This window comes from Pseudonocardia tropica (assembly GCF_040105315.1).
In the GTDB taxonomy this organism is placed as follows: Bacteria; Actinomycetota; Actinomycetes; order Mycobacteriales; family Pseudonocardiaceae; genus Pseudonocardia; species Pseudonocardia alni.
Genome location: NZ_JBEDNP010000012.1, coordinates 1 through 56,520 on the forward strand (window position 1 = coordinate 1; position 56,520 = coordinate 56,520).

Consider the following 56,520-nt stretch of genomic DNA (forward strand, 5'->3'; position numbering starts at 1 on the left):
ACCCTCCGCCCGATGTAGACGACGGATCTCGGCCCAGTCCTCCACCGACAACACCCCCTCAGCGTCGTCCAGAAGGGGTCAATCCCAATCCGACGTCAGGGGGTCAGTCTCAGCCCGTCGTCGACAGACGACAGAACCCGGAGCGTTCCCATCGCGTATCCGGCGCGGGCCGGTGTGTCCAGGCTCGCGGACATCAGCTCGCGTCCGACACCGACTCTCCCCCATGGCGGGTCCACGTAGAACGAGGCCACCTCTCCGACGGACGCCCGGCTCCTGGTCAGGATCGTCGGTGGTCGCGCGCATCGGCCCATCTGTGCGGCGCGGATTTCACCGAGGCGTCCCTGCCCGCCCGCGATGCCGGTGACCAGCGCGACCTTCCCCTCCGGCCGGCCGGCCCTCAGTCGGTTCCCCCGCCCGCCCCGACCAGCCCGCGCTCCTCGGCGAGCGTCCGGACCTGCGGGAACACGTCGCGGGCCAGCACCTCCTGCTCGTCGACGGTCAACGAGTGGATCAGCAGGAACGTGAACCCGGCGCCGACCACCTCCAGCACCTGCTCGACGACGGATTCGACAGGCCCGGTGACCAACCCCGGACGCGGCTCGCCCCTCGCATCGACGCGCACCGCGATGTTGCAGGCGCACGTGATCTCGCCGGGGTCGCGACCGGCGTCCCGGGCGGCCGCGACGACCTGCGCGCGCATCCGGGTGGCCTGTTCGAGCGTGATCCGCCCGAACGAGGGCAGCCACCCGTCGGCACGTTCCCCGGTCAGGCGCAGGGCGCGCGGGCCGTACGAGCCGAGCCAGATCGGGATCGGGTGTGCCGCGCGCGGGGAGATCCGTGCCTCGCTGGTCCGGAACTGCTCACCGTGGTAGGTGGTGGTCTCGCGGGTCCAGAGGCCACGGAGGATGTCGAGCGCCTCGTACTGCGCGGTGATCTTCTCGGGGGCCGTGCGCACGGTCAGGCCGAACGCCTCGAACTCGTGGTCGTAGCCTCCGGCGCCGAGCCCCAGCACGAGTCGCCCTGCGGACAGCCGGTCGAGGGTCTCGGCCATCTTCGCGAGCACCGGCGGGTCGCGGTAGGGCAGACCCAGGACGTTCGTGCCGACCTCGATCCGGCTCGTCCGCGCGGCGATCCAGCTCAACGCCGTCCAGGGCTCCAGCGTCTCCCGCTCGGAGTGCAGGTGATCGCTGAGCGTGAACAGGTCGAAGCCCAGCTCGTCGGCGCTCTGTGCGAGGTCGACGACCTCCGGGGTGCTCAGGTGGCCGACGATGCCGCCGGAGCCGAAGCCGAGGCGGCGGCCGAGGATCGCGCTCATCGTGGTGCACCTTCCGTGTCGTGGGGGGTGACGCCACCGAGCTCGGCCTCGCGCGCGGGATCGGCTCCCCACGCGGACCACGAGCCCGGGTAGAGCGCGAGCCGCCCGGTGAACGTGGCGGGGTCGAGGTCGACCCGGACGGCACCGGGCAGGTGCCCCGCCAGGTGGGCGTCGTAGCCGCTGCGGCCGTCCAGGTACCACCGGACGTCGGCCGGCAGGACGTCGTCGCGCCGTTCGGCGAGCCAGGTCTGGTCGACGATCGGCTCGATCTGTTCGGTCATGGTCACTCCTTGCGGTGGATGTGCCGGGGGAGCAGGCGCAGCAGCACCCGCTCGCCGTCCGACGGGCGGGGGGTCGGGTCGCCGGTCCACTTCGAGAACGTGGTGTGGGCCGGCGACAGCGCGGCCTCGCCCCGCTCGACGTCCACCACCTCGCCGCGGACCTCGATGTGGCGGCGCCGGTCGACCTGGTCCATCAGCAGGATCGTCGCGCGCGGGTCGGCCACCACGTTGCGGTACTTCTGACGGGTGGGGCTCGTGCCGATCAGGACGTGCTCGTCGTCGGCGTGCGGCCAGACGAGGCCGACCTGCGGCGTCCCGTCGCGCATCAGCGTGGTCAGCGAGCCGAGCGTGACCGCACGCGCGAGCTCGCGGACGTCGTCGTCAAGCACGGGCGCCCGCCGCGACCGGGGCCGATGCCGGCAGGTGCGGGAGGACCTCGGCGGCGATCAGCTCGGCGGCGGCCGTGACCTCGGCCGCCGCGATGCCGCCGATGTCGACGGCGAGCAGGTGCAGGTCGTGACCCCACAGCTCGTGCAGTCGGCCGAGCTTGTCGAGGACCTCGGCCGGGCTGCCGCACAGCGACGGGCCGTCCGGACCGATCCGGCCCTCGAAGTCCTGCTCGTGGCGCGGGATGCGCGCGGACAGGTAGTTGCCGAAGTACTCGGCCCACCGCTGCCGCGCCTCCTGCGAGGTGCGGGCCACGAACGCGTGGCTCGCGGCCCCGATCCGGGGCACCGGGCCGGGCCGGTGCTCGGCCCACAGGTCCCGGTAGGACTGCGTGGCCGCCGCCCAGTCGTGCGGGTTGCCCGCGGTCGTCCCGAACACGATCGGCAGGCCGTGCTCGACGGCCAGGTGGACCGAGTCGGGCCGCGACCCGCCGCTGACCCACACCGGCGGCCGGTCCTGGTGGATCCGCGGCTCGACCCGGACCCCGTCGAGCGGCGGGCGGTACTCGCCGGACCAGTCGACCCGGTCCTCGCTCCACAGCCGCAGCAGCAGGTCCACGCCCTCGCGCTTGCGCGCGGAGCGGCTGTCCGGGTCCTGGCCGAACACGGCGTACGGCTCGGGGAAGAACGAGCCGCCCGCGACCAGCTCCAGGCGCCCGCCGCTGAGCTGGTCGAGCAGCGCGTACTCCTCGGCGACGAGCACCGCGTCCCGGTTCGCGACGAGTGTGGTCCCGGTCGCCAGCCGGATCGTCGACGTGTGCTCGGCGGCGGCCGCGAGGACGAGCGCGGGCGCCGGGATCGTGTCGCGCTCACCGAAGTGGTGCTCGCCGATCGTGTACCAGGAGTAGCCGAGCTCCTCGGCCGTCCGCGCCCCCTCGACCACCTCCCGGATGCGCGCGTGCTGGCTGACCGCGACGCCGGTGTACGCGTCGGGGAGCAGGCTGCCGAAGGTGATCAGTCCGAGATCCACGAGAGCTCCTTGTCCGTGTCGGTGGGCGGCGCGACCCCGCGGTCCCGGTCCGTGACGGCCGGGGCGCCGTGGCCGGGGACGGCGGCGAGCAGCTCCGCCGTGTAGTCCGTCCGCGGGGCGAGGAAGATCTGTTCGGTGTCGCCGGCCTCGACGACCCGGCCGTCCCGCATGACCGCGATCCGGTCGCTGACCTGACGGACGACGGCGAGGTCGTGGGAGATGAACAGGTAGGTCAGCCCGCGCTGCCGCTGCAGCTCCACGAGCAGGTCCAGGATCTGGGTCTGCACGGACACGTCGAGGGCCGAGACCGGCTCGTCGCAGACCAGGACCTCGGGCTCCACGCTCAGCGAGCGGGCGATGGCGACCCGCTGGCGTTGCCCGCCGGAGAGCTCCCCGGCCCTGCGATCCGCCGTGCCCGTCGGCAGTGCGACCGCGTCGAGGAGGTCGCGGACCGCGCGCGGGCGCGAGCCGCGGTCGACGATGCCGACGTTGCGCATCGGCTCGGTGAGCAGCTCGGAGACGGTGAACCGCGGGTTCAGCGACGAGTACGGGTTCTGGTAGATCATCTGGATCCGGCGGTGCAGGCCGCGCAGCGTCGCCCGGTCGGCGCCGGTGATCTCCTGCTCGCCGAGGTGCACGGTCCCGGACGTGGCCCGCTCCAGGCCGACCACGATCCGGGCGGTGGTCGTCTTCCCCGACCCGGACTCGCCGACCAGCCCGAGCGTGTGCCCGGCCGCGATGTCGAAGCCGACGCCGTCGACGACGGTGCGGTGCCGCGTGCGCAGCGTCCCGCCGACCGGGAACGTCCGGGTCAGGTCGCGGACCCGCAGCCGCACGGGCTCGTCCGCCGCCGCCCGGGGCTCCGGCCTGCGACGCCTGCGGGTCACGGTCGGGACGTCGGCGATCAGCCGCCGGGTGTAGGCGTGTTCCGGGTCGCCGAGCACCCGGGCGGTGGGACCCTGCTCGACGATCCGGCCGCCGTTCATGACCGCGACGTGCGCGGCCCGGTCCGCGACCACGCCGAGGTCGTGGGTGACCAGCAGGATCCCGGCGCCGGTGTCGGCGACGACGTGGTCGAGCAGGTCGAGGATGCGCCGGGCGACCGTCGCGTCCAGCGCCGACGTCGGTTCGTCGGCGACCAGCAGTCCTGGCCGTGCCGCGGTCGCCATGGTGATCAGCACCCGCTGGCGCATGCCGCCGGAGAGCTGGTGCGGGTACTGGCGGGCCCGGCGGGCCGGTTCGGGCAGCCCGGTGGCGGCGAGCAGCTCGACCGCTCGCTCGCGGGCCTCGCGGCCGCGGGCCAGACCGTGCACCTGCAGCACGGCGGCGACCTGCCGCCCGACCGGCGTGACCGGGTCGAGCGCGATCGTGGGGTCCTGCGGGACCAGCCCGATCCGGCGTCCCCGCACCGAGCGCCAACCGCGGTCGTCGAGTGCGGTGAGGTCGTCGCCGTCGAGCAGGATCCGCCCGGACTCCACCCGCCCGCTGCCGGGCAGCAGCCCGATCACCGACTGGGCCAGTGTGGACTTCCCCGAGCCGGACTCCCCGACGACGGCGGTGACCCGTCCCGCCGGGACGTCCAGGTCGACGCCGGTCACCGCGCGCACCCGCTCGCGGGCCGTGCGGTAGCCGACCCGCAGGTCACGGACGCTCAGGAGTACCGGTGTGTCACTCATGCGCCCCTCCTCCGGTCCGCGTCCAGCAGCCGGGACAGGCGGTTGGCCGCGAGCACGACGGCGGCCACGACGGCGCCGGGCACGACCGTCAGCCACCACGCCGTCGCGAGGTAGTTGCGCCCGTCGGCCACCAGCGACCCCCACTCCGGTGCGGGCGGGGGCTGGCCGAAGCCGAGGAAGCTCAGCGAGGACACGGCCAGCACCACCAGGCCGAAGTCGAGCGCGGCGAGCGCCAGCACCGGGCCCACGGAGGCCGGCAGCACGTAGCGGGGCAGGATCGACCACCACCGGGTCCCGCACATGATCGCCGCCTCGACGTAGGCGGCCGTACGGATCCGGAGCACCTCGCCGCGCATCAGCCGGGTGAACGCGGCGACGCTGGTCAGGCCGACCGCGACGGCGACCTCGAGCGTCCCGAACCCGATCGCGCTGATGATCGTCAGCGTGAGCAGTACCGGCGGGATCGACAGCAGGACCTCGACCACCCGCATGATCACGGCTTCGACCCAGCCGCCGAGGAAGCCCGCCAGCAGTCCGAACGCGACACCCAGGCCCAGCGCGAGCGTGATCGCGATCAGCGCCGCCTGCAACGACGGCCCCGCCCCGTGCACGACGCGGGCGAACAGGTCCCGGCCGATCTGGTCGGTGCCGAACGGGTGCGCCCAGCTCGGCGGCCGGAACTTCGTCGTCGAGCTGCCGTCGATCGGGCTCACGCCGGTGAACAGGTCCGGCAGCACCGCCCACCCGGCGACGACGACCAGGACGAGCACGGAGGCGACCACGCCGGGGCGCACCCGGACCGGCAGTCGTTCCGCCCGCTCCACCGGCTCCAGCACCTCGGGGGCCGTCACGACGCCACCAGGACGCCGGTCGACCGGATCCGTGGGTCGAGCACCGGGTAGAGCAGGTCGACGGCGAGGTTGACCAGCACGAACGCCACCGACGCCACGACCACGACGCCCTGCACGACCGGCAGGTCCTGCGCCCCGACGGCGGCTTGGGTGATCCGGCCCATCCCGGGGCGGGAGAACACGGTCTCGACGACGACGGCACCGCCGATCATGCCGCCGACCAGCAGTCCCGCGACGGTCAGCGAGGAGATCGCGGCGTTGCGCAGGCCGCGCGTGAGCACGATCCGGATCGGACCGGCGCCGGTCGCCCGCGCGGTGTCGGCGTGGGCCTCGGTCAACGTGTCGTGCAGGCTCGTCGCGAGCACCTGGGCCACCATCGCCGCGCCCGGGACGGCGAGCGTGATCGCGGGCAGCACCGCACCGGCCACGCCGGACCCGCCGAGTGACGGGAACAGGCGCCAGTGCAGCGCGAAGATCTGGATCAGTACCAGGCCGAGCCAGAACGACGGCACGGAGATCGACATCGCCGGCAGCGACCGCAGCAGCTGACCGAGCGCGGGGGAGCGGACGAGGTTCGCCGCCACGCCCAGCGCCGCGCCGCCGAGCAACGCGAGCAGCAGGCCGGCGATCCCGATCTGCAGCGTCGGCGGGAGCGCCGCGAGGATCATCTCGCGGACCGGGCGGCCGGTCTGGATCGACACCCCGAAGTCGCCGCGCAGGGCGTCGAGGAGCGATCCCAGGTACTGCACCGGCAGCGGACGGTCGAAGCCCAGCTCGGCCGTGACCCGGGCGACCTCCTCGGGCGGTACGGCCTCGAAGCCGTTGCGGCCGCTGAGCATCAGGGCGACGGGGTCGCCCGGGAGCAGCCGCAGCAGCATGAACACACACGTGAACGCGGCCCAGACCACGAACAGCGCCCGCCCCGCCCGCGCCAGCGCGAACCGCACACTCATCCGGACACCCATGCGCTCTGCAGCGCCAGCCGGGTGGACCCGTCGGCCCGCAGGTCGTGGACGTCGTCCGAGACGGCGTGGACCAGGGTGGTCTCGTAGAGCGGCACGGTGTCCGCGTGCTCCAGGACCCACTGCACGGCCTTCGTGACGGCCTCCTGGCGGGCCTGCTCGGTGTTCGCGCCCGCCTGCCGGGTCAGGTAGCCGTCGAGCTCGCTCGGCGGGAGGTGCCACAGGTTCGCGCCGCCGGTGGAGAAGAGGTTCCGCAGGATGTCCGGGTCGGCCCGGGTGACCGCGACGGCGGTCAGGTCGAACTGGCCCTTCTGCTGCTGCTCGACGTACTTGGGCGGGGCGACCGGGTTCAGCCGGACCTCGACGCCGATCGTGCGCAGCTGCTGCTGCACCGGCTCGTTCGCCGGGGGTGTGGGCGCCGGGATCAGCCAGTTCAGGCTGAGCCGCCTGCCGTCCTTGACCCGGATCCCGTCCGGGCCCGGCACCCAGCCCGCCGCGTCGAGCAGCGCGCCGGCCTGCGCGGGGTCGTACGCCAGGTACCTGCTCTGGTCGGTGTAGTACGGGGTGCTGGCGGCCAGCACGCTCGTCGCCGGCCTCCCGGTGGAGCCGAAGACCGTGCTCACCAGTTCCTGCCGGTCGATCCCGATCAGCAGCGCCTTGCGCACCTTCTCGTCGGCCAGCGGCCCGACGTGGTTGAGCGAGAGCGGGGGCACGACGCCGGGGGTCGGGATGTCGAGCAGGCGGAAACCGGGCTGCCGGAACTGGTCCTGGTCGGTGGGCTGTACCTGCTCGGCGACCTGCACCTGGCCCGAGCTCAGCGCCCCCGACCGCGCGCCCGCCTCGGGCACGAACAGGAACTTCGCCTCGTCGACGTAGGCGGCGCCGGTGTTCGGCGACAGCTGCGACGGCCACCTGTAGTCGGGCCGCTTGCGCAGCACGACCTCCTGGTCGGGTGTGTAGTGGTCGAGCACGAACGGGCCGGAGCCGACGTACTGGCCGCGGCACCGGTCGGCCAGCGGCGTGTTCGCCGTGGCGGGGGACAGGATGCCGAAGCCCGGTATCGAGGTGGCCTGCAGGAACTGCGCGTTCGGGCTGCCGAAGCCGACGGTGAAGTGCCGGGCGTCGGTGACGGTGGTCCCGGTGTACCCCTTGAGGTAGGCCGGTGCGCCGGTGCTGGGGAGCCCGACGAGCGTGTCGAACGTCGCCTTCACCGCCGCCGAGTCGACGGGCGTGCCGTCGCTGAACGTGACGCCCTCACGCAGGACGAACGAGAACGACTTCGTGTCCGGGCCGGCCGTGTACGACTCGGCGAGCCAGGGGACGATCTTGCCGGTGCGTGGGTCCTGGTCGGTGAGCGTGTCGACCAGTGACCGGGAGATCTCGGTGGAGGCGAGCTGACCGGTCTGCTGCGGGTCCAGGCAGGTGGGGTCGGACGGGAGCGCGATCGTCAGCGTCCCGCCCGGCCGTGGGGGTCCGCCGGCGTCGCCGGACCCGCCGGTGGCTTCCGACGAGCAGCCGGCCACGAGCAGTCCGAGGACCGCGGTCGCGGCGGCCTGTCGGAGAAGGCGTCGACGCAGGGGGCGACGTCGATCAGGTGTCACGGGGTGCTCCTGGTGGGAACAGGGGCCGGCGGCCCGGTGGGCAGGCCGAGCCGGACGTCGTGCCGGGCTCGTGAGGTGTCGCCGAGGGGCGAACCGCGCGGCGCCGCTCGGGCGCCGACGTGTCACCGCCGGTGACAGAGCCCGCTGTCGGTGAGGCAGAGGTCCACGTGGCGGCGCACGGTCAGCAGCGATGGCGACACCGCGACGACGGTCCGGAACCTGTCGATGCCGCGGGGAGGTGCGCTGGCCACGATGGGGTACATTACACCGTGCACGGCAAACTGCAACGGGCCGGAGATCGGAGACGCCGGGTTCGATGTCCGATCCGCAGAGCGCATCCCCGGCGACGACCGACGGGCCGGAGACCGAGTTCGGGCTCGAGTACCGGGCGTCCCTGCACCGCGACCACCCCTGGCTGCGTGCCGAGCTCGACCGGTTGCCTGCCCTGGCGGTGCAGGTGGGGGCCGGGGAGGTCGGCGTGCGGGAGGCGCGCGCGACGATCGACGCGCTCGCCGTCGCCGGGCACCGCCGGGATCTCGGCGCGGGGGTTGTCGTCGCCGCTCAGACCGCGTAGTCCGCGGACCGGCTCAGTTCCTCCCACGTGGCGATCTCGTCGCTCGAGCGCTCGAAGCTCGCGAGGATCGAGTCCGCGGCCTCGTTGCCCAGCGGCAGCCGCAGCGGCGGGGTGCCGGATCCGAGGGCGGTGAGGATGGCCGCGGCGGCCCGGTCCGGGTCGCCCGCCTGCTCGCCGTTCGCCTTCGCCAGCGCGGTGCGCACCGGCTCGACGGCCTGGTAGGTCTCCGAGGCGGCCGGGAAGCCGAACACGTCCGGCTCGTTGAACGACGTCCGGAACGGGCCCGGCTCGACGATCATCACGTCGATGCCGAACTGCTCGACCTCGGCCGAGAGCGACTCCGACCAGCCCTCCAGCGCGAACTTCGTCGCCGAGTAGCTGCTGATGCCCGGGAACGAGTACCGCCCGGCCTGGCTGCTCATCTGCACGATCGCCCCGCTGCCGCGCTCGCGCATGTGCCCGAGCAGCGTGCGGGTGAGCGTGACCGGACCGAAGAAGTGCAGCTCCATGAGCTCGCGCAGGTCCTCGTCGGACGTCTCCTCGGCGGCTCCGGCCATGCCCCGGCCCGCGTTGTTGACCAGGACGTCGATCCGTCCGAACCGGGACAACGCCTCGGCGGCGGCCGGTGCGATCCGGGCGGTGTCGGTGACATCGAGCTCGACCGTCGCGACGCGGTCCGGCGCCGCGGCGACCAGGTCGCCCACCGAGTCGGGACGGCGCACCGCCGCGACGACGCTGTCTCCCGCATCGAGGGCGGCACGGGCCAACGACCGTCCGAGACCGGCGGATGCTCCCGTGATCAGCCAGACACGTGTGCTCATCGTTTCCTCCGTCGAAGTGGTGTGCGGTGCCGCGCTCACGCGGCCGGGACCGTCACGTCGGTGGTGGTGCCGTCAGCGCGGCCGGGGGGCGTGGTCCGCGGCCTGCCCAGCAGGCCGACGGCGATGCCGCCGAGCACCGAGACCGCCGCGATCGCCCAGAGCCCCGTGTGCAGCGCGTCGGTGTAGGCACCGGCGGCGGCGACGCGGACGGCCGCCCCGGCGTCGGCAGGCATCTCACCCTGCAGCAGCCGGTCGGTCACGCCGGCCGATGCCGGGCCGACGGCCTCCCGCAGACGGGAGCCGGACACGGCGGCGAGCACCGAGCCGAGCACGGCGATCGAGATCGCCTCCCCGCCGAGACGCATGGTGTTGAAGACCCCGGCCGCCATCCCGGCCCGGGCGGGCTCGACGGCGGACACGGCGGCGCCGTCCAGGATCGCCAGCGAGACACCGAAACCGGCGCCGATCAGGAGCAGCGGCCCGGCGAGCGCGAGGAGGCCCTCCTCCGGGCGGATTCCGGTCAGCCACGCCGCCCCGGCGGCCTGCAGCGCCATGATCGTGACGAGCAGCAGCCGCTCGGGCACCCTGTGCGCGACGGCGCTCACGGCGAGGGGGACGACGAGCGTCGGGGCGGTCAGGAGCATCAGCAGCAGGCCGGCCCCCAGAGCGCTGATCCCGCCGGTCGCCATGAAGTACGCCGGCAGCACGGTCAGCAGCGCGACGAAACCGAACGCGAGCAGGACCGGCATCGCGGCGATCGCCAGGAACCGCGGCTCGGTGAACAGCGACACGTCGATCAGCGGGTGGTCGACGCGGCGCTCGATCGCCACGAACACGCCGAGCAGCCCGGCCGCGACGACGAACGAGCCGATGATCCACGGGCTGGACCAGCCGACCGACGGGGCCTCGACGAAGCCGAAGACCAGCAGCGTCAGCGCGACGGTGAACGTGACCGCGCCGGCCCAGTCCGGCCCGGCGGGGTGGGCGTCGCGCGACTCGGTCAGCCGCGGCACGAGCACGAGCACCGGCAGCACGGCGACGGCGGCGACCAGGAAGAAGATCCGCCAGCCCCCCACACCGACCAGGACGCCCGCGACCAGAGGCCCGAACGCCAGGCCGAGCCCGATCGCCGTGCCGAACGCGCCGAACGCCCGTGTCCGGGACCGGCCGTCGAAGCTGTGGGCGAGCAGGGCACTGCCGCCCGTGGTGGCACACGCCGCGCCGACCCCGGCCACCACGCGGGCCACGACCAGGACGTCGATCGTCGGGGCGAACGCCGCGACCAGCATCGACGCGCAGAACAGCGCGACACCGCCCGCGAACATCCGGCGGCGCCCGGTCAGGTCGGCGAGCGACCCGCTGATCGCCATGCAGCTCGCGTAGGTCAGGAAGAACGCGTTGACCACCCACTGCGCGGAGGTGAGACCGGTCCCGAGGCCACGGCTGATGTCGGCCAGCGCGACCGGGGTCCCGGTCGCGGTGACCGGGACCAGGACGATCGCCGCGCAGACCGCTCCGAGCGTGAGCCCGGGCCGGTGACGCGCCCCGGTATCGGTGGGTCTCGTGTCCGTGCTGGACACCATGGGAATCCCCCTCGTCCGGAAACACCGACAAGCATCAGGACTCTGATGCCCAGCAGCTACCGAATCAGCGTCCGATGCCGGGCGTCAATCCGTTCGTGAGAGCCCTCACTCAGGCCTCTGATGCTCGATCGGGGGCTGATAGCTTCGTCGGGTACGCGGTCGGAGCTGCCGTCGAGGGGGAGGGCGCATGGGTGTCGAGGAGCGGATCAACGAGAGCCTCGAGTCACGGCTGGGGACGTTCCTGAAGCGCTCGGAGCAGGCCCTCATGGCGGCCAAGGAGCGTGCGCTCAAGCCGTTCCGGCTGTCGGTTCCGCAGTACGCGGCTCTCTACGCGCTGTCCGTCGCACCGCTGTCCGGTGCCCAGCTGGCCCGGGTCGGGTGCGTGACGCCGCAGAGCATGGCCTCGTTGCTGGCCAACCTGGAGTCGAAAGGTCTCGTCGAGCGACGCCGGTCGGAGGTGCACGCCCAGGTGCTCGTCGCGCGGATGACCCCGCGCGGTCGCTCCACGTTCCGCAGGGCGAACGAGGCCTGTCTCGCGATCGAGCACGGGCTCTCCGCCGCGTTCACCGACGACGAGGAGAAGCAGCTGCGCGTGCTGCTCGACCGGGCTGTGTCCCGGCTCGCCGGGTCGTGACGACCGATCGGCCGTCCGGCATCGACGTCCCGCCCGCACCGAGGCCCCGTTCGCCGCGCTGTTCGACGCCGTGGGTCTCGCGCTGACCCGCGTCGTCCCCGGTGGACGGTGCGTCGTCGAGGCGCGCCCGATCTGACCAACCGTGGCCGGGGTCAGCGGGGCAGGTAGCCGTACAGGAACGCGCGCACCCCGGCCACGGCGGTCGCGCGGACCTCGTCCGGCCCGGCCGACAGGCTGAACTCCGACGGCAGCATGTCGGCCGACGTGATCAGTGCGGTGAAGTGCTGGGCGGCCGCCATCGGATCGGCGACCTGCAGCAGGCCCTCACCGGTCAGTCGTTCCATCTGGTCGGCGAGCGCACGCCGTGCCCGGTGCGGGCCCGCCTCGCGCCAGGCCTTCTGGAGCTCCTCGGGGAACCGGTCCGGCGCCGCGCGGATCTCGCGCACCAGGACGAAGTGGTCGTGGAACGACTCGTCGGGCAGCAGCCACTCGTAGGCGAGCTCGACGAGCGCGGCCTCCAGGTCCTCGATCCGGCCACCGAGGCGTCGCTCGATCAGGCGTTCACGGGCGACGGCGACCTCACCGGAGCTCTCGACCGTGACGCTGGCGAACAGCTCCTCCTTGTTCAGGAAGTGGTTGTAGATGGTCCGGGTCGAGACCTGGGCCTCGGCGGCGATCATCTCGACGCTCGTGCCGAGGTACCCGGTCCTCCCGAAGGCCCGCCGGGCGGCGATCACGATCGCGCTGCGCTTCGCGGCGAGCCCACGGGACGGGCGGTCGGTCGACCGGGTCGTGGCCACGGTGGCTCCCATCACGTCGGGCGGTGGAGTGAAATGCAGATTGTATTGTAATGTCGTGGACGCCCGCGGCACTCGCCCGGGCTGCGGGCCCAGTCTGCCAGCCGGTGGCCGCGAGCCCCCGTCGCATCGGCAGGCAGCGGGCGTCTCCCTCGGCCACCGTCGGCCGTCCGACCCGAGGAGGTTCCGTGAGCTCCGACGTCACTCCCGACACCGCCACGCGACCGGTGGCGGCCCCGTTCGGTGCCCTGCTCCTCGCGGTGCTGTCGTTCTCGCTGCTGCAGACGATGCCCGTGCCCGCCCTTCCCGACCTGCAACGCGAGTTCGACGCCGGGCCGGCCACCGTCGCGTGGCTGCTCAGCGCGTTCCTGCTCACCGCGTCGGTCGCGACGGTGCTGCTGGGGCGCGTCGGCGACATCGTCGGCAGACGCAAGGTCCTGCTCGCCTGTCTGGGGGTGGCGGCCGGCGGGACGCTGCTCGTCGCCCTCGCCGGGTCGATCGAGGTCCTGATCGTCGCCCGGGCGATCCAGGGGGTGGGTGCGGCCACGTTCCCGCTCGCCTTCGGCCTGGCCCGGGAGGTGTTCGCCCCGGCCCAGGTGCCGGTCGCGATCGGCTGGATCAGCTCGATCTTCGGGGTGGGGTTCGGCGTCGGCCTCGTGATCCCCGGACCGATCGTGGACTCCCTCGGGTGGCCGTGGATCTTCTGGCTGATGCTGGCGGTGACGCTTCTCGGGCTCGTGGCGGTCGCGGTGGCGCTGCCGGAGTCCGCGACACGTGCGTCGGCCTCGGTGGACTGGGGCGGCGGTGTGCTGCTGGCGGGCGGGCTGGTCGCGGTGCTGCTCGCGACGAGTGAGGGCCGCTCGTGGGGCTGGGGCTCACCGGCCACGGTCGGGCTGTTCGTGCTGGGGGCGGTCCTGCTCGTGGTGTTCGGCGTCCTGCAGTCGCGGCTACGTCACCCGCTGCTCGACATGGCGCTGCTGGGGCGGCGGGCGGTGCTGACGGCGAACGTCACGGCGCTGCTGATCGGGATCGGGATGTACGCCGCGTTCACGCTGGTCCCGCAGTTCGTCGAGACGTCCCCGGCGGCCGGCTACGGATTCGGCGCAACGGTCGGCGAGGCCGGGTGGTTCATCGTCCCGATGGCCGCGACGATGCTCGTCGCGAGCCCGGTGGCCGGCCGGCTGGGGTCCCGGATCGGGTTCGTCCCCGTCCTGGTGCTGGCGTGCGTGATCGGCGCCGCGGGCTTCGTGTTCCTCGCCGCCGCCGCGACGTCGGCGTGGCCGGTCTACGTCGGCTCGGCCGTCCTGGGGGTGGGCGTCGGGTTCGGGTTCGGGTTCGCCTCGCTCGCGAACCTCGTGATCTCGGCCGTCGACCCGAGCCGGACCGGCGAGGCGACGGGCATCAACACGATCATGCGGACGGTCGGCGGCGCCGTCGGCGCCCAGCTCGCGGCCACGATCGTCGCCGCCCACACGCCGGACGGCAGCCGCACCCCCGAGCTGTCCGGCTACACCACCGCGTTCGTCGTCTCGGCGGCTGCGCTCGGGCTCGCAGCGCTCGTGGCCCTCGCCGGCGTGCGCCGCCGCGTCCGTCCCGACTCACCCACACCGATCGAGAGGTGACCCATGACAGCCACAGTTGCGATCATCGGCGGCGGCTACGGCGGGGTGCTCGCCGCCCGCGAGCTCGACGACGTCGCCGACGTCGTCCTCGTCGAGCCGCGGGACGCGTTCGTGCACAACGTCGCGGCACTCCGCGCACTGGTCGACCCGTCCTGGGTGGACGACATCTTCCTGCCCTACGGCTCGCTGCTCGCCCGGGGCCGGGTGGTCCGGGACCGGGCCGTCGAGGTGACGTCGCAGCGGGTCGTGCTCGGTTCGGGGGAGGTGATCGAGCCGGACATCACGATCCTGGCGACCGGCTCGACCTACCCGTTCCCGGCCAAGGTCGACGTCGAGGACGCCGACCGGGGCAAGGAGCGCATCCGTGCCGCGCACCGGGCGCTGGTCGACGCGTCGTCGGTGCTGGTGCTCGGTGCCGGCCCGGCCGGGCTGGAGCTGGCCGGCGAGATCCGCTCGGCGCTGCCGGCGACCGCGGTGACGATCGTCGACCCGGCCCCGGATCTGCTCGGCGGAGGCTTCCCGGACGAGCTGCGCGACGAGCTCCGCGGCCAGCTCGCCGATCTCGGCGTGGAGCTGCTGCTGGGCACCGCGCTGACCGAGCCGCCGGCGACCGGACCGGGAACGTACGGCCCGGTCGAGGTCACCACCGGCAGCGGACGCACCGTGCGGGCCGACATCTGGTTCCGCTGCTACGGGGTGGTGCCCACGTCCGGCTACCTGGCGGGGGACCTGGCCGATGCCCGTCGGGCCGACGGCCACGTGAGGGTCACCCCCGAGCTGACGGTCGCCGGCCACGACGACGTGTTCGCGATCGGCGACCTCACCGACCTGCCCGAGGCCAAGATGGCCAAGGCGGCCGAGATCCACGCCGGGACGGTCGCGGACACGATCCGCCGCCGGCTGGGCGGTCAGGGCGGCGAGCCGTCGCGGTACGCGGTGCCGTCACCGGGGATCTCGCTCCCGCTGGGTCCGAAGGGCGGCGCGTCCTACAACGAGGCCGTCGGCGTCCTGGGTGCCGAGCAGACGTCCGGGCTCAAGGGCACCCACCTGCGGCTGGACGACTACCGGAAACGACTCGGCCTGCGATGAGCCCGCGCGGGGCCGACGGCGCTGCGCGGGCGGCTCCGGGCCTCCCGTTCCCCGGACGGGCGGTCGCTGCGAACATGCCCTGTGTTACGTATGGTTACAGAGATGCTCAACGGTAACCAGGGTCGAGGCACTGCCGAGCCGGACGACGGACACGACGCCGTCCGCCATGTCTGCCCGCTGAACGAGGTGCTGGACCGGGTGAGCGGGAAATGGGCGATCGGGGTGCTCACGCTCGTCGGCGCGGAGGAGGTGGCACGCTTCACCGAGCTCGAACGCGGAATCCCCGGGATCAGCAGACGGATGCTGACCCTCACCCTGCGGAACCTGGAGCGGGACGGACTGTTGACCCGCACGGTCTACGCGACGGTGCCACCCCGGACGGAGTACCGGCTGACCGAGGCCGCCCGTGAGCTGGCGCACACCCTGTCGCTCCTCACGGATTGGGCCAAGCGCCACCAGTCGCACGTCCAGGCGTCCCGGCTCGACTACGACGACAGCCTCTGACCTCGGGGGCCGGCCGCCTCGACGGTCCTGAGCATGCGGTCGTCGTCGGCACGACGGCCGGTGAGCAGCGTGAAGCCGTCCGCCGCCTGCAGCGCGACCATCGGACCGCCCCCCAGCACCCGGCAGCCCGCACGCTCGGCCGCGACCAGCAGGGCCGTGCGACGAGGACGGTAGACGATGTCGTTGACCCACAGGCCTGCGTGCAGCGCGGACGTGGGAACCGGCTGTCCCTCGTGGCCGGCCATACCGACCGGTGAGGCGTTCACGACCCCGGTGGCGTCGGCGAGCAGCGCGGGGACGTCGTCGGGCACGGTCGCCCGCACCGTCCGGCCACGGTGGCGACGCCCGAGCGTCGCGACGAGCGCGGAGGCCCGGCGACTGTCGACGTCGACCACCGAGAGGTGTTCCACCCCGAGGGTCAGCAGGGCGTGCCCCACCGCGGAGCCCGCGCCGCCGGCGCCCACCAGCACGACGGACCGCAGGTCGTCGTCGGCCAGACCTCCCGGCAGACGTGTGCGCAGGCCACGCGCGTGACCGGACCAGTCCGTGTTGTGTCCGACCGTGCGCCCGTGGTCGAAGACGACGGTGTTGACCGCACCGATGGCCGCCGCAGCGGGAGACACCTCGTCCAGCAACGGCATGATCGTCTGCTTGGCGGGATGGGTGACGGTCACCCCCTGCCAGCCCGCTCCGCGGGTCTCCCGCAACACCGCGTCCAGAACCGCGGCACCGTGCCCCAGCTCGTCGAGGTCGAGAAGGGCGAACCGCGCCCTGACGCCGTGGGCGGCGGCCTCGGTCTCGTGAAGCACGGGCGAGGCGGACGTCGTGATGCCGGACCCGATCAGCCCCGCCCGGTAGGCGGTCGACGGGTCCCCGAGGACCTCGGGGCCGAGTACGGGGGTGGTCACGGCCGATGCCCGACCCCGACGGCTCCGGGGCGGTCGACGCCACCGAGCTCGGCGAGCAGACGGTCGAGACTGCCCAGCCGGTCCTCCCCGGTGGTCAGGTTGGACGTGAGCATCAGCTCGTCCGCACCGGTGGTTGCGGCGAGCTCGTCCAGACGCCGCCGCACCGTCGCCGGGGACCCGACGGCCTGCTCGTCGAGCAGCGCTCCGGCCCGGTCCAGCTGCTCGTTCGTCCAGGGCAGCGAGGCCGCGCCGGCGGGGGTGGGGAACGGGCTCCGCGGACCGAGACCGGCGACGCCGAGCGCCGGAGCGAGAGCCGGGGCGACGAGCCGGCGGGCGTCGGCGTCGTCCTCACCGCAGACGGTGTGGACGGTGAGCACCGCGTACGGGGTGCTCCGGGTGGGGCCGGGACGGAAGCGGGTCCGGTAGGTGTCGAGGGCCCGGACGGCGTCGGTGGGGCTGAAGAAGTGGTGGGCGAAGGCGTAGGGAAGGCCCCGTTCGGCGGCGACGAGCGCGCTGGAGACGCTGGAGCCCACGAGCCAGGTGTCCGCCGGACGGGCCGCGCGGGGCAGGGCTGTCCCGCGCGGGTCGGTGAGATGGCCGTCGAGCTGGTCGAGCCGGGCGTCGAGCGAGCCCGCGGTGCCACCGCCGCGCCCGACACCGAGGTCGATCCGGCCGGGGAACAGCGCGGCGAGCATGCCGAAGGCCTCGGCGACGGCCCGCGGCTCCCGGCCGGAGAGCAGGACCGCCCCGGACCCCACGCGCAGGCCGCTGGTCCGGGCGGCGACGGCGGCGACGAGGACCTCGGGGACCGAGCTCGCGATGCCGGGCATGCCGTGGTGCTCGGCGACCCAGAACCGGACGAGGCCGAGCCGGTCGGCGTGCCGGGCGAGGTCGACGGTGGTGGCGAACGCCTCCTCCGGGGACTGTCCCTCGCCGACCGGGGCGAGATCGAGCAGGGAGAGCGGGGTCACCGGAGGCCTCCCCCGAGGACGTCGGCCGGGGCGAGCGCGGCATCGACCGTGGCGGCGAGCTCGGACACGAGGCGTACGTGCGCGCGGACCTCGGCGTCGGTGAGGCTCCTGCGGTGGTCGTGGAGCCGCTGAGCCCGGGCGACGACGTGATCGGCCAGCCGCACGGCCGCCCCGACGGCGTCGTCGGGCCTCCGGCCGGCGAGGGCGATGTCGAGCAGGAGCAGGTCGAGGGTCGGGACGAGCAGCCCGTTGTACGGGCGTGGCTCGAAGCGCTTGTCGACGTGCCCCAACGCGCCGGTCCACGGGATGTCCGCCGAGGTGACGTCGATCCGCGTGCCGTCGTCGCCGGGAACCCGGACACCGGGGTGGGAGGTGTAGGCGAGGGCGCTGATCGGAGTCGCCGCATCGGGCCGGACGCCCTGCAGGACCGTCATCGTGGAGACGTCCGCGCCGACGGCGGGAGCGATGCTGCCGTCGAAGAGCATGACGTCGCCCCGGTCGGTGACGGTGAGTGCGGCGGCGCGGGGGTCGGTGGCTCCGCTGTAGAACCAGCGGGCCCGGGTGGCGACCTCGCCGATGTGGTCGATCTTCTCGTCGGTGCCGATGAACTCCGCGATCCAGAACCAGACGTAGTGGCGTCCGAGGAGCTCGGCGATGTCGGGTGCGACGCCGGCGATCTCGCGCACCACCCGGTGCGCCACACTCCACGGCTGCTCGGCACCGCTGTGCCGGGCAGGTCCGAGCAGGGTGGTCAGGCCGTTGTCGGCGAGCGCGGCCACGGCGTGCCTGCGCCGGGCCGCCCCGCCGGTGTCCGGCAGGCCTTCGGCGAAGGACGCGGCGACCTTCACCCACCGGGCGGCGTCGTCGACGGTGTCGGGCACGGGTGCACTCCTCACAGCGGGGACGGCGTCGTCGCCGGTCGGCGACGACGAGGGTCGGGGACGGCGTCGAGCAGCGCCGCGGTGTAGGGGTTCGCGGGGGCGGACAGGACGGTCGCGGCGGGTCCGTACTCCACGAGGCGCCCGCCCCGCAGGACGGCGACGTCGTGGGCGATCTCGTGCGCGACGGCGAGGTCATGGGTGACGAACAGGTAGCCGATGCCGTGGTCGCGCTGCAGACCGGCGAGCAGGTCCAGGATGCGCGCCTGGACGGAGACGTCGAGCGCGGAGACCGGTTCGTCGAGGACGACCAGCTCGGGCTCGAGCGCCAGCGCGCGGGCGATGGCGACCCGCTGTCGTTGGCCGCCGGAGAGCTCCGCAGCACGGCGTCGCAGGGCGTCGGCGGGGAGATGGACGACGTCGGCGAGCTCGGCCGCGCGTCGTCGGCGCAGGGCGGGGGTGCCGACGCGATGGGCGTGCAGCGGGTCGGCGATGACCGCCTCGACGGTCAGGCGCGGGTTCAGCGCCGTGAACGGGTTCTGCTGCACCAGCTGGACGCGGCGGCGCAGCGCACGCAGCTCGGGGCCGCGCGCAGCCGTGACGTCGTGGCCGTCGAAGGTGATACGGCCGCTGTCGGGATCGAGCAGCCGCAGCACCAGCCGTCCCACGGTCGTCTTGCCGGAGCCGGACTCGCCCACCAACGCCAGCGTGCGTCGTCGGGAGAGCGCGAGGTGCAGCCCGTCGACCGCCGGTCGTCCGCTGTCCTGCCCGGTCCGGGACGGGTAGGTCTTGGTGATCCCGTGAAGTTCCAGGATCGGCTCGTCGGGGGCGGGTTCGGCGCGCGCGGTCCCGCCGCGGAGCCGGGGAGCGGCCGCGGCCAGCTCACGGGTGTAGGGATGCTGCGGGCTGTCGAACACCTGCCCGGGACGGCCGGACTCGACGACCTCGCCGGCCCGCATGACCAGCACGCGATCCGCGCGTTCGGCCGCCACCGCGAGGTCGTGGGTGACGAACAGCAGCCCGGTCCCGCTCCGCGCGGTGAGGGTGGCGAGGTGGTCGAGGATCTGCTTCTGGACGGTGACGTCCAACGCGCTGGTGGGCTCGTCGGCGACGATCAGGGCAGGCTCCCCGGCGAGGGCGGCGGCGATCAGGACCCGCTGGCGCATCCCGCCCGACAGTTCGTGCGGGTACCGCCCGGCGACCTCGTCCGGGTCGAGACCGGCACGGGCGAGCGCCTCGCGGGCGATACCGAGGGCGGCGCGCCCACGGGCGAGGCCGTGGATCCGCACCACTTCGGCCACCTGCCGCCCGACCCGCATGACGGGGTCCAGCGATGCGGCGGGGTCCTGGGGGACGAGGGCGACGGTCCGGCCGCGCAGCCGGCGCAGCTGCCCGTCGTCGAGGGCGGCGAGGTCGTCGTCGCGCAGGAGCACCCGGCCCCCGGTGATCGTCGCGTCCGGCGGCAGCAGCCCGAGCGCGGCGAGTGCCAGCGTGGACTTGCCCGACCCGGACTCGCCCACGATCGCGACCGTCTCGCCGGGCGCCACGCGCAGGGACGCACCGCGGACGGCGTCGACGGTGCCGTACCCGGTGGTGTAGCGCACCGAGAGGTCCTCGACCGCCAGAACGGGGTCGCGGGTCATCGCAGTCCTCCTCTGCCGAGCAGGGACAGCCGGTTCGTGGCGAGGACGGTCGCCACGATCGCCAGGCCGGGGAACGTGGTCAGCCACCACGCCGTCTGCAGCGAGTCACGGCCCGCGGCGACCATGGCGCCCCATTCGGGAGCGGGCGGCCGGGTGCCGTATCCGAGGAAGCCCAGCGCGGACACCGACAGGATGGCGACGGCGAGCTCGAGGGCCGCGAGGGCGAACAGCGGGGTCATCGCGTTCGGCAGGACGTGCCGCAGGGTGAGCCGCAGCGGCCGGTTCCCGCTGACCAGCGCGGCCTCCACATAGGGCGACGTCGTCACCTTGAGGACCTCCGAGCGGAGGATGCGGGCGATGCCGGCGACGCTGCCCACCGAGACCGCGAACGCGACCGAGGCGGTGCCCGCCCCGAGCACGGTGATCAGTGCGAGTGACAGGAGGATCGCCGGAACGGCGAACAGCACGTCCACGACCCGCATGACGACGACGTCCACGATCCCGCCCGCCAGCCCGGCCGCGAGACCGAGGAGCGATCCGAACGCGACGCCCAGCGCCACGGCGAGGACGGCGGTACGCATCGTCGACCCGGTGCCGTGGACCACGCGGGTGTAGAGGTCACGGCCCACCGCGTCGGTGCCCAGCCAGTGCTGCGCCGAGGGGGCGTCCAGCTTCAGCGCCGGCACACCGGCCAGCGGGTCCCCGCTCGCGAGCAGCTGCGGTAGGAGCACCGCCAGCACGACGACGAGCATCCACGCGACGGCGAGGAGGAGCCCGACGGGTGGCCGCCGCCGTCGGCGTCGTCCCAGGGGCCGAGCACCCGTGCCGGTGGGGGGCCGCGCGATGGTGAGCGTCATGCCGCACCTCCCCGGGCCGAACGGGCCGGACCTCGCCCGGTGATCCGGATCCGTGGATCCAGGACCGGGTACAGCAGGTCCACCGCGAGACTGACCAGCACGAATACGACGGCTGCGAGCACGACGACGCCCTGGACCACCGCCACGTCCTGCTGCCCGACGGCCTGGGCGACGACCCTGCCCAGCCCGGGTCGTGAGAACACGGTCTCCACGACGACCGCTCCGGACAGCAGCCCCCCGACGACGACGCCCGTCATCGTCACCGCAGGCAGGGCGGCGTTGCGCAGGGCGTGCCGGACCAGGAGCCGTCCTGTCCCGGCACCGCGGGCGCGGACCGTCTGGATGTAGGGCTCCGCGAGCGTCGCCGCGAGGCCGCGGGTCAGCAGCTGCGCGATCGTGGCGCCTGTCGGGACGGCGAGTGACAGTGCGGGCAGCACGAGTGCAGCGGGCCCCTGGGCCCCGAAGGCGGGGAACAACGGGATCCCGAAGGAGAACCACTGGATCAGCAGCAGACCGAACCAGAACGCCGGGACCGCGACCCCCACCGGTGGCAACGCCGCGAGCAGCTGGGCGGGCCACCGCCGTCCGGTCCACACGGTGGACAGGGCCAGTGCGGTCCCGCCCACGGCGGCGACGGCCAGCCCGACCGCGGTCAGCTGCAGCGTCGGGACCAGGGCCTCGACGACGACGTCGAGAACGGGGCGGCCACTGACGATCGAGTGTCCCCAGTCCCCGGTCACCGCGGCGCCCAGGAGTGTCAGGTACTGCACGACGAGGGGCCGGTCGAACCCGTACTCGTGGCGCAGGCCGTCGAGCTCGGCGGAGGTGAGGAAGCCGACGTTCGTGCCCGCCATCAGGGACACCGGGTCCCCGGGCAGTACGTAGAGCACCGCGAAGGTGACCGTGTACGCGGCCCATACCACCAGCAGGGCCTGTCCGAGGCGGCCCAGGACGTAGCGAGTCAACAGGAGCTCCCAGCTCGTGCGGGTCGATGGCCCCCGGCCCCCCGGCGGCCGGGGAGCCGGTGAGCCCTCAGGTCGGGTCCTTCCAGGCGCCCACGAGCAGGTCGAGCCGGGAGTCGGCACCGAAGACCACGCCGTGCACCGCCGTGGTGGTGGCGATGATCCCGGTGTTCTCGTAGACCGGTACCTGGTAGTACTGGTCGGCGATCCGCTTCTGTACCTGCGCGAGCAGCGCGAACCGGGCACCCTGGTCGACGGCGGCGAGCTGACGGGTGAGCAGGTCGTCGAGCTGTGGGTCCTCGACCTTGTAGAAGTTGGTGCCGTTCCTGCCGTAGACGGTCCGCAGGATGTCGGCGTCGGAGGCGCCCCCGGCGATCCAGGCGGCGTCGAAGTCTCCGCTCTGCCACGCGGCCAGGAAGTCCGGTGCCGATCCGCCCGACAGGGTCAGGTCCACCCCGACGCTGCGGAGCTGCTGCTGCAGCACCTCCACCGCACTCTGGGTCTGCGCGGAGGAGTTCATGTAGATGAGCTTCAGCGACAGCCGCGTCCCGTTCTTCGCCCGGACCCCGTCCGGTCCGGCGACCCACCCGGCGGAGTCCAGGTCCCGTCCGGCCGCGGCCGGGTCGAACCCGAACGATGAGCTCTCGTCGGCCCACCCGGGGGTCGACGCGGACAGGATGCTCGTGGCCACGGCGAACTTGTCGGTCGCCGCCGTGTCGCGGATCTGGGTGGGGTCGACGGCGTGCGCGATGCCTCGGCGTACCGCCGGGTCGGCCGTCGCGGGGCCGGAGGCGTTGAAGTAGACGCCGTTGACGTACCCCGGGGTCGAGCGGGTGAGGACGGTGCCGACCGACTCGAGCTCGCCGACCGCGGTGGGCTCGACCCCGCTGATGACGTCGACCGAGCCGGCGGACAGGCTCCCGGAGCGGACCGCCGACTCGGGCACGACGGTGAAGTCGATCGCGGACAGGTGTGCCGCGCCGCTGTGGTCGAAGGCGGCGGGCGCCCACCGGTACTCGGGCCTGCGCACCAGCGTGGTGGAGACGTCCTTGGTGTAGCTCTGCAGGACGAACGGTCCCGAGCCGATCACACCCTTGCCGGTCGCGCGGTCGTCGTAGGGGATGATGGTGGTCGACCGCGAGACGATGCCGAGCATCACGCTCGCGGTGGCGACCGGGAACGCGGCGTTCGGCGTCGAGAAGCGGACGACGGCGGTGCGCGGGTCGACGACGTCGGTGGTGCGGTAGCCGGTGAAGGCGCTCGCCGTCCCGGGGCTCTTCGCCTTGTTCGCCACCAGGTCGTCGAAGGTCGCCTTGACGTCGCTCGCACTGACCGTGCTGCCGTCGGAGAACGTGGCGTCCTCACGCAGGCGGAAGGTGAAGGCCGTCGCATCGGCGTTGCTCGACCAGCTCTGGGCCAGCCACGGCTCGAGCTGCTTGCTGTCCGGATCGAGGAACAGGAGCGAGTCGAACAGCTGGCGCGTGACCGCCCACGAGTCGACACCGGCGTTGTTCCCGGACGGGTTGAACGACAGCGGATCGGTGGTCAGGGCGTAGGTGAGCGTACCGCCGGCGGTCGGTTCGCCGGACGAGGTCGCCCCGCCGCCTGCAGGCGGGCCCGAACAGGCGCCGAGAAGCACGGAAACGCACACGAGAGCGGCAACCGTCGCGAGAGCGGCACGTCGAATGGACACGGTCGTGGTCTCCTCGTTCACAGATCTGGAGAGGTGGCGCGGCGTCCGGATCGGGGATTCCCTCGATCGGGACCGCCATGTCGTTCCTGTCGAGGAACGGTCCGATATTCGCGACGACGTTATGTCAACTCGTCGTGTGCGAACCCCTGTCCGCACCCCTAGGCACCCCTATCCGGAGGTGTCCGGTCAACTTCGGCCTGTTCCGGCACCCGGGAATCCCCTCGCCGAACCTTCCTGATGGCGTCAAGCGGTTGTTAGCGTGGTCGTGTCACACCGGTGGACCCGGTCCGACGGCCCATGAGGAAGGACCCGGAGAGATGTCGCCCCACGCACGATGTGCCGGCACCGGGTCCACGGGCGCGTGCGCACCGTGTCCCGGACCGTCGTCGCGCTTGTCGGAGTCCGCGTCGGGAGTGTCGGGTGCAGTTCAACGTTCTGGGATCGATCGAACTCCGGTCCGGCGATGAGCCGGTCGCGCTCGGCGGGCTCCACCAGCGGGCGACGCTGGCCTATCTGCTGCTGAACGCGAACCGGGCGGTCGCGACGAGCCGCCTGGTCGAGGCGCTGTGGGGCGAGATGCCGCCGGCGACCGCACGCAAGATGCTGCAGAACGCCGTGTCGGGGCTGCGACAGCGGATCGCGGAGTCGGGCGGCGGTGACCAGGAGGTCGAGGTGCTCACCCGGGCACCGGGGTACCTGCTGCGCGTACCCGAGACGCAGGTCGACCTGCTCTGCTTCCAGGCACTGCGCGAGCGCGGGCGGACGAGTCTGGCCGAGGGCGACTGGGTCGGGGCGGCCGGGGCGTTGCGGGAGGGACTGTCGCTCTGGCGCGGCCCGGCGTTCGCCGACCTCGCCGAGACGGGGCGGGAGTGGCCGGAGCTCGTCGCGCTGGAGAGGGCGCGCCTGACCGCGTTCGAGGACCTCGTCGACGCCGAGCTCGCCCTCGGCCGGCACCAGGAGATCCTGCACGAGCTCGAGGCCGCGTGCGGGGCCGAGCCCGCCCGGGAGCGCCTGTGCGGCCAGCTCATGGTGGCGCTGTACCGCTCGGGGCGGCAGACGGAGGCCCTGGAGGTGTTCCGGCGCGCCCGCAGCGCACTGCTGACCGAGTACGGGCTGGACCCCGGGCCCGAGCTGCAGGAGCTCGAGCGGGCCATCCTCCAGCACGACGAGGTGCTGGCCCGGGTCGAACCGCCGCCCGAGGACACCCCTGTGCACGCCGTGACGGCGCCCGAGCTCGAGACGGTCAGCGAGCGCACGTGGGTGAGCATGCTCCTGGTGCGGGCGGAGTCCGTGGGCCGGACGGACGACGACCCGGAAGCCGTGGCCGAGCGGGCGCGCGAGCTGGGTGCGGTGCTCGAGGCGGAGGTGCGCATCTTCGGGGGCACGCTGCACACCTCCCTGGGGCCCATGTGGCAGGCGGTGTTCGGGCTGTGCCGGACCCACGAGGACGACGCCGAACGGGCGATTCGTGCCGCCTGCTCCATCCGGCGCAGACTCGACGAGATCGTCGGGTCGGGGCGGTCACCGGCGGCCCGCGTGCGGATCGCGGTCGCGACCGGCGAGGCGTTGGTGACCGGGCGGGCGACGGAGGGCGCCGAGGTCACCGGCGAGGTGATCGACGCCTGTCTGCACCAGCTCGCCGAGCTGCGGCCGGGCGAGATCCGCGCGTGCGCCACCAGCAGGCTGGCCAGCCGGGGCGCGGTGACCTACGCCCCGGACGGCCACGTCGTCGGGGTGCGACCGGAGCACGAGAGTGCCACCTTCAGCGGCCCGTTCGTCGGCCGTGGCGCCGAGACGGCGATGCTGGACCGCCTTCTGGAGGAGGTCGTCCGGACCCGCAGGCCGCAGACGATGACCCTGTTCGGGGAGCCGGGCGTCGGCAAGAGCCGCCTGGTCCGGGAACTCCGGACCCGGCTGGACGACCAGGTGCGGGTCGTGTCGGGGCGGACCCCCCGGTTCGGGTGGAACGCCCCGGTCACCCCTCTCGCCGGCGTCCTCAAGGACTGCTGCGGCATCGTCGCCGCCGACGACGCGCCGACCGGGCTGCGCAAGCTCACCCGTGCCGTGCACGGCCTCGTCGCCGACGCGCGCACGGCGGAGTGGATGGTGTCGACCCTGCGTCCACTGGTCGAGCTGTGCGAGAGCACACGATCCCCGGTCGAGGTCGACCAGGTGGCGGCGGCCTGGGTGCGCTTCGTCGAGGAGTCGGCGCGGCGCAGACCGCTGTTCGTCGTCCTGGAGGACCTCCAGACCGCGGACGGCGCGTTGCTCGACGTCGTCGAGGACCTCGACCGCAGGCTCGGCCCGGTACCGGTCCTCGTGCTGGCCACGGCGCGTCCGGAGCTGCTCCGTCGACGTCCGGCATGGGGCGGTGGAGCGCCCACGACGACGGTGCGGACCCTGGGGCCGCTGTCCGACGACGAGGTCCACGAGCTGGTCGGCCTGCTGGACCTGCGCCTGGGCGAGGAGCCGACGGCACAGAACCGGGTTCCGGATCTCCTGCCGGGGGTGGGCAAGACCCGGGCCTGCTTGTCGCAGATCGCCCCCGGGTCGGTGGCAACCCGCTCTTCGCGGGGGAGTACCTGCAGATGCTGCGGACCAGGTCGATCCCCCTCGTGACGATCCCGTCCGCGGACGGCGACGGGTCCGGTGCTGCCGAGGAGCGCGTCCGGCTGCCGCAGTCCGTCCACACCATCCTCGCGGCCCGCCTCGACACGCTCACCCAGCGGGAGAAGTCGGTCCTGCAGGACGCCGCGGTGATCGGCTCGCAGGTGTGGGCCGAGCCGCTCTGCGCGATGAGCGGTACCGACCGTCAGGACGTCACCGCCGTCCTGGACGGCCTGGAGAAGCACGGTGTGCTCGTCCGCAACGGACGGCGGTCCGCCACCGGCGAGTTCGTCTACTCCTTCCGGCACGGGTTGTTGCGGCACGTGGCCGTGTCCCAGCTGCGTCGGCGTGACCGGCTCGCGCGGCGGGCCCGGTGGACCGACGTGCGCGGCAGCGGCCCCGGCGTGGGTGCTCCCGCAGCGGTGCCGGACCCGGTGGCCGGCCGGCTCTCGGGGTGACGGCCCCGCCCACGGCGGACGATGACGGGACAGTTCCCGTCCAGTGGGCGGCGTCGGTGACCATCGTGGAGCGGGTCTGCCGACGACGGCGAGGGCAACGGCGTCCCTGCACGGATCGGCTCGTCACGGCCCGCGTTCGGACGGCGGTGTGAAGGAGTCGTGGGTCGTGCTCGGACGAGATGTGGTGGAGCGCCGGATAGGGGAGCTGCTGGGCGGCGAGCCGTGTGGCGGCCGCGCGCTCCTCGTCGAGGGCCCGATCGGTGTCGGTCGGACGACGACGTTGCGGCTGATCGCCGACCGGGCCGTGGAGCGGGGGTACGCCGTACTGTCCGCGACCGGGTCGCGGGCCGAGCGGTCCGTGCCGCTCGGAGTCGCCCGTCAGATGGTCGGTCCCCGGTCGCCGGACCCGGTGACGGGCGTTCCGAGGGCGCCCGACGACCGGGTGCTGCAGTTCGAGTCCGTGACCGCGGATCTCCTCGGCCGGGTCGGGGACCACGCCGGGCCGCTGATGTTCGTGCTCGACGATCTCCAGCTCGCCGACCCGGAGTCGCTGGAGCTGCTGCTCTACCTGTTGCGGAGGGTGCCCCCGCGCAGCGTCGTCCTCGTCGCCGCGGTGCAGACCCCGCAGTCCGCCGCCGCGGACAGCGCGGCGTTCCTGGCGGAGGTGTCGAGGACGCTGCGGCTCGATCGGCTGCGGCTCGACAGGCTCTCTCCCGACGAGGTCCGGGAGCACCTGGCCGCGCGGCTGGGTGGGGAGCGGGTGGAGGAGCTGGCGCACGAGGCGGTCGCGCTGTCGGGCGGGAGCCCGCTGCTGCTCGACGCACTGGTCGAGGACCTCGTCCACGGGGCGGCCTCCGGTTCGGAGCGCTACGCCCGGGCCGTCGTGGCGGGGGTTCATCGCGGTGGACCCGTGGTGACCGAGGTGGCGGCCGCGCTCGCGGTGCTCGCGGAGACGTCGGCGGCCGCTGATCCGTCGACCGGCGAGGTCGCCCAGGTCGCCGGCGTCACCCGGGAGGCCGCGGAGGCGGCGCTGGTGACCCTCGCCGAGGCGGGTCTGCCCACCGGGCCGGGATACCCCGTGACCGCGGCGCGCGACGCCGTGCTCGACCGGATCGGCCCGGCCCGACGGGCCGACATGCACCTCGCGGCCGCGCAGGTCGCCCGCGAGGCCGGTCGGCCGGTGTCGGTGGTCGTCGAACATCTCCTGGCAGCGGGGGACCGATGCCGTGCGGACGTACCCTGGGCGGTGGACGCCCTCGTGGAGGCGGCCGACCGTGCGGTGCTCGACCAGGAGCCGGAGCACGCGGCGCGGTGCCTGCAGGTGGCCTGGCACCACTGCCCGGCGGGGCGGGAGTCGACCCCTCGCGGCCCGGCTCGCCGCCGTGCTGTGGCGGGTCCGGCCGCTCGCGTCGCTGCGCCCGCTCGAGGAGGCGCTCCGGCGGGGGGTGGCCGACCACGACGCGGCGGAGGCGGTGCGGCAGCTGGTGTGGCACGGCCGGACGGCGGAGGCCGTCGCGCTGCTCTCCGACCTCGGACGGGACGGTGACGTCGACACCCTGGCCCTGTCCGCACTGCAGACGTGGGTGCGCCATCGGGCGCCCGGGGCGATCCCGGAACACCCGCAGCCGTGGGCCGGCCGGACGCGCGCGGGCCGGGTGCGACCGGAGACGGACCCCTGGCTGGTGTCCGCCGCGCTGCTCGCCGACGCCCTCGAGCACGGGACTCCCGGGCGGGTCGTGCCGCACGCGGAGATCGTCCTGCGCGACGTGCGGCACGGCCGGGGGAGCAACTGGTCGGAGGAGGCGTCGGTGCTCGCCCTCGACGTGCTGGCGGCGGCCGGGAGCCCGGGCGACGCGTCGGACCGGGGTGAGCAGCTGCTCGGCGAGGGGATGCCGACGACGGCGCGGGCGAGGATCGCGGCGGTACTGGCCGGGGTCGCCCTGCAACAGGGGGACCTCGCCTCGGCCACGCGGTGGGCGAGCGACGCGCTGCGCACCCTGCCCGTGCCTGCCTGGGGGATCGAGATCGGTACCCCGCTCGGGGTGCTCGTGGACGCACTCGTCGGCACCGGCAGGCTCGACGATGCGGCTCAGTGGCTGGTGACGACGGTTCCGGGGGCGATGGACGTCGGGATCGCGGGCCTGCGCTACCGACGGGGGCGCGCCCGCTTCCGGATGGCGACGGGCCATCCCGCGGCCGCACTGGCGGACTTCACCGAGTGCGGTGCCATGCTGGAGCGCTGGGGCCGTGATGTCGCCGACGAGGCGGTCGCGTGGCGTCTCGGTACGGCGACCGCCCGGTTGCAACGGGGGGAGCTCGCCGAGGCACGCAGGATCGCGCAGGAGCTGCTGCCGAGCCGTGCGCCGCGGACGCGTGCCTCCGCGCTGCGGGTGCTCGCCGCGGCGAGCGCGCCGGATCGGCGGGTCGGCATGCTGACCGAGGCTCTGGAGCTGTTCGAGTCGGCGGGGGACGTGGTCGGGCAGGCCTTCGCCCTGTCGGACCTCAGCGAGGCCTACCGGGCGGTGGAGGAGATCCGCACCGCGCGGCTCACCTCACGTCGTGCCCTGCACCTGGCCCGGGTCGCCGGCGTCACCACGCTCGTGCGGGATCTGGAGCACACCGCCGGGTCGGAGCACGCAGGCGACGGGACCGAGACCGCCGCCTCCGCGCTCTCCGAATCGGAACGGCGGGTGGCCGGGCTCGCCGTCCGGGGCTACTCGAACCGAGAGATCGGCTCACGCCTCTACATCACCCCGAGCACGGTCGAGCAGCACCTGACGAGGGTCTACCGCAAACTCGGCGTGCGCAGGCGCCGCGACCTCCCGCCGGACCTCTGGGCCGCGGTCAGCCGGGCGAGCTGACGGTCGCTCTTCGCACTCGACCCGGGCAACGCCACGCTCGACCGGCACGTCGTGTGCACCTTCCAGGCACGCTTCGCGACCGAGTGGCGCTCCGGCCGGGTGCTGCCGGCCGGCGACGCCGCACACCTGATTCCGCCGTTCGCGGCGCCGTCGCACCCGGTGACCTCGGTGACCGCTACCTCACCGCCTGCGACCCGCGGCTCAACGCCGCGCAGGCGGTCGAGGTCGCCGCGGTCGCCGCGCACGAGTTCGGGTGAGCGACCCCGTCACACGCTCTGCACCGGCTGCACGACGGCCGGCCGCGCGGGGCGCAGGATCGCCGCGGCCAGGCCCACCCCGACGAGGGTGACCGCCGCGGCCACCCACCCGGCGAGACGCAGCCCCGCGACGACGGCGTCCGGGGTCGCGTCGGGTCCCAGGCCGGCGGTCGCCACCGCGACGAGCGCGGCCAGGCCGACCGCGGACCCCAGGTACTGCGACGTCGAGGCCAGGGCGGAGGCGACCCCCTGCTGCTCGGGCACGACCCCGGTGGACACCGAGACGAACAGCGGCGGGAACGCGAGCCCCGCCGAGGTGCCCCACAGGAGCACACCGGGCAGCACGGCCCAGTATGTGCCGTCGACGGACATCCCGAGAGCGAGCGCGGCGAGCGACGCGGCCACCCCGGTCATGCCGAGGACGAGGGTGGAACGGATCCCCAGCCTGCCGAGCAGCAGCGGGACCAGCTTCATCGAGGCCAGCATGCTGCAGATGCTCAGCGGCAGGAAGGCGAGTCCCGCGGTGAGCGGGGAGTAGCCCAGGACCGACTGCAGGTAGGTCGTGAACAGGTAGTACTGCGTGCCCACGGTCCCCATGAACACGAAGATCACCACCGTCGCGGCGAGCACGTTGCGGTTGCCGAAGATGCGCAGCGGCACGAGCGGGTCACGGGTGCGCGACTCCACCAGCAGGAACAGGCCCACCAGGACGACGCCGAGCACCAGGGCGCCCGTACCCCGTACCGACAGCCATCCGGTCTCGGGTCCGGACACGAGCCCCAGGACCACGAGGGTGAAGCCTGCGGTGGCGAGTACGGCTCCCGGCAGGTCGAAGCCTCCGGGATGCCGTCCCGCGTCCCGGTCGAGCAGTACGGGGGCCGCGACCAGCGAGACGACCACGAGGGGCACGTTCACGAAGAAGACCCACTCCCACCCGAGCAGGCTGGTGAGCACACCTCCTCCGAGCGCGCCGACCGCGGCGCCGCTCGCGCCGGCCGCGCCCCAGATCGCGAGCGCCCTGTTGCGTGCGGCTCCCTCCTCGAAGTGCGCGGCCACGAGCTTCAGGGTCGACGGGGTGAGCAGGGCGGCGCCGAGGCCCTGCACCGCCCGGGCGAGCACGAGGACGGTCGGACCGTCCGCGAGCCCCGCCACCAGTGAGGACAGGCCGAAGATCGCGAGTCCGACGACGAACACGCGCCGTGCCCCCAACCGGTCCGCGGCCCGCCCGCCGAGCAGCAGGAAGCCGCCGAGCACGACGGTGTAGGCGCTCACGACCGTCTGCAGCGACTGTTCGGAGAAGCCGAGGTCGCGGCCGATCTCGGGTAGCGCGACGAACACGATGTCGAAGTCGATCGCGGTCATGAACTGGGCGAAGGCGAGCAGGGCCAGGGTGAGCCCGGGCCGGGCCACGGAGCGGGGCGGAGCGGTGGACACGGGGGGTCCCTTCGTCGAGACGGGTTTCCGTCCCGCAGGGTCGGCTGCGCGCGCCACCGGCAGAAGGGGGAACATCCCGGTCGCCTCGGGAACAGCGATGTGACCGTCCTGGTCGGTGCGCCCCCTCCGACGACCGCTGTGGCGCGACTCACGCCGCAGGTGCGGCCGGTGACCGGCGGATGAGCCCGGGATGGGCGGTGCCGTCGATGCTGACGGTCGACGGCGGCGGCTCCCGGCACGCGAGGACCGACGGTGCCGCACACCCCTGAGAGAGGCGACCGGTGAGCATCCTGGCACTCGACATCGGCGGGACGAAGGTCGCGCTGCGTCGCGAGGGCGACGACGGCCCGCCGCAGGAGACCGTCGTGCGCTGGTCCGACGGGGCGAGCAGGTCCGACGATCTCGACCTGTTGCGTTCGCTGGTGGCCGGGGAGCAGCCCGGGGCCCGCGCCGTCGGCGTGTCGCTCCCCGCGAGCGTCGACCGGTCGGGGACCGTCACGAGCTGGCCGAACCGTCCGAGCTGGGTGGGCCTGGACTGGGGCGGCCTGGTGGCCGACCTGTTCCCCGCGGTCCCCACGGCGACCGCGGACGACGGCGACCTCGCGGCGCTCGCCGAGGCCGAGCACGCCGGGCGGCCGGACGTGGTCTACCTCGGGGTGGGGACCGGGGTCGGCGGAGGGATCGTCTGCGACGGCAGGCCGCTCCCGCGGCCGGGGCGCGGGTCCTGCGAGGTGGGGCACATGGTCGTCGCGCTCGACGGTCCACGGTGCGACTGCGGCAGGCGCGGATGTCTGCAGGCGGTCGCGTCCGGACCGGCGGTGCTGCGGGCCGCGAGTACGGCGCGCGGGTACGAGACCGGGTACGAACAGCTCCGCGAGGCATGGCGTGCCGGTGCCCCGTGGGCGGACGGAGCGGTCCGGGCGGCGGGCCGGGCGCTGGCCGCCGCGGTCGTCGGGGTGGGGGAGCTGCTGCAGGTCGATCTCGCCGTGATCGGAGGAGGCTTCGCCGCGGGGATCCCGGACCTCACGACCGTCGTCGCGGACCACGTGGCCGGATACGCGCGGGTGGGGCATCGTCTCCCCGAGGTCCGCGCGGCTGCGCTCGGGGGAGCGTCGTCCCTGCACGGTGCCCTCTCGCTCGCCCGCTCGCTCCGGCCGGGTGCGCCGCTGTGAGCCCCCGACCGGACCCGGTGTTGGAGGCGGCTCGCCCGTGGCTGGCCCCGGTGCGCGAGGTCGACCCCGCGGCGCCGCTGCTGGTGTGCTTCCCGCACGCGGGAGGTACCGCCGCCTACTTCCACCGGTGGTCCGTGGCGCTGGCCCCGGAGGTGACGGCCCTCCCCGTCCACTACCCGGGTCGCTTCGACCGCCGGGCCGAGCCCGCCCCCCTCGACCTCATGGCGCTCGTCACCGGGGTGGCAGATGTCGTCGCACCGCTGACGGGGGCTCGGCGCACCATCCTGTTCGGACACAGCATGGGCGCCGTCGTCGCGCACGAGGTGAGCCGGGTGTTGCAGGCCCGTGCCGCGTCACCCAGCGCCCTGGTGGTGTCCGGGCGGCGTCCGCCCCGGCCGGACGTCTCCGAGCGGCTGCCGGTCGAGGAGGACACGGTGCTCGCCGACGTTCGGCGGCTCGGCGGTCGTGGGGTGGCGCTGCTCGAGGATCCGGAGGTCCGCGCCGCCTTCCTGCCGGTCATCCGCGGTGACTACGCGCTCCTCGACGGCCACCGGTACCGTCCGGGCCCGCTGCTGGACATTCCCGTCACGGCGGTCGTCGGCGACTCCGACCCCCGCGTCACCCCCGCCGACGCGCACGGGTGGGGTGCCACGACAACGGGGCCCTTTCGGCTGTTCACCCGCACTGGCGGGCACTTCTACCTCGACGACGACACGCCGTTCCTCCTCGACCTGGTCAGGTCGTCGGCCGGTGGAGACCCCTGCGCATCCGGGTGACGGCTCCCGGCAGCCGTGGGCCACCCCCGGGGGCCTGACGAGACGAGTCCTCGGCCTCCGCCCGTCGCGCGTCCGTGCCGTCCCGACCGGGCGGTGGACCGATGGCTCGGCAGTGGGCAGGGAGTGGAAGGCAGACCCTAGCCTCGGTACGACCGTCAACGGCGACAGACAGTCCGGTCCCGGGACGGTGGTCCCGGACGAAAGGAGTCCTCGGTGCGAATCGCACTCGGTGTGTTGTCGGTCCTCGCCGCGATCGCGTTTCTCGCCATCGGCGGTGGCAAGATCGTCACAACGGCGACGTTCGTCGAACAGCTGGGCCTGCCGGCGGGTCTCGTGGTGGTCATCGGAGTGCTCGAGGTCGCAGGTGCGCTCGGTCTGCTGGTGGGTCTGCGCGTGCCGAGGATCGGTCTTGCCGCGTCCATCGGTCTTCTGCTCCTGCTCCTGGGCGCGGTGGGCTTCCACCTGTTGCGCGGCGACGTGATCCCGGCAGGCACGTCCGCGCTCGTTCTGCTCGTGGTGGCGGCGTCGTTGACGGTGCTCCACGTGCTCTCGCGGCGTCCGGTGTCCCGTGCCCGCACGACCGCGAAGCCGACGACCTGACCCGTCTGGGCATGAGGATCGGCGGGTCCGTCCGGCCGCCGGAGGAGGACAGGCTCGATCGGCGCACGTCGGACTCGAGGTCCGGGTTCGGTGGAGGCGGGGTCCTCACACCTCGGCGAGTAGCCGGGCCCGGTGACCGCCGACGGCGCTCTCGGCCGACGGCGGGGCCGTGGGACGACCGGCACACCGCCGGTCACGCCCAGCGGAGCGGGTCGTCCTCCAGCGCGGAGCGGTCCCAGTGCCCGGGGTCCGCGGCGGCCTCGTAGGTCGTGCGGAGGAACTCGGCGACCGCGCGGTCCGGGTCGGGTGCGGCGCGGGCGACCTCGTAGGGCAGCAGGAACTGCTGGAAGTCCGCGCTGTAGAAGGCACCGTCCGGGCCGACCGGGGCCTCGGCGAAGCCGTCGGGCGCGGGGTAGGCGTAGGAGTAGAAGGCGCCCTCCTCGCCGCCACCGGGCCAGAAGCCGCAGCTGGACAGCTCCCGCGAGTACCCCTCGACCATGACCCAGTCGCCGCAGTTGGGCACCCCGCCGGGGTGCGGCGGCGCCGTCCGCCCGGAGAAGCGGGTGCAGGCCAGGTCCATGCCGCCCCAGAAGAAGTGCACCGGGCTGACCTTGCCGACGAAATGCGACCGGAACTCACCGATCACTCGGTTCGCCTGCAGCAGCTGCCGCCAGAACAGGGTGGCCGCCTCGGCGTCGTAGGAGGCGTGGGTGTGGTCCTCGGCGAACGGGATCGCCGGGTCGACCTCGTTGGGGTGCGGCCGGATCGGCGCGGAGACGCCGAGCCGGCCGAGCACGTCCAGGACGTTGCCGTAGAACTCGGCGACCGGCATCGGCGCCAGCCCGAAGCCGAGCGCGCCGCCGTCGCTGCTGCGGGCCTCGAGCCGGTGGCCGAGCAGGTCCAGCTCGATCTCGAAGGCCCCGGTGCCGTACGGGACCGACGACGTCGTCAGCCCGCGCGGGCCCACGTACAGCGTCACCTGCCACCAGTGGTTGAGCAGCGGGGCGTGGGCCATGCGGATCTTGCCCACGATCTGGGTCCACATGTGCAGGGTCTCGCGGGTGGCGGTCCAGTCCGCCACGCGCAGGCTCGGCCAGCTCGTCGTCGTGCTGCTCATCGGATCTCCTCGTGGGTCGGCCGGGATCGCGTTCCCGGTCCCGGCGGTGACGCGGCCCGTGGTGCCGTCCTCCGGGTGCGCGGATGCGGTGTCGGCGACCGGTCAGTCGGTGACCGTGCCGGTCGCCCGGTACTCGAGGTGGGCGAGCTCGGGACGGCGTGCCAGCCAGGCGGCGACGAACGGGCAGATCGCGAGTACCCGCAGCCCGTCGGCCTGCGCCGACGCGATGCCCTCGCGGGCCAGTGCCGATCCCACCCCGCGTCCCTCGAAGGCCGGGTCGACCTCGGTGTGCACGAAGGCGACGAGCTCCGGTGTGCGTGCGTACGCGGCGACGCCGGCGAGCGTTCCGCCGTCGTGGGCCTCGAACCGGTTCGCGGAGCGGTTGTCGGTGACGACGATCATGTGGGGGCCTCTCCGAGTGGTCGGCCGTCGCCCGCGTCAGCGGTACGCGGGGTCGGTGTGTCCGGGGTGGGCGCCGGCGTCCCGGGCCGTGTGCTGATCGCCGTGCGCCGGGTGCGGGCGGGTCACCCGGCGAGTGTCGGATCCGGCCGGTGCTGGGCGGATCGGTCACCGGATCGGTCACCGGGACGATCCGGACGACGTGGTTACGGTGGTGCGTCGGACCGGTCGCGACACGGCGGCCGGCGGGACCGGGCTGCGGGGGGTCATGGAGCTGTTCGGGCGGCGTGCCGAGACCGCGGCGCTGGAGCGGCTGCTGGCTCGCGCGGCCGACGGCGCGGGAGCGGCGCTCGTGCTGTGGGGGGAGCCGGGGATCGGCAAGACCGCACTGGTCGACCACGTCGTCGACGCCGCGTCCGGGGTCACGGTGCTGCGGACCCGGGGCACCCGGATGGAGGCGGGGCTCGCCTTCGGCGCGCTGCACGCGCTGCTGTGGCCGGTGCTCGACCGGCTCGACGAGCTCCCGGACCCGCAGGCCGCCGCGCTGCGCGGCGCGTTCGGGATCAGCCGGGACCCGGCCAACCGCTTCCTCATCGGCGCGGCCGTGGTGTCGCTGCTCTCCGGCCTGGCCCGGGAGCGGCCGGTGCTCGTCGTCGTCGACGACGCGCAGTGGGTCGACGAGGCGACCGCGCACTGTCTGGGCTTCCTCGCGCGCCGGGTGCGGACCGAGCCGGTCGTGGTGATCCTGACCGACCACGCGGACCCGTCCCCGGGCCCCTGGGAGGGGGTGCCGGCGCTGGAGGTCGTGGGCCTCACCGACCACGACGCCCGCCGGCTGGTCGCCGCCGCCGTCCCCGACGCCGACGAGGCCCTCGTCGAGGGCACGGTCGCGATGGCGGGGGGGCAATCCGCTCGCGTTGCAGGAGCTGCCCACCGTCGGGCGCGATCCCGACGACGGGGCGTCCGGGGAGCCGGTGCCGGTGGGGCCCCGGTTGCGGCAGGCGTTCTGCGCCCGTGCCGAGGCGCTGAAGCCGGCCACCCGGGCGTTGCTGCTGCTGGCGGCCGCCGAGGGGCGGGGCGACCGGCACGTCGTCGACCGGGCCGGTGCCGGGTGGGGTGTCGACGCCTCCACCTGGGACGAGGCGCTGCGCTCCGGCCTGCTGCAGGCCTCGGGCGCCCGCCTCCGGTTCCGCCACCCGCTGGTCCCGGCCGCCCTCTACGACGGCGCCCCCTTCCCGGACCGCCGGGCCGCGCACCGCGCGCTGGCCGCGGCGCTGCCGGCCGGGGACACCGAGCACCGCGCCTGGCACCTGGCGGCCGCTGCGGACGGCGCCGACGAGGACGTCGCGGCGCTGCTGGAGCAGGCGGCCGCCCGGTGCCTGGAGCGCAGCGCCGGCCCACTGGCGGCACGCACGCTGCGGCGGGCCGCCGACCTGTCACCGGACCCCGCGGACGCCGCGCGCCGGCTGGCGGTCGCCGCCCGCGCCGCCTGGGACGCCGGCGACGCCGAGGGGGCCCGGCGGCTGCTCGACGACGCCGAGCGCCTGGGCGGGGTGGAGCCCGTCGTGCGGTGCAGCGGCGGGCTGCGCGGGATCCTCGAGTTCACCGTCGGCCTCGCCGAGCGCGCCCACCACTACCTGGTGGGGGACATGGCCGTCGTCGACGGGACGCGCACGGCGATGGAGCTGGGCACGGTGGCGGCCCGCGCGGCGTGGTCGGCGGGCCGCCCGGACCTGCAGCAGGCGGCGCTGGCGCGGCTGCTCGCCCTCGACCCCGGCGGCGAGCTGGCACCGGTCATGCCGACGCTGCGGGCCTGGTGGGCCTGCTACGACGGGACCGGCCGGGCGGCCGGGCCGCTCCCGGCCCCGGACGCCGCCGCCGTCGGCCTGCTCGGGACCGTGCCGTGGGAGCTGCTGCCGCCCGTGCCGCTGGCCCAGGCCTGCGGGGTCGAGGGGCCCCTGCACGACGTGCTGCGGGTGCAGGCCGCGCAGCTGCGGCGGCGGCACGAGCTCGCCGCGCTCGCGATGGTGCTCGCGCAGAGCGCGGTCCTCGACGCCGCGGCGGGCCGGTGGGAGGCGGCCGAGGCCGGGGCCACCGAGGGCCTGAGGCTGGCCGAGGAGGTCGGAGCGGACCACGTGGCGAGCCAGTGCCGGCTCTGTCTGGCCAACCTGGCCGCGGCCCGCGGCGACGCCCCCGGACTGGACGGGCACACCACCCTGGCGCTGGCCGTCTCGGTCCGGCAGGGGGTGCGCGCGCTCACCGCGTCGGCGTACTGGGTGCGCGGCCGGGCGGCGCTGTTCGACGGCAGGCCCCGCGACGCCCTGCACCACCTGATGCCGCTCGACGAGCCCGGCCACGAGGCCGCCCACCCCACGTTCGCGCTGCTCGCCGCCCCGGACACCGCCGAGGCCGCGACGCAGGAGGGCCGCACGGAGACGGCCGCGGCCCGGCTGGCGGCCGTCGAGACGTGGGCCCGGCGGACCGGCGCCCACTGGGCCCGTACGGCCGCCCACCGTCTCCGCGCCCTCGCCGCCGGCGGGCCGGACACGGAGGCCGCGTACCGGGCCGCGCTCGACGGCGCGGGCACCGCCCCGGACCCCTTCGAGCAGGCCCGCACCCGGCTGCTGTACGGCGAGTGGCTGCGGCGGGTCCGCCGGCGCGCCGACGCCCGGCACGAGCTCACCGGGGCGGCCGAGACCTTCGCCCGCCTCGGCGCGGCGCCGCTGCGGGCACGGGCGGTGCGGGAGCTGGGCCTGGCCGCGCAGTCCGGGGCGCGGCACGAGCCGGCCGGGGCCGGGCTCACCGCCCAGGAGCTGCGGGTCGCCCAGCTGGCCGCCGAGGGGCTCACCAACCGGGAGATCGCGGCCCGGCTGCTGATCAGCCACCGCACGGTCGGGCACCACCTGGGCAGCGTCTACCCCAAGCTCGGCGTCACCTCCCGTGGCGAGCTCGCGCGGATCGCCATGGCGGGCGACCTGAGGTTCCGCGCCCTCGGGCCCGGGGAGTGATCCGGCCCGCCCGCCGGTGACCGATCGCGCGCCCGATCCGTCGGCTCGCCCGGGATCGACGGCGTCGCCGGTGGGCTCGCGGAGTTCGCGCTCGTCGCCGTCAGCTCGTGTTCTGGACCTTCGTCGCCAGCAGCTCCCAGCTGCGCCACCAGCTCTCCCGGCGCGGCGCCGGGCCGGTGACGATCAGCTCGTCGGCGTCGGCGCGGGCGGCGAAGTCCTCCAGGTACGCGGTGACGGTCTCCGGTGTCCCGACCGCGGTGTAGCGGGTCATCGACCGGATCTGCCCGCCCGAGGCGCTGTCGAGGACGGCGTCGGCCTCCGCGTCGGTGAGCGAGGCACCGCGACGGCCGGTGAACAGCCGGACCCGGGACCGCTGCACCTCGCGCCGGATCTGCTGTGCCTCGTCGTCGGAGTCGGCGGCGATGACGTTCACCCCGGCCAGGACGTGCGGGGCGGACAGCTGTCCCGACGGCCGGAACTCCCGGCGGTAGAGCGCCACGGCCTGCTCCAGGGCGTCCGGCGCGAAGTGCGAGGCGAAGCCGTAGGGCAGCCCCAGCGCGGCCGCGACCCGGGCGCCGTAGAGCGAGGACCCCAGGATCGTCAGCGGGACGCCGGTGCCGCGGCCCGGGTGGGCCTCGACGCCCGGGACCAGGCTGGTGGTCCCGAGGAACGCCTGCAGCTCCTGCACGTCCTGCGGGAAGGTCTCCGACGCGCGCGGGTCCCGTCGCAGCGCCGCGACGGTCGCCTGGTCGGTGCCGGGCGCGCGGCCGAGCCCCAGCTCGATGCGGCCGGGGTGGAGCTCGGCGAGGGTGCCGAACTGCTCGGCGATCTGCAGCGGCGAGTGGTTCGGCAGCATCACGCCGCCGGAGCCGAGCGTGATGCGCTCGGTGTGCGCGGCGACGTGGGCGATGAGCACGCTCGTCGCCGCCGACGCGATCGAGCCCATGTTGTGGTGCTCGGCGTACCAGATCCGGCGGAACCCCCACTCCTCGGCGCGTTGCGCCAGCAGGGTGCTGGCCTCCAGGCCCTGGGCGACGGTCTCACCCCGGGCGACGGTGGCCAGGTCCAGGATCGACAACGGCAGCGGTAGCGGCATGACAGCACCTCACGATCGACACGGTGACCCTCCCGGCAACGAACCGGAGGCGCATCCTCTTCCGCTCCGCGGGATCCGGATCGGAAATGTGGTGAGCCCGGGGGTGGCGGGCCGCTACGGTCCCGGCTCCGGGACGAGGAGGCGCGGGTGACGTTGCACGACGACCAGCCGGAGATCGACGACGCCCTGGTCCGCCGCCTGCTGCGCGCCCAGCTGCCGGACCTGGCGGGCCTGCCGCTGCGACGGCTGGACTCCGCGGGCAGCACCAACGCGATCCACCGGCTCGGCACCGGGTTCACCGTCCGGCTCCCGCTCACCGCGGGCGGGGCCGAGGGGGTGCACCGGGAGGCCCGCTGGGCGCCGGTCCTGGCCCGGGCCGGCCCGCTGCCGGTGCCCGAGGTCGTCGCGACCCGGGAGCCCGGCGAGGGCTACCCGTGGCCGTGGGCGGTGCACCGCTGGATCGACGGCGAGGTCCTGGCCGAGGGTCGGGTACCGGACCCGGGGCGCACGGCCCGCGACCTCGGGGCGTTCGTCGTCGCACTGCGCGGGGTGGACCCGGCCGGGGCGCCGCCCGCGCACCGCACCGGGCCGCTCGCCGGCGCCGACGCCGAGGTCAGGGACGCGATCGACCGGCTCCGGCACGGGGGCGAACCCCTCGACACCGGCGCCGCGACCGCGGCCTGGGAGACGGCGCTCGCCGTCCCGGGGCCGACCGGCCCGCCGGTCTGGGTGCACGCCGACCTCATGCCCGGCAACCTGCTGGCGCGCGGTGGCCGGCTCGCCGCGGTCCTCGACCTGGCGACCGCGGGGCTCGGCGACCCGGCGGTGGACCTCGTCCCCGCGTGGAACCTGCTCCCGCTGCCGGCCGTCGCGGCCTTCCGGGGCGCCGTCGACGCCGACGACGCGACCTGGGCCCGCGGGCGCGGCTGGGCGCTGGCGATGGCACTGGTGCAGCTGCCGTACTACCGCGCCAGCCACCCGGTCATCGCCGCCAACGCCCGTCACGTGCTGGGCCGGATCCTCGGCGACGTCTGACCGCGCCCTCCCGGTCGCGCCGGCTCAGGACGGCGGGAAGTCCTGCACCCCCAGCGCGACGGCGATCCGGCCCAGCGCCGCCCGGTCCGCCGCGTCGAGCCGGTCGAGGACGAGGGCACGGACCGCACGCAGATGGGTCGGCGCCGCGGCGTGCACGACGTCGAACCCGGCGTCGGTGAGGGCGGCGAGGGTGTAGCGGCCGTCGTCGGGGTCGGGGGAGCGGTGCATCCAGCCGCGGCCCTCCAGTCGTTTGACCACGTTGGACAGCCGGGACAGCGAGCCGTTGGTCAGGAAGGCGAGCTCGCTCATCCGCAGGCTGCGTCCCGGCGCCTCGGACAGGTGGCTGAGCGTCAGGTACTCGAACAGCGTCAGGCCGTGCGCCTGCTGCAGCGGTGCCTCCAGCCGGCCGGGCAGCAGCATGATCAGCGAGATCACGGCCGTCCACGCGGCCTTCTCCCCGCCGTCGAGCCATGTCGGCCCGTCGCCGTCGGCCTCCGGTGTCGCCCGGTCCGTCGTCACCTGTCGCTCCCGTCCCTCGGTCCCGGGTGGCACTTTACAGATGAAGCCATGACTTGTAGCTTGAATTCATGAGTGAAGTCATCGACCGCGAGACCGCCACCTTCCACGTCACGCCGGGCTACGGCGTGACCGCCCGCGACCTGCTCGGCTACAGCCAGGCGGTCCGGATCGGCGACCGGGTGGAGACCTCGGGCCAGGGCGGCTGGGACGACGACCTGGTCGTCGCCGAGGACCTGGAGCAGGAGATCGTGCAGGCGTTCGACAACGTCGCGCGCACGCTCGCCGAGGCGGGCGCGACCTGGGCCGACGTCGTGCACGTGAACTCGTACCACAAGGTCGCGCCCGGGTCCGACGCCATCGGCGACGAGCACAACCGGATCATGGTCCGGGAGTTCCGCAGCCGGCTCGGCGGGCGGGCCCCGGTGTGGACCCAGACCGGCGTCACCGTGCTCGGGCTCGCCACCATGCGGGTCGAGATCCGGGTGACCGCCCTGGTGGAGGGGGCCGGCTGAGGGTGCCTCAACGGGTCCGCTCGTAGTGTCGGCGCGCCTTGGCGCGGTTCCCGCAGACCGCCATCGAGCACCACCGGGCGCGGTTCGCGCGGCTGCGGTCGAGCAGGAACAGCCGGCAGGCGTCGTTCGCGCAGGGGCGCAGCCGGCCGGGCAGCTCCTCCTCGACGGCGGCCCAGGCGAGGACGGCCTCGACGGCGAGCCGGGCGTGCGGGGGAGCGACGGTCCGCCAGGTCAGCCGCCCGTCGGTGAGCTCCGGCGACCGGTGCACGCCGTCGAGGAGCGGGGCCAGTGCGACGCCCGGGTCGGTGTCCCCCCGTGCGACCCGGGTGAGGGCGTCCCGCGCGTCGCGCAGCACCGCCAGCTCCTCCGGGCCGCCGTCGCCGCCGTGCGCCCGCGCCCAGCGGCTCCCCGCGGCGGGGTCGCGGAGGGTGTCGCGCTCCGCGCCGTCGACCAGGGGTCTGCTGTTGAGCAGGTTCAGCAGCAGGTCCACGTCGTCTCCTAACCGCATCAAGTCCTTTGACAGGTTACATGCGGGCGTGCTTCCGTGGGGGGGTCTAACCACATCAAGCACGTGAAGGAGTTAGTCATGCCGATCGTCCACCACCGGACCGCGACCGTCGACGGACACGAGATCTTCTACCGGGAGGCCGGTCCCGCCGACGCGCCCACGATCGTCCTCCTGCACGGCTACCCGACCAGCTCGTCGATGTTCCGGCAGCTGATCCCGCTGCTGGCCGGCGACCACCATGTGATCGCGCCGGACCACCTCGGCTTCGGGCACTCCGCCGCCCCGCCGGCGTCGGAGTTCGACTACACCTTCGACGCGCTCGCGACCATCACCGACGGGCTGCTCGAGCTGCTGGGCGTCGACCGCTACGCCCTCTACGTCCAGGACTACGGCGCACCGATCGGCTGGCGGCTCGCACTCGCCCACCCGGAGCGGATCACCGCGATCGTCACCCAGAACGGCAACGGCTACGAGGACGGGTTCGTCGAGTCGTTCTGGACCGACGTCTGGGCCTACGGGGACGCGCCCGGCCCGGAGACCGAGCCCGCCGTCCGTGCCGCCCTCGACCTCGACGCCATCCGGTGGCAGTACCTGCACGGGGTGCCCGACCCGGGCACGGTGGACCCGGACACCTGGCACCACGACCACGCGCTCGTCTCCCGGGAGGGCAACGACGCGGTCCAGCTCGCGCTGTTCCGCGACTACCGCAACAACCGCCCGCTCTACCCGCGCCTGCACGGGTTCCTGCGCACCGCCGGGGTCCCGGTGCTGGCGGTGTGGGGGCGCAACGACGAGATCTTCGGACCGGACGGGGCGCGGGCGTTCGCCCGCGACGCCCGGGACGTCGAGGTGCACCTGGTGGACGGCGGCCACTTCCTGCTCGAGAGCCACCTCGACGTCGTCGCCGGCCACCTGCGGCGCTTCCTGGAGCGGGTCCCGCGCTGAGGGCGTGCGCCCGGCGGCGGATGCGCGGTCAGTCCCGGCCGTCGTCCTGGATCCCACCGGCCGCGTCGCCCAGGACGGCGTCCACGGCCAGGTAGAGGGTCTCGGTCTCGGTCCGCAGGATCGAGTCCGCGGCGGGCAGCGCCCGTTCCATGCCGAGCCCGTCGACCACGGTCATGAGGAACCGTGCCCGCCGCGCGTTGTCGCCCGGGGCGAGCTCGCCCTCGTCGACCAGGGTCGTCAGCCAGTACTCGACCCGGCGCCGCACCTCGCGCTCGATGGCGAGGTAGGCCCTCCGGTTCTCCTCGGTCGGCTCGGGCACGACGAAGGTGTCGACCGCGGTCCGCAGCGCCCGGCGCGCCTGCTCCCCGACCCCGGTCCGGGTCAGCACCTCCCGCAGACAGGCGGCGAGGCGGTCCCGGGCCGGCACCGCGGTGTCGTGGATGGCGTCGTCGGGGGCGACGAGGTCGTAGACGCGGGTCAGGACCTCGTCCTGCAGCGCCCGCTGGGTCGGGAAGTGGTGGCGCAGCGAGCCGGTGCTGACCCCGGCCCGCGCGGCGACCGCGCGCACGCTCAGCCGGGTCCCCGGGTCCTGGCCGAACAGCTCCATCGCGGCCAGGAGCACCCGGTCCCGGCTGCCGAGCCTCCGCCGCTGCGTCTCGTCCACCCCTGGCAGCCTACTAGTACACCGTGTTAGCGTGCCGGCGAACGGACCAACACAGTGTGTTGGTCGGGACACGGTTTCGGGGGGACCAGATGCTGACCGAGTGGCGACGACACCGCGCCGTCCGACGGGTGAAGCCGGGCGACGGCAGCCCACTGAAGCGTTTCCGCTGGTGGCAGCTGTTCCTGGGGCGCGCCCTGCTGCACCTGGACCTGGTCGGCGCCGACGGGCGGCCGGTGCGGTACTCCGTCGACGTGCGCCACCAGGGCAGCGGGGAGACCGGGCAGGTCGTCGCGCAGGTCTACCGCGACGGGCGACACCACGCGTCGTCGCGGGTGCCGGCCGTCGTCCCGGTCGAGGGCGGCGCGATCGAGGTCGCGACGAGCGCGTTCGGGGTGAAGCGCTGCCGGTACGTCACCGCCGCCGGTGCGGTCCGGCAGCTCGTCCCGGACCCGCGCTCGGCGGAGGGCCGCCGGGCCCGCCTGGAGCGCGAGCACCCGTCGCTCAGCCGCGTGCTCGGTGCCGTGTCGGTGGTGGCGCTGGTCGTCGGCGTCGGGCTGAACCTGCTGCAGCTGCTGGAGCCGCTCAGCCGGATCCCGCCGGTCGCGGCGGCGGTCGGGGTGTTCGAGTCGCCGGTCCACCTGCCGATCTGGCTCAACATCGCGCTCGGTCTCGCGGCCGCCCTGGCCAGCACCGAACGGGCGCTGCGGCTGCGCTACCACTGGCTGCTCGACGGCGTCGGCAACTGAGCCGGGCGTGCCCCGGCGGTCCGTCCGGGGCACGCGACCGGTCAGGCGGCCGGTTCCGAACCAGCGGCGGGCCGCCCGCCCGAACGCCGCGGGATCGGGCCGGCCCCCGCCGACCAGGCCACGACGCCGTCGGGGCGCAGGAGCACGGTGCCGGCGCCGAGGTCGTCGCGCAGCGGCACCCGGGCGACCGCGGTCAGTGACCCGGGTCACGATCGCTGGAGTGTGCCGTGACGGCCGACGGTGCCATGGGTCCCAGGCACCGGGGACGGTCCCCGGCTCCGTGAGGAGGCACCGATGACCCAGGCACCGACGACCCAGGCACCGACGACCCAGGCACCGACGACCCGGACACCCACGCGCACCCGCATCACCCTCGAGGACTTCTTCGCCGACCCGGAGTTCGCCGGGCCGTCGCTGTCGCCGGACGGGACGCGCATCGCCTACCTGGCGGCGCACCGCGGACGGCGCAACCTCTGGGTCCGCGGCGTCGACGAGACCCACGCCGACGCCGTCGCGGTCACCCACGACACCCGCCGCGGGATCTCCCGCTACCACTGGACCGGCGACCCGCGCTGGATGCTCTACGAGCAGGACACCGACGGCAACGAGGACTGGCACCTGTACCGGGTCGACCTCGACGCCCCCGGCGAGCCCGCCGTCGACCTCACGCCGATGGCGCCGGGCTCGCGGGTGTTCGGGGTCGAGCCCGCGCACGAGCGCCCCGGCACCGTGCTGGTCTGGATGAACCCCGACCCGATGTCGATCGACATGTTCCGGGTCGACCTCGCGACCGGGGAGACCACGCTGGAGCTGGCCCAGCCCGGGCTGCGCGAGACCTGGCTGACCGACCGCGAGGGGCGCCCGGCGTTCCACTCGGTCATGACCGAGGCCGGCGACTACGAGTTCTCCGCGGTCGACCCCGACGGCGGGCGACGGCTGCTGCGCACCGTCGGCGGCCCGGAGCACCCGGTCGGCGTGTACCCGCAGATGGTCACCCCCGACGGCACCGGCCTGCTCCTGGGGCTCTACCAGGACTCCGACGACCTGCGGCTGGTGCGGATCGACCGGGAGACCGGCGAGCAGACCGTGGTGTCCGCGGTGGACGGGACGAGCCTGGACACGCTCGGGATGCTCGGCCCCGGCCTGCCGCAGACGCTGCTCACCGACCGTGCCACCGGTGAGGTCGTCGCCGCCCGGTACGTGGGGGACCGGCCGCACCTGGAGATCCTCGACCCGGACTTCGCACCGGTGTACGAGGCCCTGTCCGCGCTGTCCGACGGCGTGCTGGAGTCGGCCTCCTCCGACGAGTCCGGGCGGCTCTGGATCGCCGGCTACACCCACGACCGCGAGCCGGGCGTGTACCGGCTCTACGACCACGCCACGGGGGAGAGCCGGGAGCTGTTCCGCGCCCACCCGCAGCTCGACCCGGCCGACCTCGTGCCGACCGGCGCGGTGTCGTTCGCCGCCCGCGACGGCCTGCCGCTGCACGGCTTCCTCACCCTGCCCCCGGGCGCGACCCGGCAGGACGCGGCCGCCGAGCGGCCACCCCTGGTCCTGGTCGTGCACGGCGGACCGTGGGCGCACGACACCTGGGGCTACGACCCCGAGGTCCAGTTCCTCGCGAACCGCGGGTACGCCGTGCTGCAGGTCAACTTCCGGGGCTCCACCGGCTACGGCCGCCGCCACCTCACCGCCGCGATCGGCGAGCTCGCGGGCGCGATGCACGACGACCTGATCGACGCCTGCGACTGGGCCGTCGGGCAGGGCTGGGCCGACCCGGACCGGATCGGCATCTACGGCGGCTCCTACGGCGGGTACGCCGCGCTGGTCGGCGTGACCGTCACCCCGGACCGCTTCGCCGCCGCCGTCGACTACGTCGGCATCTCCGACCTGGCCAACTTCATGCGGACCCTGCCCGAGTTCGTCCGGCCCTACCAGGTCAACGCCTGGTACCGCTACGCGGGCGACCCGGACGTGCCGGAGCAGGCGGCCGACCTCGCGGCCCGCTCGCCGATCACCATGGTCGACCGGATCCGCACGCCGCTGCTGGTCGCGCAGGGCGCCAACGACGCCCGCGTCGTGCAGGCCGAGTCGGACAACATCGTGGCCTCGCTGCGCGAGCGCGGGGTGCCGGTGGAGTACCTGCTCGCCACCGACGAGGGGCACGGCTTCGGCAACCCGGAGAACCGGATCCGGCTGTTCCGGGCGATCGAGCGCCACTTCGCCGAGCACCTCGGCGGCTCCGCCTGAGCCCGTCGTTTCGCCGCACCGCCCCGGGGTAGCCGTCCCGGGGACACGGTGTCGAGCGACACGTCGGCGCACGCCGGCGGGACGGAGTGGACATGGCGAAGCACGTGGCGGCGGTCTGGGTACCGGTGACCGACATGAAGCGGGCGACCGCGTTCTACCGGGACGTCCTCGGCCTGGCCGTGACGATGGAGAGCGACGACTGGACCGAGCTCGACGCCGGCGGCCTCACCATCGGGCTCAACGGCCGGGAGACCGCGGAGACCGCCGACCACGGCGGTGCCGTGATCAGCTTCCGCCCGGAGACGTCCATCGAGGAGGCTCTCGACGACCTGACGCAGCGCGGCGGCCACGTCCAGGGCGACATCAGCGAGCACTCCTGGGGCCGGATCTTCCCGTTCCGCGACACCGAGGGCAACGACCTGCAGTTCTACACGCCACCGGCGAGCTGACCCGGCCGTTCACGCCGCCAGGTCGGCCTCCAGCGCCTCGGTGAGCAGCGCGACCAGGGCCTCGCGCTGCACGTCGGCCGACGAGCCGGACACGTCGTCGGCGCCGTCGAGCGCCGCCGCCGCGAGGCCGGCCTTGGAGTCGATCAGGTCCGCGATCCGGGCGTCGATCGTCTGCGCGGCGAGGATCCGCCACGCGGTCACCGGTTCGAACTGTCCGATCCGGTGGCTGCGGTCGATCGCCTGGGTCTGCTCGGCCGCGGTCCAGGACAGCTCCGCGAGCACGATGTTCGACGCGACCTGCAGGTTGAGCCCGACCCCCGCCGCGGTCAGCGAGCACACCGCCACCGCGACGCCCGGGTCGTTCACGAACGAGTCGATGTTGCGCTGGCGCACCGCCGGCGTCTGGTCGCCGCGGATCGAGGAGTACCGCACGCCCTGCTTGGCGAAGGTCTGCTCGGCGGCGTCCATGACGTCGACGTGCTTGGCGAAGAACACGACCTTGCCCGCGCTGCGCGCGATCTGGACCGCGTAGTCCGCCGCCAGCCCCGCCTTGGCCCGGCCGAGGCGGCGCATCATCGTGAACACGTTGTCCCCGGAGCCCGCCTCCGCGGCGTCCTTCTGCTCCCAGCCCGCGACGTCGCGGACCAGGCCGTGGTCGATGCCCTCGACCGTCGGGCCGGACCGGCGGGCGCCGAGCGCGGCGGTGTAGCGGGCGACCATCCGCCGGGCCAGCGCCTTCTCCGCGGCCCGGATGGACCGGCCGGTCGGGCCGTCGATCTCGACGGGCAGGTCGGCGATGCGCCGGGCCGGGATGTCCGCGGCGACGTCGATCTTGCGACGGCGCACGATGCCCATGTCGACGACGCACTGGCGGGCGGCGCGCTCGAACAGCCCGTCGGCCGGAGTCATGCCGGTCGCGGTCAGCGCGTCGAGCAGCTGGGCGCGCGGCGTGGTCGCGTCGATCCAGCCGAGGAACTGCCAGATGGCCAGGAAGTCCTCGACGTCGTTGATCAGCGGGGTGCCGGTCAGCGCCATCAGCAGCGGCCGCGGGATGAACGAGCGGATCCTCTCGGCGATCTCCAGGACGTGCTGGGACCGCTGGGAGGTGCGGTTCTTGATGAAGTGCGCCTCGTCGACGACCATCCCGCGGAACCCGAAGTCGCCCAGCCAGCCGATGTGCCGGTCGAGCACCTCGTAGTTGACGACGACGATGTCGGCGAAGCCGTCGACGGAGTCGCCGTTGCCCTGGATCGCGGTCGCGGCCCGGCGCGGCGCCCACAGCGCGGCCTCGCGCACCCAGTTGGTCTTCACCACGTTCGGCACGACGACCAGCAGCGGGTAGGCGTTCGCCGCCTCCGCCGCGCGCAGTGCCTGCGCGGTCTTGCCCAGGCCGGGCTCGTCGGCGAGCAGGAAGGTGCGGTGCCCGTTCTCCGCGGCGGCGACGAGCTTCGCCTGGTGCGGCATCAGCTCCCGCCCGCCGGGGACCGGACGGGTCGAGGGCTCGGGCAGCTCCATGCAGGCCGGTGCACCCGCCCCGGCGCGCTCGAAGGAGCGCAGCAGCGGGCCGAGCAGCTCCCAACCGGTCAGCGGCGTCGGGCGCGGGCCGCTCGGCGGCGCGGCGGAGAAGTCGGGCGCGAGGAACGGGTTCGCCATCTGCCGGGCCACCACGGACTGCGGCACGACCTGCGGCTTCGCCGGGACCAGCGGGACCTCGACGGGCTCCGGTTCCGGCTCGGGCTCGTCGACCTCGATCCCGGCCGAGCGCAGCATCTCCCGCTTGAGCGCGCGCGCCGAGTCGGAGACGACGGCGTCGTCGGCGAGCAGCGCCAGCAGGCCCGCGTCGCGGACCGCGTCCATCGCCAGCGCCTTCGCGATCTCGTCGAGACGCTGCAGGGTCTCGGCCCGCTTCGCGTCGTCGTGCCGGTCGCGGACCCGGGCCCGTTCGTCGCGCAGCAGCAGCGCCACGGTCTGGAACTTGGTGCGGGTGGCCGGGGTGACCCGGCCGGTCCGCAGGGCCGTCCGCACCTCGCGGGCGGCCCCGGTCAGCACCGACATCACGTCGTTGCCGCGCGGGCGGCGTCGTCGCTGGGGGGTGCCCTGGCGAGCCCCGGTCCGGGGCCTGCCTCCTCGCGCCACGTACTGCTCCTGTCGACGTCCTGCGGCGCCGGTCCGTGGCCGCGTCCCGTGGGGGCCGCGGCCGGACGTGCTCGACGTGACGAAGGGCCGGATGGCCCCTCCGCACCACGAACCGGCCGGTGGGGGATCGCAGTCACGGAGGTCGGCGGTCCGGCTGCGGGAAGCGCCACAGGCCGTCGACGGTGTCCGGGACCCGCCGTACGACCCGGCCGTGGAACACCCGGGACGGTCGGCAGATCTGATCCGGTACCCACCCTACCCCGTGCGGACCCGTACGGCGCGTGACACACCGGTGGCGGAGGACACCACCGCCGCTACCGGTCCGGGCCGACCGGTCCCTCGATGCGGAACAGCCGTCGCGCGGTGCCCTCGGTGGACAGGTCGCGGTCGGCGGCGGCGACCCCCGTCGAGGGTCTCCGCGACCTCCGCCCGCGACGGGTGCCGGACGGGGTGGTCGGTGGAGAACCGCAGCCGGTCGGGGGTCGTCACCGCCGGCGTCTGCCGCAGGTGCGCGGGGTCGAGCATCCCCGAGCAGGGCGACCGGGAGCACCTGCAGGTCGACGCCCCGGGCGTCCATCGCGGCGAGCCGGCCCGCGCCGATGCTGCCGGGTCGGTGCCGGGTCAGCCGCGCAGGATCCGCGGGATCGCCTGCCGCACCGCGGCGAGGTCGGTGAGGACCTCGACCGCGCCGGCCGCGGTCAGCTCGTCGACACCCGCCCCGCCGGTGCGCACCGCGTAGGCGGGGTGCCCGGCGGCCGCGGCGGCGCGCACGTCCCACTCGGAGTCGCCCAGGACGAACGCGGTCGACCCGGCGACCCGGCGCACCGCCGCCTTGATCAGGTCCGGGTCGGGCTTGGTGCGGCGCGCGTCGGACCGGGTGAGGCAGGCGTCCGCGAGGTCGCGGCCGCCGAACAGGTCCAGGTAGGCCTCGACGTGTCCGGGATCGCCGGAGCTGGCCAGCACCACCTTCATCCCGAACCCGTCGCGCAGGTCGACGAGCAGCTCCGCCGCCTCGGGCAGGGCGACGACCTCGCCGAGCAGCGGGTCGAACTCCTCCTTCCACGCGGCGCGGGCGTCGTCGCCGTGGGTGTCCTCGAACCCCTGACCGGCGACGGCGGGCACCAGCTGGTCCCCGCCCATCCCGACCGCACGGTGCAGCCGCCACAGCGGCACCGTGACGTCGAACCGGCGCAGGGCGCGGGACCAGGCGATGGCGTGGTGGTAGTTGGTGTCGACGAGCGTGCCGTCGACGTCGATCACCGCGGTGTCGGGGGTCGTCATCCGGCCGGGGTACCCACGCGCCAGGGGTCCACGCGGTCCCGGCCGGTGTGGTCGGGCCCGAGCGCCGCGCGGGTGTGGACCCGCCCCCGGCGGGTACCCCGAGCGACGCCGACGACGGGGAGTGCGCAGATGCCGCAGGTACGGGTGAAGGCCGTCGGCACCGACGCGGCCACGACCAGCCGGGTCGTCCTGCTGGAGGAGACGTCCGGGGCGGGGCGGATCGTCGTCGTCGCGGTGGGGGAGGCCGAGGCGCTGGCCGCGGCCGCCGCCCTGGAGGGGGTGCAGAGCGCCCGCCCCGGCACCCACCGGCTGATCGGCGCCGTGCTCCTCGCCGCGGGCCGCCGCCTGGTCCGGGTCCGCGTGCACACCCTGCGCGACGCGGTGTTCCACGCCGAGCTCGACCTCGACGACGGCACCCGCGTCGACTCGCGCACCAGCGACGCGGTGGTCCTGGCGCTGCTGCTCGGCGCCGACATCGTGGTCGCCGACGCGGTGCTGACCGTGGCCGGGGTCGATCCGTCGACGGTGGTGGTGGAGGGGCTGGGCACCGGCTCCGGCGAGCTGGAGGCGTTCCGCCGGTTCCTCGACACCGCCACGCCCGACGACTTCGACGAGCCGCCGCGCTGAGCTCAGCGGGTGTCGGGGGTGCCCGGCGCCGACGACGCCGGGGCGTTGCGGCGGACCAGGTCCGAGCCGGTGTCCAGGTCGTCGTCGGCCTGGTGCGTGGCGATCCCGCACAGCAGACCGTCGCGGGTGTACCAGGCGCTGAACCCGCCGCCGGGGTGGGTCGTGACCGCGACCTCGTCGAAGCCGTCGCCCCAGGCGGAGTACTTCAGGACGCGCCCGCCGATGTCGGACCAGAAGCCGGGCGGGGAGTCCCACACGGCGTCGCCGCCGGCCGCGGTGGTCCCGGCGATGCGGCCCATCTCCTCGGCGTCCCCCCAGTGCTCGACGGCGAGGTGCCGCCCGGCGGCGGCGTTGCGCGCCGACACCAGGTCGCCGGCGGCGAGGACGCCGGGGACCGCGGTGCGCATCCGCTCGTCGACGACCACCCGGCCCCCGGGCACCGGCAGCCCCGCCGACGCCGCGAGCGACACCCGCGGCCGGGCACCCGCCGCGACCAGGACGACGTCGGCGTCGACGGGGTGTCCGTCGCGGACGTGCACCCGCCGTCCCCCCGCGGTCGGGTCGATCCCGGTCACCTCGGCGGTGCCGCGCAGCCACACCCCGGCCTCGGACAGCCAGTCGGCGAGGCGGTCGCCGACGGCGTCACCGAGCCGGGCCGCCTGCGGCACCCGCTCGGTGCCGCACACGGTGACGGTCAGGCCGCGGCCGGCCAGGGCGGCGGCGGCCTCGCAGCCGATGAACCCCGATCCGACGACGACCACCGACCCGGCGCCGGACAGACCCTCCAGCAGCGCCCGGGCGTCGGCCAGGGAGCGCAGCAGGTGCACGACGCCGTCGGCGGGGTCCGCGCCGGGCACCGGGAGCGGCACCGGTTCCGCCCCGGTGGCCAGCACGCACGCGGTGAACCCGACGGTGGTCCCGTCCGCGAGGCGGGCGCGCCGCTCGGCCGGGGACAACGCGGTGACGGCCGTCCCGACCCGGATCGCGACGTCGTCGAGGCCGGTCAGGTCCTCGAGCAGCAGGCCGTCGTCGTCGGTGCCCGTGGGGTCACCGGAACGCAGCAGGTCCTTCGACAGCGCCGGCCGGAAGTACGGCGGCCGGTCGTCGTCGCCGACCAGCAGCACCGTGCCGGGCCCCCCGGCTCCGCGGTAGGCGGCCGCGGCCGCGTGCGCCGCGGGCCCGCCGCCGACGACGAGGAGGCCGACCGTCCCGGTAGGTGCGAGGCTCATGCGACCGGCCTACCCGCCCCGCCCGCGCCGACACCCGGCCCGCTCCGGGGGAGGGCCGCCGCACCGGCGTCGCGCAGCAGGTCGGCGAGCCCGCCGCGGGCCCGGCCGCGGGTGCGGGCGCTGGTCCGCACCGTCGCGGGCGCACCCGCGACGACCCGGTAGCCGGCGGCCCGCAGCCGGGCGACGAGCCCGTGGTCCTCACCGCAGGCCAGCGGCGGGAACCCGCCCACCGCGGCCCACGCGTCGGCGCGCACGCCCAGGTTCGCGCCGTACACCGGGTGCTCGGGCGGCGCGGGCTCCCCGGGCGGGCGCGGCAGCCCGGGCACGTCGAGCACCACCCCACCGGCGACGGCGTCGGCGCCGGCCGCGGCCAGCGCCAGGTGCGCGGCGACCCAGCCGGGGGCCACGGTGCCGTCGGCGTCGGTGCCGAGCAGCCAGGTCGTGGCCGGGGCGGCGCCGTCGGCGGCGAGCAGCGCGGCCAGGGTGGCGGCGGCGAGCTCGCGGACCGCGCCGATCGTGACCGGTCCGGCGACCTGGTGCGGCCGGGGCACCGACCGGCAGCCGGGCAGCGGGGCGACCCCGGCGGTGGGTTCGAGCACCGTCACCCGCACCCGGTCCGCGGCCGGGTGCGACGCGGCGGCGGCCCGGGCGAGCGCGGCGGTGGCGTCGGAGCAGCGGTCGGCGACCACGCACAGCGCCCGCGCGGTGAGCCCGGGCGCCCGGTCGAGGGCGGTCAGCACCGAGCGGACGCAGGCGGTGACGGTGCCCGCCTCGTCGTGGGCGGGGACGAGCACGCCCGCGGCGCACGGTGCGGCACCCGACCGCGTGGTCCGGCTCACCGGCGCCGGACCACGTGCAGGAGGAACTGCTCGTCGGTGTGCTCGACGAGGGTGTCGAAGCGGTCGTCGGCCACCACCCGTGCGTGCACGGTGGCGGCGTCGGCGGGTGCCTCGGCGGGCCACTGCCGCCAGTGCACGAGCACCAGGTCGCCGCCCGGCACCAGGGCGCCCGCGATGCGGTCGAGCACGGCGCCCACCCGCGCGGTGGGCAGGTAGTAGAGGAACTCGGCGAGCACCACGAGGTCGACGCCGCCGGGGACCGCCCGGTCGTCGTCGACGTCGGCCCGCAGGACCTCGACGCCCGGGGTCCCGCCGAGGGCGTCGGCGGTGGCGGCGACGGCCTCGGCGACCACGTCGGAGGCCACCACCCGGTCGCAGCGCGCCGCCAGGTCACGGGTCAGCGCACCGAGCCCGCAGGCCGGTTCGGCGGCCAGCGCGTAGCGCTCCCGCGGCAGGCAGGCCAGCAGCACCTCGCGCTTGCGCCGCTCGTAGAACGACGTGCGCACCTCCCAGGGGTCGGCGCCGTCGCGGTAGAGCCCGGCGAACAGCTCCGGCGGTGCCCCCGAGGGCGGCGGCTCCCGGAAGTAGACCTCGTGACCGCCGTGGAAGTGCGCGAGCGTCGCCGCGGACAGCACCGCCCGGGTCCCGCCGCGCGGCACCGCGGACTGCGACGCGTGCGCGGCGATCGCGCGGCGCTTGGCCGCCCGGTCCTCGGCGGACAGGATCAGCCGGTGGGCGCGGTCCCACGGCACGCCGGGGTCGGTCGGCGCGATCCGGGTGCGGGCCCAGATCGGGAACCCGTAGCCGTGCGCGGTCACCGGGGCCGCCTCCGGGCAGGCCCGGCCGACCGCGGCGTGGTCGGGGTGCGGGTCGCCGCGCCACGGGCTCGCCCAGGCGTCGGTGCCCGCGAGCAGCCCGGTGAGCGGCCCGACGAGCTGGTCCTCGCGCAGCGCCGAGTCGGGCAGCCCGAGCCGGTGCACGGTCGCGGGGACGCCCAGCTCGGCCAGTGCCGCGTCGAGCTCGGCGCGGCGGGTGCGGGCCAGCCCGGCCCGGTCGATCGATCCGACCTCGGGCAGGGCGGCCTCCCCGTCGCTGGCCAGGACGACCTCGACGGTGCCGCCCGCGGCGACGACCCCGCGCATGAGCCCGGCCGCGCCGAGCGTCTCGTCGTCGGGGTGGGCGCACACCACGACCAGGCGACCGAACGCCGACGGGTCGAGCCCGCGCCGGGTGCGGGCCGCGGCCGCCTCCTCCCAGGCGTCCGGGGGCTGCACGGGCTCCATCAGGTCGCCGGGGTGACCAGGGCGCGCCCGAGGGCGGCGAGGTCGCGTCCGCCGTGGTGCTGGCGCAGGTAGATCTGCAGGTCCGCGAGGCGCGCGGTGAGCAGCGGCGACCCGGCCAGCACGGCGACCCCGGCGATCTCGGGGGCGGCGTCGAGGACGGTGCGGCAGGCCCGCTCCACCGCGGCCCGCGCGGTGGCCACCGCGTCGCGGTGGGCGGCGGCGGGGTCGGCGTCGATCCGGGCGGCGGTGACGACGAGCAGGGCGTCCGCGGCGGCGACGGCGGCGTGCACCGTCCCGAGCGCGGCCAGCCGGTGCGGGTCCGGGTCGGCGGTGCGCAGCGGCGCCGCGACGTGGTCGACGACCGCGGCGGCCGCGCCCAGCCACACCGCGGCGACCCCGGCGCCGCCGTGGGCGAACCCGGGGCGGGCGGTGTAGGCGTCCGGCCCGCCGACCACGGCCTCGGCCGGCACGGGCACGTCGTGCAGGACGACGTCGTGGGTGTCGCTGGCGGCCATCCCGGCCGCCCGCCAGGCCGTCACCCGTTCCATCTGCGGGGCGCGCAGGTCCAGGTCCACGAGCCGGGAGCCGTCCCCGGCCCCGGCGACGACGAGTGCCCGGTCGAGCAGGTGGGTGCCCGAGCAGAACCGCACGGCGCCCGACAGGCGCAGCCCGCCGCGGCCGCCGTCGAGCCGGGCCCCGCCGCCGGAGCGCGACGCCCACACCCCGTAGCCGGCGCCCGGGACGGGGGAGCGGTGGTGGTCGGCGAGGATCGCGACGGCGTCGGCGTGCCCCTCGGCGAGCCGCGCTACCGGGAGGTCGCGTCGTGCGATGCGGGCCAGCCGCGCCCACCGGGTCGCGGTCGCCCCGGAACCGGGCAGCGGGAGCTCGAGCTCACCGGCGGCGACGGCGGCCGCGAGCGTGGCTCCGGCCCCGCCCGGGAACGGCTCGGCGGGGCCCCCGGGTGCGGGCACCGGGTCCAGGACGGTGCTGCCGGGCCCGGGGCGCCCCTCCCGGTGGTCGGTGCCGGGGACGTCGGGTCGGTGGTCGAGGCTCACGGGCTGCCGTATGTCCGGTCCCGGCGGGTCCAAACCCGACCGCAGGGTGGGGCTCAGCCGTACAGCCGCCGGTGGGCGAACCGCACCGCGCCGCGGTAGAGCACCCCGCCCGCCCCGGACGCCGCCAGTGCGGCCCGCGCCGCGTTGGCGCCCGGCCCGCCGTGCACCGCCCCGCCCGGGTGCGCCGACGCCCCGGCCAGGAACAGCCCCGGCACCGGGGTGTCGGCGCGGCCCAGGCCCGGCACCGGCCGGAACACCAGCTGCTGGTGCACCGCGGAGGTGCCCGCGGTGATCGCCCCGTCGACGAGGTTGCCGTCGCGGCCCTGCAGGTCCGCGGGCCCGGCGACGGCGCGGGCACGCACCCGCGACCCGAACCCGGGCGCGTGGTCCTCGACGACCTGCTGCATCCGGTCGGCCCAGCGCTGCACCTCGTCGCGGCCCCAGCCCAGGCCGCGCGGCACGTGGGTGTAGGCCCAGGCCGACTCGGTGCCGGGCGGGGAGCGGGTCGGGTCGGCCGTGGTCATCTGCCCGAACAGCAGGAACGGGTCGCCGGGCAGCCGGCCCGCGGTCAGGTCGGCGGCGTAGCGGCGCAGGCCGTCGAGGTCGGCGCCGAGGTGCACGGTGCCCGCCGACCAGGCACCCGGTGCGGTCCACGGCACCGGCCCGTCGAGCGCCCAGTCCAGCTTGACGGTGGAGAAGTCCCACTGGAACCGGGCGAGGTCGGCGACGAAGCGGGCCGGCAGGTGCTCCTCCCCGACGAGGTCGCGGTAGAGGCGGGGCGCGTCGACGTCGGCGAGCACCGCCCGGCGGGCGAGGACCCGCTGCCCGGCCGCGTCCACGACGCCGCAGGCCCGGCCGGACGGTCCGACCAGGACGGTCCGGATCGGCCGTCCGCAGTCGATCCGCCCCCCGCGGGCCGTCAGCCGGGCGACGAGCGCACCGGTCAGGGCCCCGGCCCCGCCTGCCGGGACGGGGAAGCCGACGCGCTGGCCGAGCATCGCCAGCAGCCAGCCGTAGGC

The 56,520-nt window shown here is 74.9% G+C and carries 55 protein-coding genes and 1 pseudogene (1 of these 56 only partly in view); 22 read left to right on the forward strand and 34 right to left on the reverse strand.

Annotated elements, in window-relative coordinates:
* Positions 1-397 precede the first annotated feature (397 nt).
* The 9 genes from WHI96_RS19655 to WHI96_RS19695 all read right to left on the reverse strand — a co-directional run bounded on the left by WHI96_RS19655 (position 398) and on the right by WHI96_RS19695 (position 8,353).
* Positions 398-1,315 (reverse strand): LLM class flavin-dependent oxidoreductase, encoded by a 918-nt coding sequence (locus WHI96_RS19655; RefSeq protein WP_345644637.1) that lies wholly within the window; start codon positions 1,313-1,315, stop codon positions 398-400.
* Entirely contained in the window at positions 1,312-1,596 is a 285-nt protein-coding gene (locus tag WHI96_RS19660; RefSeq protein ID WP_345644640.1) for a rhodanese-like domain-containing protein, read from the reverse strand. The genes WHI96_RS19655 and WHI96_RS19660 overlap by 4 nt, the downstream gene beginning before the upstream one ends.
* A gap of 2 nt (positions 1,597-1,598) precedes the next feature.
* Complete coding sequence (locus tag WHI96_RS19665; RefSeq protein WP_345644643.1) at positions 1,599-1,985, reverse strand: pyridoxamine 5'-phosphate oxidase family protein; 387 nt, start codon at positions 1,983-1,985, stop codon at positions 1,599-1,601.
* Entirely contained in the window at positions 1,978-3,012 is a 1,035-nt protein-coding gene (locus WHI96_RS19670; RefSeq protein ID WP_345644646.1) for an LLM class flavin-dependent oxidoreductase, read from the reverse strand. The genes WHI96_RS19665 and WHI96_RS19670 overlap by 8 nt, the downstream gene beginning before the upstream one ends.
* Positions 2,997-4,688, reverse strand: coding sequence for a dipeptide ABC transporter ATP-binding protein (locus WHI96_RS19675; protein WP_345644649.1), 1,692 nt, complete (start codon positions 4,686-4,688; stop codon positions 2,997-2,999). The genes WHI96_RS19670 and WHI96_RS19675 overlap by 16 nt, the downstream gene beginning before the upstream one ends.
* Positions 4,685-5,539: an ABC transporter permease gene (locus WHI96_RS19680; protein ID WP_345644653.1), complete on the reverse strand. Its 855-nt coding sequence runs from the start codon at positions 5,537-5,539 to the stop codon at positions 4,685-4,687. Before WHI96_RS19680 ends, WHI96_RS19675 begins: the two co-directional genes overlap by 4 nt.
* Positions 5,536-6,492: an ABC transporter permease gene (locus WHI96_RS19685; protein WP_345644656.1), complete on the reverse strand. Its 957-nt coding sequence runs from the start codon at positions 6,490-6,492 to the stop codon at positions 5,536-5,538. The genes WHI96_RS19680 and WHI96_RS19685 overlap by 4 nt, the downstream gene beginning before the upstream one ends.
* Positions 6,489-8,102 carry an ABC transporter substrate-binding protein gene (locus WHI96_RS19690; RefSeq protein WP_345644659.1) on the reverse strand — a complete coding sequence of 538 codons (1,614 nt, stop codon included), beginning with the start codon at positions 8,100-8,102 and terminating at the stop codon, positions 6,489-6,491. The genes WHI96_RS19685 and WHI96_RS19690 overlap by 4 nt, the downstream gene beginning before the upstream one ends.
* Positions 8,103-8,224: 122 nt before the next feature.
* Positions 8,225-8,353: a hypothetical protein gene (locus tag WHI96_RS19695; RefSeq protein ID WP_345644662.1), complete on the reverse strand. Its 129-nt coding sequence runs from the start codon at positions 8,351-8,353 to the stop codon at positions 8,225-8,227.
* Between the two features lie 65 nt (positions 8,354-8,418).
* Here WHI96_RS19695 and WHI96_RS19700 point away from each other — a divergent pair, with 65 nt between their 5' ends.
* Positions 8,419-8,676, forward strand: coding sequence for a hypothetical protein (locus WHI96_RS19700; protein WP_345644665.1), 258 nt, complete (start codon positions 8,419-8,421; stop codon positions 8,674-8,676).
* Here WHI96_RS19700 and WHI96_RS19705 read toward each other — a convergent pair.
* Both WHI96_RS19705 and WHI96_RS19710 read right to left on the reverse strand, forming a co-directional pair.
* Positions 8,664-9,497 carry an SDR family NAD(P)-dependent oxidoreductase gene (locus WHI96_RS19705; RefSeq protein WP_345644668.1) on the reverse strand — a complete coding sequence of 278 codons (834 nt, stop codon included), beginning with the start codon at positions 9,495-9,497 and terminating at the stop codon, positions 8,664-8,666. The two genes, WHI96_RS19700 and WHI96_RS19705, sit on opposite strands and share 13 nt — an antisense overlap.
* A 35-nt stretch (positions 9,498-9,532) precedes the next feature.
* Positions 9,533-11,080, reverse strand: coding sequence for an MFS transporter (locus WHI96_RS19710; RefSeq protein ID WP_345644674.1), 1,548 nt, complete (start codon positions 11,078-11,080; stop codon positions 9,533-9,535).
* Between the two features lie 187 nt (positions 11,081-11,267).
* On the opposite strand from WHI96_RS19710, the gene WHI96_RS19715 reads away from it, so the two are divergent.
* Entirely contained in the window at positions 11,268-11,714 is a 447-nt protein-coding gene (locus WHI96_RS19715) for a MarR family winged helix-turn-helix transcriptional regulator (RefSeq protein WP_345644677.1), read from the forward strand.
* Between the two features lie 152 nt (positions 11,715-11,866).
* Here the strand turns inward: WHI96_RS19715 and WHI96_RS19720 are convergent, their stop codons facing one another.
* Entirely contained in the window at positions 11,867-12,514 is a 648-nt protein-coding gene (locus WHI96_RS19720) for a TetR/AcrR family transcriptional regulator (protein WP_345644680.1), read from the reverse strand.
* Between the two features lie 185 nt (positions 12,515-12,699).
* On the opposite strand from WHI96_RS19720, the gene WHI96_RS19725 reads away from it, so the two are divergent.
* The 3 genes from WHI96_RS19725 (at position 12,700) to WHI96_RS19735 (ending at position 15,726) form a co-directional block, all read left to right on the forward strand.
* Positions 12,700-14,133 (forward strand): MFS transporter, encoded by a 1,434-nt coding sequence (locus WHI96_RS19725; protein ID WP_345644683.1) that lies wholly within the window; start codon positions 12,700-12,702, stop codon positions 14,131-14,133.
* Positions 14,134-14,136: 3 nt separating this feature from the next.
* Complete coding sequence (locus WHI96_RS19730) at positions 14,137-15,222, forward strand: NAD(P)/FAD-dependent oxidoreductase (protein ID WP_345644686.1); 1,086 nt, start codon at positions 14,137-14,139, stop codon at positions 15,220-15,222.
* A gap of 102 nt (positions 15,223-15,324) precedes the next feature.
* Entirely contained in the window at positions 15,325-15,726 is a 402-nt protein-coding gene (locus WHI96_RS19735; RefSeq protein ID WP_345644689.1) for a winged helix-turn-helix transcriptional regulator, read from the forward strand.
* Here the strand turns inward: WHI96_RS19735 and WHI96_RS19740 are convergent.
* The 7 genes from WHI96_RS19740 to WHI96_RS19770 form a co-directional block, all read right to left on the reverse strand.
* On the reverse strand, positions 15,708-16,634 hold the full coding sequence (locus WHI96_RS19740) for a shikimate dehydrogenase (RefSeq protein WP_345644692.1): 927 nt from the start codon (positions 16,632-16,634) through the stop codon (positions 15,708-15,710). The two genes, WHI96_RS19735 and WHI96_RS19740, sit on opposite strands and share 19 nt — an antisense overlap.
* Positions 16,631-17,605 carry an MsnO8 family LLM class oxidoreductase gene (locus tag WHI96_RS19745; protein ID WP_345644695.1) on the reverse strand — a complete coding sequence of 325 codons (975 nt, stop codon included), beginning with the start codon at positions 17,603-17,605 and terminating at the stop codon, positions 16,631-16,633. Before WHI96_RS19745 ends, WHI96_RS19740 begins: the two co-directional genes overlap by 4 nt.
* On the reverse strand, positions 17,602-18,486 hold the full coding sequence (locus WHI96_RS19750; RefSeq protein WP_345644698.1) for an acyl-CoA dehydrogenase family protein: 885 nt from the start codon (positions 18,484-18,486) through the stop codon (positions 17,602-17,604). The genes WHI96_RS19745 and WHI96_RS19750 overlap by 4 nt, the downstream gene beginning before the upstream one ends.
* 11 nt (positions 18,487-18,497) lie before the next feature.
* Positions 18,498-20,126: a dipeptide ABC transporter ATP-binding protein gene (locus tag WHI96_RS19755; protein ID WP_345644701.1), complete on the reverse strand. Its 1,629-nt coding sequence runs from the start codon at positions 20,124-20,126 to the stop codon at positions 18,498-18,500.
* A complete protein-coding gene (locus WHI96_RS19760; protein WP_345644704.1) occupies positions 20,123-20,983 on the reverse strand; it encodes an ABC transporter permease in 861 nt (286 codons plus the stop codon). The genes WHI96_RS19755 and WHI96_RS19760 overlap by 4 nt, the downstream gene beginning before the upstream one ends.
* Positions 20,980-21,948: an ABC transporter permease gene (locus WHI96_RS19765; RefSeq protein ID WP_345644707.1), complete on the reverse strand. Its 969-nt coding sequence runs from the start codon at positions 21,946-21,948 to the stop codon at positions 20,980-20,982. Before WHI96_RS19765 ends, WHI96_RS19760 begins: the two co-directional genes overlap by 4 nt.
* A gap of 67 nt (positions 21,949-22,015) precedes the next feature.
* On the reverse strand, positions 22,016-23,596 hold the full coding sequence (locus tag WHI96_RS19770; RefSeq protein ID WP_349302428.1) for an ABC transporter substrate-binding protein: 1,581 nt from the start codon (positions 23,594-23,596) through the stop codon (positions 22,016-22,018).
* Between the two features lie 462 nt (positions 23,597-24,058).
* On the opposite strand from WHI96_RS19770, the gene WHI96_RS19775 reads away from it, so the two are divergent.
* The 5 genes from WHI96_RS19775 (at position 24,059) to WHI96_RS19795 (ending at position 29,821) form a co-directional block, all read left to right on the forward strand.
* Entirely contained in the window at positions 24,059-26,257 is a 2,199-nt protein-coding gene (locus WHI96_RS19775; RefSeq protein WP_345644713.1) for an ATP-binding protein, read from the forward strand.
* Complete coding sequence (locus WHI96_RS19780) at positions 26,254-26,703, forward strand: hypothetical protein (RefSeq protein WP_345644716.1); 450 nt, start codon at positions 26,254-26,256, stop codon at positions 26,701-26,703. Before WHI96_RS19775 ends, WHI96_RS19780 begins: the two co-directional genes overlap by 4 nt.
* A 166-nt stretch (positions 26,704-26,869) precedes the next feature.
* Positions 26,870-28,249, forward strand: a complete 1,380-nt coding sequence (locus WHI96_RS19785) for an ATP-binding protein (RefSeq protein WP_345644719.1) — start codon at positions 26,870-26,872, stop codon at positions 28,247-28,249.
* Positions 28,176-29,564 carry a helix-turn-helix transcriptional regulator gene (locus tag WHI96_RS19790; protein ID WP_345644722.1) on the forward strand — a complete coding sequence of 463 codons (1,389 nt, stop codon included), beginning with the start codon at positions 28,176-28,178 and terminating at the stop codon, positions 29,562-29,564. The genes WHI96_RS19785 and WHI96_RS19790 overlap by 74 nt, the downstream gene beginning before the upstream one ends.
* An 83-nt stretch (positions 29,565-29,647) precedes the next feature.
* The gene (locus WHI96_RS19795; protein WP_345644725.1) at positions 29,648-29,821 is read left to right on the forward strand and encodes a 3-deoxy-7-phosphoheptulonate synthase; all 174 of its coding nucleotides are present in this window, start codon (positions 29,648-29,650) and stop codon (positions 29,819-29,821) included.
* Positions 29,822-29,830: 9 nt separating this feature from the next.
* Here WHI96_RS19795 and WHI96_RS19800 read toward each other — a convergent pair whose 3' ends face one another.
* Positions 29,831-31,255: an MFS transporter gene (locus WHI96_RS19800; RefSeq protein ID WP_345644728.1), complete on the reverse strand. Its 1,425-nt coding sequence runs from the start codon at positions 31,253-31,255 to the stop codon at positions 29,831-29,833.
* Positions 31,256-31,536: 281 nt separating this feature from the next.
* Between WHI96_RS19800 and WHI96_RS19805 the strand changes: the two genes are divergently transcribed.
* From WHI96_RS19805 to WHI96_RS19815, 3 genes are all read left to right on the forward strand, one after another.
* Complete coding sequence (locus WHI96_RS19805; RefSeq protein WP_345644731.1) at positions 31,537-32,427, forward strand: ROK family protein; 891 nt, start codon at positions 31,537-31,539, stop codon at positions 32,425-32,427.
* The gene (locus WHI96_RS19810) at positions 32,424-33,203 is read left to right on the forward strand and encodes a thioesterase II family protein (RefSeq protein WP_345644734.1); all 780 of its coding nucleotides are present in this window, start codon (positions 32,424-32,426) and stop codon (positions 33,201-33,203) included. The genes WHI96_RS19805 and WHI96_RS19810 overlap by 4 nt, the downstream gene beginning before the upstream one ends.
* A 213-nt stretch (positions 33,204-33,416) precedes the next feature.
* Positions 33,417-33,803 (forward strand): DoxX family protein, encoded by a 387-nt coding sequence (locus WHI96_RS19815; protein WP_345644737.1) that lies wholly within the window; start codon positions 33,417-33,419, stop codon positions 33,801-33,803.
* A 193-nt stretch (positions 33,804-33,996) separates the two neighbouring features.
* Here the strand turns inward: WHI96_RS19815 and WHI96_RS19820 are convergent, their stop codons facing one another.
* Entirely contained in the window at positions 33,997-34,920 is a 924-nt protein-coding gene (locus tag WHI96_RS19820; RefSeq protein ID WP_345644740.1) for a DUF5996 family protein, read from the reverse strand.
* 102 nt (positions 34,921-35,022) lie between these two features.
* Complete coding sequence (locus tag WHI96_RS19825) at positions 35,023-35,322, reverse strand: GNAT family N-acetyltransferase (RefSeq protein WP_345644742.1); 300 nt, start codon at positions 35,320-35,322, stop codon at positions 35,023-35,025.
* A gap of 265 nt (positions 35,323-35,587) precedes the next feature.
* Here WHI96_RS19825 and WHI96_RS27915 point away from each other — a divergent pair.
* Positions 35,588-36,052, forward strand: a pseudogene (locus WHI96_RS27915) (ATP-binding protein); the annotation flags it as partial.
* A gap of 184 nt (positions 36,053-36,236) precedes the next feature.
* On the forward strand, positions 36,237-38,327 hold the full coding sequence (locus WHI96_RS19830) for a helix-turn-helix transcriptional regulator (protein WP_345644745.1): 2,091 nt from the start codon (positions 36,237-36,239) through the stop codon (positions 38,325-38,327).
* Positions 38,328-38,427: 100 nt separating this feature from the next.
* Here the strand turns inward: WHI96_RS19830 and WHI96_RS19835 are convergent, their stop codons facing one another.
* Positions 38,428-39,423 (reverse strand): LLM class flavin-dependent oxidoreductase, encoded by a 996-nt coding sequence (locus WHI96_RS19835; protein ID WP_345644748.1) that lies wholly within the window; start codon positions 39,421-39,423, stop codon positions 38,428-38,430.
* Positions 39,424-39,570: 147 nt separating this feature from the next.
* Here WHI96_RS19835 and WHI96_RS19840 point away from each other — a divergent pair, with 147 nt between their 5' ends.
* Entirely contained in the window at positions 39,571-40,458 is an 888-nt protein-coding gene (locus WHI96_RS19840) for an aminoglycoside phosphotransferase family protein (RefSeq protein ID WP_345644751.1), read from the forward strand.
* Positions 40,459-40,482: 24 nt separating this feature from the next.
* Here the strand turns inward: WHI96_RS19840 and WHI96_RS19845 are convergent, their stop codons facing one another.
* On the reverse strand, positions 40,483-40,977 hold the full coding sequence (locus tag WHI96_RS19845) for a MarR family winged helix-turn-helix transcriptional regulator (RefSeq protein ID WP_345644754.1): 495 nt from the start codon (positions 40,975-40,977) through the stop codon (positions 40,483-40,485).
* A 68-nt stretch (positions 40,978-41,045) separates the two neighbouring features.
* On the opposite strand from WHI96_RS19845, the gene WHI96_RS19850 reads away from it, so the two are divergent.
* The gene (locus tag WHI96_RS19850) at positions 41,046-41,489 is read left to right on the forward strand and encodes a Rid family hydrolase (RefSeq protein ID WP_345644757.1); all 444 of its coding nucleotides are present in this window, start codon (positions 41,046-41,048) and stop codon (positions 41,487-41,489) included.
* A gap of 7 nt (positions 41,490-41,496) precedes the next feature.
* Here the strand turns inward: WHI96_RS19850 and WHI96_RS19855 are convergent, their stop codons facing one another.
* The gene (locus tag WHI96_RS19855) at positions 41,497-41,979 is read right to left on the reverse strand and encodes a CGNR zinc finger domain-containing protein (protein ID WP_345644760.1); all 483 of its coding nucleotides are present in this window, start codon (positions 41,977-41,979) and stop codon (positions 41,497-41,499) included.
* 96 nt (positions 41,980-42,075) lie between these two features.
* On the opposite strand from WHI96_RS19855, the gene WHI96_RS19860 reads away from it, so the two are divergent.
* Positions 42,076-42,942 (forward strand): alpha/beta fold hydrolase, encoded by an 867-nt coding sequence (locus WHI96_RS19860; RefSeq protein WP_345644763.1) that lies wholly within the window; start codon positions 42,076-42,078, stop codon positions 42,940-42,942.
* 28 nt (positions 42,943-42,970) lie between these two features.
* Here the strand turns inward: WHI96_RS19860 and WHI96_RS19865 are convergent, their stop codons facing one another.
* Positions 42,971-43,606 (reverse strand): TetR/AcrR family transcriptional regulator, encoded by a 636-nt coding sequence (locus tag WHI96_RS19865; protein ID WP_345644766.1) that lies wholly within the window; start codon positions 43,604-43,606, stop codon positions 42,971-42,973.
* Positions 43,607-43,695: 89 nt separating this feature from the next.
* Here WHI96_RS19865 and WHI96_RS19870 point away from each other — a divergent pair, with 89 nt between their 5' ends.
* The gene (locus WHI96_RS19870; protein WP_345644769.1) at positions 43,696-44,352 is read left to right on the forward strand and encodes a hypothetical protein; all 657 of its coding nucleotides are present in this window, start codon (positions 43,696-43,698) and stop codon (positions 44,350-44,352) included.
* Positions 44,353-44,393: 41 nt separating this feature from the next.
* On the opposite strand, the gene WHI96_RS19875 is transcribed toward WHI96_RS19870, so the two are convergent.
* Complete coding sequence (locus tag WHI96_RS19875) at positions 44,394-44,531, reverse strand: hypothetical protein (protein ID WP_345644771.1); 138 nt, start codon at positions 44,529-44,531, stop codon at positions 44,394-44,396.
* A gap of 115 nt (positions 44,532-44,646) precedes the next feature.
* Here WHI96_RS19875 and WHI96_RS19880 point away from each other — a divergent pair, with 115 nt between their 5' ends.
* Positions 44,647-46,602, forward strand: a complete 1,956-nt coding sequence (locus WHI96_RS19880; RefSeq protein WP_345644773.1) for a S9 family peptidase — start codon at positions 44,647-44,649, stop codon at positions 46,600-46,602.
* 92 nt (positions 46,603-46,694) lie between these two features.
* Positions 46,695-47,051 carry a VOC family protein gene (locus WHI96_RS19885; protein ID WP_345644776.1) on the forward strand — a complete coding sequence of 119 codons (357 nt, stop codon included), beginning with the start codon at positions 46,695-46,697 and terminating at the stop codon, positions 47,049-47,051.
* Positions 47,052-47,060: 9 nt separating this feature from the next.
* Here WHI96_RS19885 and WHI96_RS19890 read toward each other — a convergent pair whose 3' ends face one another.
* Positions 47,061-49,187 carry a DEAD/DEAH box helicase gene (locus WHI96_RS19890; RefSeq protein ID WP_345644779.1) on the reverse strand — a complete coding sequence of 709 codons (2,127 nt, stop codon included), beginning with the start codon at positions 49,185-49,187 and terminating at the stop codon, positions 47,061-47,063.
* A 621-nt stretch (positions 49,188-49,808) separates the two neighbouring features.
* On the reverse strand, positions 49,809-50,468 hold the full coding sequence (locus WHI96_RS19895) for an HAD family hydrolase (protein ID WP_345644782.1): 660 nt from the start codon (positions 50,466-50,468) through the stop codon (positions 49,809-49,811).
* A 129-nt stretch (positions 50,469-50,597) separates the two neighbouring features.
* Between WHI96_RS19895 and WHI96_RS19900 the strand changes: the two genes are divergently transcribed.
* The gene (locus tag WHI96_RS19900; protein ID WP_345644785.1) at positions 50,598-51,095 is read left to right on the forward strand and encodes a bifunctional nuclease family protein; all 498 of its coding nucleotides are present in this window, start codon (positions 50,598-50,600) and stop codon (positions 51,093-51,095) included.
* A gap of 2 nt (positions 51,096-51,097) precedes the next feature.
* Here the strand turns inward: WHI96_RS19900 and WHI96_RS19905 are convergent, their stop codons facing one another.
* The 5 genes in view from WHI96_RS19905 to WHI96_RS19925 are tightly spaced (at most 53 nt apart) and all read right to left on the reverse strand, a layout consistent with a single transcriptional unit that may run on beyond the window.
* Positions 51,098-52,324 (reverse strand): NAD(P)/FAD-dependent oxidoreductase, encoded by a 1,227-nt coding sequence (locus tag WHI96_RS19905; protein WP_345644788.1) that lies wholly within the window; start codon positions 52,322-52,324, stop codon positions 51,098-51,100.
* Positions 52,321-53,163, reverse strand: a complete 843-nt coding sequence (locus tag WHI96_RS19910) for a glycosyltransferase family 2 protein (protein WP_345644790.1) — start codon at positions 53,161-53,163, stop codon at positions 52,321-52,323. The genes WHI96_RS19905 and WHI96_RS19910 overlap by 4 nt, the downstream gene beginning before the upstream one ends.
* On the reverse strand, positions 53,160-54,437 hold the full coding sequence (locus WHI96_RS19915; protein WP_345644792.1) for a PIG-L family deacetylase: 1,278 nt from the start codon (positions 54,435-54,437) through the stop codon (positions 53,160-53,162). Before WHI96_RS19915 ends, WHI96_RS19910 begins: the two co-directional genes overlap by 4 nt.
* Before the next feature lie 8 nt (positions 54,438-54,445).
* The gene (locus WHI96_RS19920) at positions 54,446-55,501 is read right to left on the reverse strand and encodes an acyl-CoA dehydrogenase (RefSeq protein WP_345644795.1); all 1,056 of its coding nucleotides are present in this window, start codon (positions 55,499-55,501) and stop codon (positions 54,446-54,448) included.
* A 53-nt stretch (positions 55,502-55,554) separates the two neighbouring features.
* Positions 55,555-56,520, reverse strand: the 3' portion of a protein-coding gene (locus tag WHI96_RS19925) for a phytoene desaturase family protein (RefSeq protein WP_345644798.1). 627 nt of this gene lie beyond the right edge of the window; the window shows 966 of its 1,593 coding nt (coding positions 628-1,593); its start codon lies off the right edge, out of view; it ends in the stop codon at positions 55,555-55,557.

Bases quoted from the DNA above. Each gene is read 5' to 3' on its own strand.
- WHI96_RS19760 (WP_345644704.1), bottom strand. From the start codon at position 20,983: ATGACGCTCACCATCGCGCGGCCCCCCACCGGCACGGGTGCTCGGCCC.
- WHI96_RS19860 (WP_345644763.1), top strand. From the start codon at position 42,076: ATGCCGATCGTCCACCACCGGACCGCGACCGTCGACGGACACGAGATC.
- WHI96_RS19905 (WP_345644788.1), bottom strand. From the start codon at position 52,324: ATGAGCCTCGCACCTACCGGGACGGTCGGCCTCCTCGTCGTCGGCGGC.
- WHI96_RS19755 (WP_345644701.1), bottom strand. From the start codon at position 20,126: ATGACCCGCGACCCCGTTCTGGCGGTCGAGGACCTCTCGGTGCGCTAC.
- WHI96_RS19735 (WP_345644689.1), top strand. From the start codon at position 15,325: ATGCTCAACGGTAACCAGGGTCGAGGCACTGCCGAGCCGGACGACGGA.
- WHI96_RS19880 (WP_345644773.1), top strand. From the start codon at position 44,647: ATGACCCAGGCACCGACGACCCAGGCACCGACGACCCAGGCACCGACG.
- WHI96_RS19655 (WP_345644637.1), bottom strand. From the start codon at position 1,315: ATGAGCGCGATCCTCGGCCGCCGCCTCGGCTTCGGCTCCGGCGGCATC.
- WHI96_RS19730 (WP_345644686.1), top strand. From the start codon at position 14,137: ATGACAGCCACAGTTGCGATCATCGGCGGCGGCTACGGCGGGGTGCTC.
- WHI96_RS19685 (WP_345644656.1), bottom strand. From the start codon at position 6,492: ATGAGTGTGCGGTTCGCGCTGGCGCGGGCGGGGCGGGCGCTGTTCGTG.
- WHI96_RS19710 (WP_345644674.1), bottom strand. From the start codon at position 11,080: ATGGTGTCCAGCACGGACACGAGACCCACCGATACCGGGGCGCGTCAC.
- WHI96_RS19820 (WP_345644740.1), bottom strand. From the start codon at position 34,920: ATGAGCAGCACGACGACGAGCTGGCCGAGCCTGCGCGTGGCGGACTGG.
- WHI96_RS19705 (WP_345644668.1), bottom strand. From the start codon at position 9,497: ATGAGCACACGTGTCTGGCTGATCACGGGAGCATCCGCCGGTCTCGGA.
- WHI96_RS19895 (WP_345644782.1), bottom strand. From the start codon at position 50,468: ATGACGACCCCCGACACCGCGGTGATCGACGTCGACGGCACGCTCGTC.
- WHI96_RS19825 (WP_345644742.1), bottom strand. From the start codon at position 35,322: ATGATCGTCGTCACCGACAACCGCTCCGCGAACCGGTTCGAGGCCCAC.
- WHI96_RS19885 (WP_345644776.1), top strand. From the start codon at position 46,695: ATGGCGAAGCACGTGGCGGCGGTCTGGGTACCGGTGACCGACATGAAG.
- WHI96_RS19900 (WP_345644785.1), top strand. From the start codon at position 50,598: ATGCCGCAGGTACGGGTGAAGGCCGTCGGCACCGACGCGGCCACGACC.
- WHI96_RS19700 (WP_345644665.1), top strand. From the start codon at position 8,419: ATGTCCGATCCGCAGAGCGCATCCCCGGCGACGACCGACGGGCCGGAG.
- WHI96_RS19835 (WP_345644748.1), bottom strand. From the start codon at position 39,423: ATGCCGCTACCGCTGCCGTTGTCGATCCTGGACCTGGCCACCGTCGCC.
- WHI96_RS19715 (WP_345644677.1), top strand. From the start codon at position 11,268: ATGGGTGTCGAGGAGCGGATCAACGAGAGCCTCGAGTCACGGCTGGGG.
- WHI96_RS19660 (WP_345644640.1), bottom strand. From the start codon at position 1,596: ATGACCGAACAGATCGAGCCGATCGTCGACCAGACCTGGCTCGCCGAA.
- WHI96_RS19675 (WP_345644649.1), bottom strand. From the start codon at position 4,688: ATGAGTGACACACCGGTACTCCTGAGCGTCCGTGACCTGCGGGTCGGC.
- WHI96_RS19870 (WP_345644769.1), top strand. From the start codon at position 43,696: ATGCTGACCGAGTGGCGACGACACCGCGCCGTCCGACGGGTGAAGCCG.
- WHI96_RS19850 (WP_345644757.1), top strand. From the start codon at position 41,046: ATGAGTGAAGTCATCGACCGCGAGACCGCCACCTTCCACGTCACGCCG.